At 46.3% G+C, this 57,671-nt stretch carries 53 protein-coding genes (1 of these 53 running past the window's edge); 45 read left to right on the forward strand and 8 right to left on the reverse strand.

Annotated features, from left to right (window positions below; genetic code table 11):
- Nucleotides 1-922: type II toxin-antitoxin system death-on-curing family toxin (locus tag FN124_RS29970; protein WP_142688494.1), on the forward strand; the 922-nt coding region annotated here is incomplete at its 5' end.
- A 2-nt stretch (nucleotides 923-924) separates the two neighbouring features.
- Complete coding sequence (locus tag FN124_RS29975; RefSeq protein WP_142688495.1) at nucleotides 925-1,176, forward strand: hypothetical protein; 252 nt, start codon at nucleotides 925-927, stop codon at nucleotides 1,174-1,176.
- Between the two features lie 88 nt (nucleotides 1,177-1,264).
- Here FN124_RS29975 and FN124_RS29980 read toward each other — a convergent pair whose 3' ends face one another.
- Complete coding sequence (locus FN124_RS29980; protein WP_142688496.1) at nucleotides 1,265-1,600, reverse strand: helix-turn-helix domain-containing protein; 336 nt, start codon at nucleotides 1,598-1,600, stop codon at nucleotides 1,265-1,267.
- A 145-nt stretch (nucleotides 1,601-1,745) separates the two neighbouring features.
- Here FN124_RS29980 and FN124_RS29985 point away from each other — a divergent pair, with 145 nt between their 5' ends.
- The 7 genes from FN124_RS29985 to FN124_RS30015 all read left to right on the forward strand — a co-directional run bounded on the left by FN124_RS29985 (nucleotide 1,746) and on the right by FN124_RS30015 (nucleotide 8,662).
- Nucleotides 1,746-1,964, forward strand: coding sequence for a SymE family type I addiction module toxin (locus FN124_RS29985; RefSeq protein ID WP_142688497.1), 219 nt, complete (start codon nucleotides 1,746-1,748; stop codon nucleotides 1,962-1,964).
- Nucleotides 1,945-3,273 carry a CHC2 zinc finger domain-containing protein gene (locus FN124_RS29990; protein ID WP_142688498.1) on the forward strand — a complete coding sequence of 443 codons (1,329 nt, stop codon included), beginning with the start codon at nucleotides 1,945-1,947 and terminating at the stop codon, nucleotides 3,271-3,273. The genes FN124_RS29985 and FN124_RS29990 overlap by 20 nt, the downstream gene beginning before the upstream one ends.
- 26 nt (nucleotides 3,274-3,299) lie before the next feature.
- Nucleotides 3,300-4,625: an MTBMA_p00010-related P-loop-containing protein gene (locus FN124_RS29995; protein WP_142688499.1), complete on the forward strand. Its 1,326-nt coding sequence runs from the start codon at nucleotides 3,300-3,302 to the stop codon at nucleotides 4,623-4,625.
- Between the two features lie 143 nt (nucleotides 4,626-4,768).
- Nucleotides 4,769-5,668, forward strand: a complete 900-nt coding sequence (locus tag FN124_RS30000; RefSeq protein WP_142688500.1) for a tyrosine-type recombinase/integrase — start codon at nucleotides 4,769-4,771, stop codon at nucleotides 5,666-5,668.
- Nucleotides 5,665-6,522, forward strand: coding sequence for a tyrosine-type recombinase/integrase (locus FN124_RS30005; RefSeq protein ID WP_142688501.1), 858 nt, complete (start codon nucleotides 5,665-5,667; stop codon nucleotides 6,520-6,522). Before FN124_RS30000 ends, FN124_RS30005 begins: the two co-directional genes overlap by 4 nt.
- A 689-nt stretch (nucleotides 6,523-7,211) precedes the next feature.
- Nucleotides 7,212-8,246 (forward strand): RHS repeat-associated core domain-containing protein, encoded by a 1,035-nt coding sequence (locus FN124_RS30010; protein WP_260607624.1) that lies wholly within the window; start codon nucleotides 7,212-7,214, stop codon nucleotides 8,244-8,246.
- Between the two features lie 17 nt (nucleotides 8,247-8,263).
- The gene (locus FN124_RS30015; RefSeq protein ID WP_142688502.1) at nucleotides 8,264-8,662 is read left to right on the forward strand and encodes a hypothetical protein; all 399 of its coding nucleotides are present in this window, start codon (nucleotides 8,264-8,266) and stop codon (nucleotides 8,660-8,662) included.
- A 60-nt stretch (nucleotides 8,663-8,722) separates the two neighbouring features.
- Here the strand turns inward: FN124_RS30015 and FN124_RS31870 are convergent, their stop codons facing one another.
- Complete coding sequence (locus FN124_RS31870; RefSeq protein WP_221887971.1) at nucleotides 8,723-9,043, reverse strand: helix-turn-helix domain-containing protein; 321 nt, start codon at nucleotides 9,041-9,043, stop codon at nucleotides 8,723-8,725.
- 87 nt (nucleotides 9,044-9,130) lie between these two features.
- Between FN124_RS31870 and FN124_RS30025 the strand changes: the two genes are divergently transcribed.
- The 4 genes from FN124_RS30025 to FN124_RS30040 all read left to right on the forward strand — a co-directional run bounded on the left by FN124_RS30025 (nucleotide 9,131) and on the right by FN124_RS30040 (nucleotide 12,133).
- The gene (locus FN124_RS30025) at nucleotides 9,131-9,418 is read left to right on the forward strand and encodes a SymE family type I addiction module toxin (protein WP_142688503.1); all 288 of its coding nucleotides are present in this window, start codon (nucleotides 9,131-9,133) and stop codon (nucleotides 9,416-9,418) included.
- Nucleotides 9,399-9,761, forward strand: coding sequence for a CHC2 zinc finger domain-containing protein (locus FN124_RS30030; RefSeq protein WP_142688504.1), 363 nt, complete (start codon nucleotides 9,399-9,401; stop codon nucleotides 9,759-9,761). The genes FN124_RS30025 and FN124_RS30030 overlap by 20 nt, the downstream gene beginning before the upstream one ends.
- An 857-nt stretch (nucleotides 9,762-10,618) precedes the next feature.
- Complete coding sequence (locus FN124_RS30035; protein ID WP_260607628.1) at nucleotides 10,619-11,623, forward strand: RHS repeat-associated core domain-containing protein; 1,005 nt, start codon at nucleotides 10,619-10,621, stop codon at nucleotides 11,621-11,623.
- A gap of 9 nt (nucleotides 11,624-11,632) precedes the next feature.
- Nucleotides 11,633-12,133 (forward strand): hypothetical protein, encoded by a 501-nt coding sequence (locus tag FN124_RS30040; RefSeq protein WP_142688506.1) that lies wholly within the window; start codon nucleotides 11,633-11,635, stop codon nucleotides 12,131-12,133.
- Nucleotides 12,134-12,219: 86 nt separating this feature from the next.
- Here the strand turns inward: FN124_RS30040 and FN124_RS30045 are convergent, their stop codons facing one another.
- Together FN124_RS30045 and FN124_RS30050 are read right to left on the reverse strand one after the other, a co-directional pair.
- On the reverse strand, nucleotides 12,220-13,002 hold the full coding sequence (locus tag FN124_RS30045; protein WP_142688507.1) for a M90 family metallopeptidase: 783 nt from the start codon (nucleotides 13,000-13,002) through the stop codon (nucleotides 12,220-12,222).
- A gap of 8 nt (nucleotides 13,003-13,010) precedes the next feature.
- Nucleotides 13,011-14,630: a M28 family metallopeptidase gene (locus FN124_RS30050; RefSeq protein WP_260607626.1), complete on the reverse strand. Its 1,620-nt coding sequence runs from the start codon at nucleotides 14,628-14,630 to the stop codon at nucleotides 13,011-13,013.
- Between the two features lie 204 nt (nucleotides 14,631-14,834).
- On the opposite strand from FN124_RS30050, the gene FN124_RS30055 reads away from it, so the two are divergent.
- From FN124_RS30055 to rpiA, 5 genes are read left to right on the forward strand one after another with little or no spacing between them, the layout of a single operon-like run.
- Nucleotides 14,835-15,758 carry a dihydrodipicolinate synthase family protein gene (locus FN124_RS30055; RefSeq protein ID WP_142688508.1) on the forward strand — a complete coding sequence of 308 codons (924 nt, stop codon included), beginning with the start codon at nucleotides 14,835-14,837 and terminating at the stop codon, nucleotides 15,756-15,758.
- Nucleotides 15,755-17,344 (forward strand): aldehyde dehydrogenase (NADP(+)), encoded by a 1,590-nt coding sequence (locus tag FN124_RS30060; RefSeq protein WP_142688509.1) that lies wholly within the window; start codon nucleotides 15,755-15,757, stop codon nucleotides 17,342-17,344. Before FN124_RS30055 ends, FN124_RS30060 begins: the two co-directional genes overlap by 4 nt.
- Nucleotides 17,345-17,354: 10 nt before the next feature.
- A complete protein-coding gene (locus tag FN124_RS30065; protein ID WP_142688510.1) occupies nucleotides 17,355-18,356 on the forward strand; it encodes a 4-hydroxyproline epimerase in 1,002 nt (333 codons plus the stop codon).
- A gap of 11 nt (nucleotides 18,357-18,367) precedes the next feature.
- Nucleotides 18,368-19,612, forward strand: a complete 1,245-nt coding sequence (locus FN124_RS30070) for an NAD(P)/FAD-dependent oxidoreductase (protein WP_142688511.1) — start codon at nucleotides 18,368-18,370, stop codon at nucleotides 19,610-19,612.
- A 27-nt stretch (nucleotides 19,613-19,639) separates the two neighbouring features.
- Complete coding sequence (rpiA, locus tag FN124_RS30075) at nucleotides 19,640-20,341, forward strand: ribose-5-phosphate isomerase RpiA (RefSeq protein WP_142688512.1); 702 nt, start codon at nucleotides 19,640-19,642, stop codon at nucleotides 20,339-20,341.
- Here the strand turns inward: rpiA and FN124_RS30080 are convergent.
- The gene (locus tag FN124_RS30080; protein WP_142688513.1) at nucleotides 20,307-21,590 is read right to left on the reverse strand and encodes an MFS transporter; all 1,284 of its coding nucleotides are present in this window, start codon (nucleotides 21,588-21,590) and stop codon (nucleotides 20,307-20,309) included. The two genes, rpiA and FN124_RS30080, sit on opposite strands and share 35 nt — an antisense overlap.
- 260 nt (nucleotides 21,591-21,850) lie before the next feature.
- Between FN124_RS30080 and FN124_RS30085 the strand changes: the two genes are divergently transcribed.
- The 3 genes from FN124_RS30085 (at nucleotide 21,851) to FN124_RS30095 (ending at nucleotide 22,983) form a co-directional block, all read left to right on the forward strand.
- Entirely contained in the window at nucleotides 21,851-22,042 is a 192-nt protein-coding gene (locus FN124_RS30085) for a cold-shock protein (protein WP_079472790.1), read from the forward strand.
- 222 nt (nucleotides 22,043-22,264) lie between these two features.
- On the forward strand, nucleotides 22,265-22,756 hold the full coding sequence (locus tag FN124_RS30090; RefSeq protein ID WP_142688514.1) for a hypothetical protein: 492 nt from the start codon (nucleotides 22,265-22,267) through the stop codon (nucleotides 22,754-22,756).
- The gene (locus FN124_RS30095) at nucleotides 22,705-22,983 is read left to right on the forward strand and encodes a hypothetical protein (protein ID WP_142688515.1); all 279 of its coding nucleotides are present in this window, start codon (nucleotides 22,705-22,707) and stop codon (nucleotides 22,981-22,983) included. Before FN124_RS30090 ends, FN124_RS30095 begins: the two co-directional genes overlap by 52 nt.
- Nucleotides 22,984-23,351: 368 nt before the next feature.
- Here the strand turns inward: FN124_RS30095 and FN124_RS30100 are convergent, their stop codons facing one another.
- Nucleotides 23,352-24,305: a nitrilase family protein gene (locus FN124_RS30100; RefSeq protein ID WP_142688516.1), complete on the reverse strand. Its 954-nt coding sequence runs from the start codon at nucleotides 24,303-24,305 to the stop codon at nucleotides 23,352-23,354.
- 118 nt (nucleotides 24,306-24,423) lie between these two features.
- Here FN124_RS30100 and FN124_RS30105 point away from each other — a divergent pair, with 118 nt between their 5' ends.
- The 22 genes from FN124_RS30105 to FN124_RS30210 all read left to right on the forward strand — a co-directional run bounded on the left by FN124_RS30105 (nucleotide 24,424) and on the right by FN124_RS30210 (nucleotide 54,852).
- Nucleotides 24,424-26,670, forward strand: coding sequence for a helix-turn-helix domain-containing protein (locus FN124_RS30105; protein ID WP_142688517.1), 2,247 nt, complete (start codon nucleotides 24,424-24,426; stop codon nucleotides 26,668-26,670).
- A 582-nt stretch (nucleotides 26,671-27,252) separates the two neighbouring features.
- The gene (locus FN124_RS30110; RefSeq protein WP_142688518.1) at nucleotides 27,253-28,008 is read left to right on the forward strand and encodes a (Fe-S)-binding protein; all 756 of its coding nucleotides are present in this window, start codon (nucleotides 27,253-27,255) and stop codon (nucleotides 28,006-28,008) included.
- The gene (locus FN124_RS30115) at nucleotides 27,989-29,365 is read left to right on the forward strand and encodes a lactate utilization protein B (protein WP_142688519.1); all 1,377 of its coding nucleotides are present in this window, start codon (nucleotides 27,989-27,991) and stop codon (nucleotides 29,363-29,365) included. Before FN124_RS30110 ends, FN124_RS30115 begins: the two co-directional genes overlap by 20 nt.
- On the forward strand, nucleotides 29,362-29,934 hold the full coding sequence (locus FN124_RS30120; protein WP_142688520.1) for a LutC/YkgG family protein: 573 nt from the start codon (nucleotides 29,362-29,364) through the stop codon (nucleotides 29,932-29,934). The genes FN124_RS30115 and FN124_RS30120 overlap by 4 nt, the downstream gene beginning before the upstream one ends.
- Before the next feature lie 952 nt (nucleotides 29,935-30,886).
- A complete protein-coding gene (locus FN124_RS30125; RefSeq protein WP_260607627.1) occupies nucleotides 30,887-32,689 on the forward strand; it encodes a polysaccharide biosynthesis protein in 1,803 nt (600 codons plus the stop codon).
- Nucleotides 32,690-32,731: 42 nt separating this feature from the next.
- Nucleotides 32,732-33,547 carry a polysaccharide biosynthesis/export family protein gene (locus FN124_RS30130; RefSeq protein WP_142688521.1) on the forward strand — a complete coding sequence of 272 codons (816 nt, stop codon included), beginning with the start codon at nucleotides 32,732-32,734 and terminating at the stop codon, nucleotides 33,545-33,547.
- A gap of 17 nt (nucleotides 33,548-33,564) precedes the next feature.
- Complete coding sequence (locus FN124_RS30135; RefSeq protein ID WP_142688522.1) at nucleotides 33,565-35,958, forward strand: GumC family protein; 2,394 nt, start codon at nucleotides 33,565-33,567, stop codon at nucleotides 35,956-35,958.
- 127 nt (nucleotides 35,959-36,085) lie between these two features.
- On the forward strand, nucleotides 36,086-37,399 hold the full coding sequence (locus FN124_RS30140; protein ID WP_142688523.1) for a nucleotide sugar dehydrogenase: 1,314 nt from the start codon (nucleotides 36,086-36,088) through the stop codon (nucleotides 37,397-37,399).
- Between the two features lie 51 nt (nucleotides 37,400-37,450).
- On the forward strand, nucleotides 37,451-38,971 hold the full coding sequence (locus FN124_RS30145) for an oligosaccharide flippase family protein (protein ID WP_142688524.1): 1,521 nt from the start codon (nucleotides 37,451-37,453) through the stop codon (nucleotides 38,969-38,971).
- Nucleotides 38,968-40,062, forward strand: a complete 1,095-nt coding sequence (locus FN124_RS30150) for a polysaccharide pyruvyl transferase family protein (protein ID WP_142688525.1) — start codon at nucleotides 38,968-38,970, stop codon at nucleotides 40,060-40,062. Before FN124_RS30145 ends, FN124_RS30150 begins: the two co-directional genes overlap by 4 nt.
- Before the next feature lie 3 nt (nucleotides 40,063-40,065).
- Nucleotides 40,066-40,617, forward strand: coding sequence for a serine O-acetyltransferase (locus FN124_RS30155; RefSeq protein ID WP_142688526.1), 552 nt, complete (start codon nucleotides 40,066-40,068; stop codon nucleotides 40,615-40,617).
- Entirely contained in the window at nucleotides 40,614-41,762 is a 1,149-nt protein-coding gene (locus FN124_RS30160; RefSeq protein ID WP_185937464.1) for a glycosyltransferase family 4 protein, read from the forward strand. The genes FN124_RS30155 and FN124_RS30160 overlap by 4 nt, the downstream gene beginning before the upstream one ends.
- 5 nt (nucleotides 41,763-41,767) lie before the next feature.
- The gene (locus FN124_RS30165) at nucleotides 41,768-43,138 is read left to right on the forward strand and encodes a hypothetical protein (protein WP_142688528.1); all 1,371 of its coding nucleotides are present in this window, start codon (nucleotides 41,768-41,770) and stop codon (nucleotides 43,136-43,138) included.
- Nucleotides 43,139-43,152: 14 nt separating this feature from the next.
- Nucleotides 43,153-45,210, forward strand: a complete 2,058-nt coding sequence (locus tag FN124_RS30170; RefSeq protein ID WP_142688529.1) for a glycoside hydrolase domain-containing protein — start codon at nucleotides 43,153-43,155, stop codon at nucleotides 45,208-45,210.
- Complete coding sequence (locus tag FN124_RS30175; RefSeq protein ID WP_142688530.1) at nucleotides 45,207-46,178, forward strand: glycosyltransferase family protein; 972 nt, start codon at nucleotides 45,207-45,209, stop codon at nucleotides 46,176-46,178. Before FN124_RS30170 ends, FN124_RS30175 begins: the two co-directional genes overlap by 4 nt.
- 105 nt (nucleotides 46,179-46,283) lie before the next feature.
- The gene (wecB, locus tag FN124_RS30180; protein ID WP_142688531.1) at nucleotides 46,284-47,402 is read left to right on the forward strand and encodes a non-hydrolyzing UDP-N-acetylglucosamine 2-epimerase; all 1,119 of its coding nucleotides are present in this window, start codon (nucleotides 46,284-46,286) and stop codon (nucleotides 47,400-47,402) included.
- Nucleotides 47,399-49,291 (forward strand): heparinase II/III domain-containing protein, encoded by a 1,893-nt coding sequence (locus FN124_RS30185; protein WP_142688532.1) that lies wholly within the window; start codon nucleotides 47,399-47,401, stop codon nucleotides 49,289-49,291. The genes wecB and FN124_RS30185 overlap by 4 nt, the downstream gene beginning before the upstream one ends.
- A gap of 6 nt (nucleotides 49,292-49,297) precedes the next feature.
- Nucleotides 49,298-50,575 carry a glycosyltransferase family 4 protein gene (locus FN124_RS30190; RefSeq protein WP_142688533.1) on the forward strand — a complete coding sequence of 426 codons (1,278 nt, stop codon included), beginning with the start codon at nucleotides 49,298-49,300 and terminating at the stop codon, nucleotides 50,573-50,575.
- On the forward strand, nucleotides 50,550-51,161 hold the full coding sequence (locus FN124_RS30195) for a sugar transferase (RefSeq protein WP_142688534.1): 612 nt from the start codon (nucleotides 50,550-50,552) through the stop codon (nucleotides 51,159-51,161). Before FN124_RS30190 ends, FN124_RS30195 begins: the two co-directional genes overlap by 26 nt.
- Before the next feature lie 66 nt (nucleotides 51,162-51,227).
- Complete coding sequence (locus tag FN124_RS30200; RefSeq protein WP_142688535.1) at nucleotides 51,228-52,400, forward strand: aminotransferase class I/II-fold pyridoxal phosphate-dependent enzyme; 1,173 nt, start codon at nucleotides 51,228-51,230, stop codon at nucleotides 52,398-52,400.
- Nucleotides 52,401-52,537: 137 nt separating this feature from the next.
- Entirely contained in the window at nucleotides 52,538-53,113 is a 576-nt protein-coding gene (locus FN124_RS30205; RefSeq protein WP_142688536.1) for an acetyltransferase, read from the forward strand.
- A gap of 161 nt (nucleotides 53,114-53,274) precedes the next feature.
- Nucleotides 53,275-54,852 carry a T9SS type B sorting domain-containing protein gene (locus tag FN124_RS30210; RefSeq protein WP_142688537.1) on the forward strand — a complete coding sequence of 526 codons (1,578 nt, stop codon included), beginning with the start codon at nucleotides 53,275-53,277 and terminating at the stop codon, nucleotides 54,850-54,852.
- Here FN124_RS30210 and FN124_RS30215 read toward each other — a convergent pair whose 3' ends face one another.
- Both FN124_RS30215 and msrC read right to left on the reverse strand, forming a co-directional pair.
- Nucleotides 54,853-55,587 carry a tyrosine-protein phosphatase gene (locus tag FN124_RS30215; RefSeq protein WP_142688538.1) on the reverse strand — a complete coding sequence of 245 codons (735 nt, stop codon included), beginning with the start codon at nucleotides 55,585-55,587 and terminating at the stop codon, nucleotides 54,853-54,855. It abuts the gene before it with no gap.
- A gap of 41 nt (nucleotides 55,588-55,628) precedes the next feature.
- Nucleotides 55,629-56,102: a free L-methionine (R)-S-oxide reductase MsrC gene (gene msrC, locus FN124_RS30220; protein ID WP_142688539.1), complete on the reverse strand. Its 474-nt coding sequence runs from the start codon at nucleotides 56,100-56,102 to the stop codon at nucleotides 55,629-55,631.
- A gap of 176 nt (nucleotides 56,103-56,278) precedes the next feature.
- Here msrC and idi point away from each other — a divergent pair, with 176 nt between their 5' ends.
- Both idi and FN124_RS30230 read left to right on the forward strand, forming a co-directional pair.
- Nucleotides 56,279-56,812: an isopentenyl-diphosphate Delta-isomerase gene (gene idi, locus FN124_RS30225; RefSeq protein WP_142688540.1), complete on the forward strand. Its 534-nt coding sequence runs from the start codon at nucleotides 56,279-56,281 to the stop codon at nucleotides 56,810-56,812.
- Nucleotides 56,813-57,020: 208 nt separating this feature from the next.
- Nucleotides 57,021-57,671: the 5' portion of a terpene synthase family protein gene (locus tag FN124_RS30230; protein ID WP_142688541.1), read on the forward strand. Its footprint extends 324 nt past the window's final position; 651 of the gene's 975 nt are visible here — the first part of the coding sequence; the start codon lies at nucleotides 57,021-57,023; its stop codon lies off the right edge, out of view.

Raw genomic sequence — 57,671 nt, forward strand, 5'->3', positions numbered from 1 at the left:
GAAGAAGTATAATGGGATAGAGTATACGAGTGAGCTGGATCTGGATATATATGATGCGCAGTTGAGGAATCTGGATCCACAAATTGGCAGGTGGAATCAGATCGATCCGAAGATAGAGAATATGGAGGCATGGTCGCCGTATGCTTCCAACTATGATAACCCAATCAGGTATAATGACTTTTTAGGAGATGAACCAAATGGCCCAGGTGATCCTATTAAAAAGGTTGGTCTTGTTACCGGTAGGGAATATAATCTTACCGCTCCAACTGGCATAGGATCAGGATTAAAATTTATAGGCCAATATATAGCAGGAACAGCGAATGAAATAGTCGCAGGGATAAATCAGAATTTAAATCCTGTCTATGCTGCTGTAAATGGTGTGCAAGCTCTTTCTACGGGTAAGGATATACAAACGGGCCGAGCGATGAGTACAGGGGAAGCATCCATGAGTGTTTTGAGTGCAATACCTATATCAAAGGCCGCAAGTATGGTAGGTAAAATAGCTGGTTTTGCAGAAGGTATGATTGCTCGTGAGGCGACACAAGGTGCAACACAGGGAGTAATGCAAGCTGGCGCTAAGGAAGCATTTAATCCTTCAACTTTTGCAGAAGATATAGTAAAGCTCAATAAAGCTACAGATGGAGGTGGTGTTTTGTTGAATGGGACTCCATCGTCAGCAATTAACTCCGCGATGTATTATGAAACAGCTGCAGAACAAGGGGCTGCAATTTTTAGGTCAATATCGGCTGGACACATGTTTGTCAATGGTAATAAAAGAACAGCAGTAGCGGCATTCCAATTATTTGCTCAACAAAATGACTTAAAAGTCGTAGGGCAGAAGCAAATGATGGATGCATCGACAAAAGTTGCTACAGGGGTAGTTACAGAAGTTTCAGAAATAGTAAAAATGTTAACTAAATAAATATGAATTATATAAGAGAAATAATAGGAAAGAAGAATCCATCACTAGAGGAACTAATTGGTTGTTTTGAGCAGGTTAAAAAAAATGGGGATACTGCTGTAATAAAGTTTGATGGGGAAAGATTAGAAAATGGATATACGATTTTTATTACGTTCCCAACAATCAAGAGGAAGGAGATGATCCGGGCAGATGAAAATGATTTAGTGGTAGGTTTAACAAAAGTATTAACTAGGTATTTAGAAGGGAATTATTAAAATAAGGAATACAGGAGAACTATTGAGTTCTGTATATAAGCGTCGAAGAAAAAGGACTGCCTCGTCAATACCGGGCAGTCCTTTTTGTTTATCTGGAATATGCTTTTTTAGTTTTGTTATAAGTGATAGCCATATCAATGAAGTAGTAAATTTTTTCTTTTTCCTCCTCCGGTAAGGCTTCAATATCTTCTATTCTTTTAAGGAGCTTTTTATCCAGTACCATGCTGGTAGAGCCACCAATCAGGTAATCCACGGTAACGCCCAGTTCATCCGCAATTTTTTTAGCCATCTCAATAGAAGGCTTGATCTCACCACGTTCATAGCGTCCAATAATGGGCGCTGAAGTTCCCACTCTTTTAGCCAGTTCGTCCTGGGATATTTTAAGCTGCTTACGCTGCGTAGCAATGTGTTCACCAAAAGTCATAAAAAGGTACTTTAAATACCCTGTAAAAGCAGGGGGTTAACAAATTTAGTTACTTATTTATGCTAGTCAAAATAAATAGGTATTGGTTAATTAAAACCAATCCATTACTTTTGTTACCAATTGGTACTATAAAATATTTTTCCACATGGGAACAAAACAAATCCGACTAGTCAAGTTACACGGCAAATATCAGGAATTAAAAGAATGCCGCAATCCAGGCGGGCGCTATGTTGCGTGGCTCAATGTCAGTGGGCTATGGTTAGAGAAAGCAGGTTTTAATGTGGGGGATCAGGTGGAGATTACAGTGGGAGAAGAAACACTGATAATAAAAAGAAAGCCTGGTCATGGAAATCAAGGACATTAAGCAGCAGTTGTCTATCGGTCAGGTGCTTGCCCACTATGGTTTACAGCCTGATAAACATCAGCGGGTATTGTGTCCGTTCCATCCTGATAAAACGCCTTCTTTACAGCTTTACCCTAAAACAGACACCTATCATTGCTTTAGCAGTAACTGTAATGCTGGTACCGGTGATGTGATCAGGTTTATACAGCTGATGGAAAAGTGTAGTACACATGAGGCCATCATGAAAGCTAAATCCTTGTCGGGCGTGGGTAATGCCGTATCTCCAAAGCAAGTATCTGAAACCCCGTCATCATTAAATAATGAAGCGGATCTGTTAGAGCGGGAGGCGTTAATGGTAAAGGTGTTCAGCTATTATAAGAAAGCACTACCCGTTAGTAAAAGAGCCATCCAGTACCTGCAAGGGCGCAGTATAGATTACGGGCTGCATGATATGGGTTATAATAGTGGAGGCTTGCATACAGAAAGTAAAAACCATCACCTGGTTAATAGCATGGTAAAGTATGGGTTGCTGAAAGCTAATGCGGTGCATGGTTACAGCGTATGGGCAAAGGAGAGTGTAATCTTCCCTTTACGTAATCATGAAAATAAAATAGTATCCCTGTACGGCCGTAGTATCAGTAATAATGAGGATCAGCGGCATTTTTATTTAACCGGTCGTTCTGGCCTATATCCCTGTTATCCTACGCCTGGTGCCACAAGGTTAATACTTACAGAAAGTGTAATAGATGCTGCCAGTCTGTTACAGCAAGCGGAAATCAGTACAGCGTATGAAGTATTAGCCTTGTATGGCACTAATGGTCTTACTACGGAACATCAGCAGGCCATTATTGCCAGCACCGGTTTACAGGAAATTATCTTTATGCTGGATGGTGATGATGCAGGAAAAGCCGCTACCGTAAAGCATAGTAATACGTTGTTGCAGTTGCTGCCCCGTGTAAAGATCACTACCATACAGCTTCCTGATGGGGAAGATATAAACAGCGTACTACAATCCCATGATGATAGCCGTGTCCTGGTGGAGCTGATCGAAGGCAGGCAGCCCGTGTCTTTTTATACTGCCCCAGAAACCGTGCCTACTGAAAACCTTACTACACCTGTATTGGTGGAGAGTGATGCCAGGCTGAATACGGTTAATCCGGAGTTGTTAATTTATGATGGTGGTGTATTGCTTATTACTGTTTTAGGAGGCATCAAAATAACCGGTTTAGACCGGTTGCGGGTAACACTGAAAATAGAGCATAAGCAAAAACAGTTATTGCCGCTGCGTCATCATCTGGACCTTTATAACCATAGCCATACACAAGGGTAATCAGCCAGGTATCAGCCTCCTATGATATGAGCCAGCAGGTAGTTACAGCCATTATTGCGCAGCTAACAAATGCGCTGGAAGGTTACCGGGTGCAACGTATGGAAAGTATGCAACCTAAATCAGCAGCTAAACCGGAGTTATCACCAGCACAACGGGAAGCAGCTATTAATTACCTGAAAGCGCCTGATCTATTAAAGCGTACCAGCGAAGATATAGGCAGGTCGGGCCTTGTAGGGGAAGAAGTAAACCGGATGATTGCTTACCTGGTGTACAGTAGCCGTAAACAACACACTCCGCTGCATATTATGTTTTTAGGCAGCAGTGGCAGCGGTAAAACCTATCTGCAGGAACGGGTATCAGACCTGATCCCTGCAGGAGATAAAATAGAGATTACACAGATAACAGAAAATGCGTTTTATTACTTTAAGCAGGACGAGCTAAAACATAAGCTGCTACTGATCGAGGATCTGGACGGAGCGGAAACTTCCCTGTATCCCTTGCGGGAACTGCAAAGTAAAAAACGTATCACTAAAACGGTTACCCTAAAAGACAATAAAGGCAACCTGAAAACGGTTACTGTTATGGTAGAGGGCCCGGTAAGTGTGAGCGGTTGTACCACACGGGAAAAGCTATACGAAGATAATGCCAACCGTTGCCTGCTGCTGTATGTGGATGCCAGTAAAGAACAGGACCGGCGTATCATGGAATACCAGACCCGCCAGAGTGCGGGAGCAGTTAACTACAGCCAGGAACAGGGCATTAAACAGCTTTTTAGGAATGTACAGCAGGTGCTGCAACCGGTACGGGTGGTGAATCCCTATGCAGGCTGTATCCATCTACCGGAGCAAATTTTTAAGCCGCGTAGAACCATGACGCTGTTATTATCGTTTATAGAAACGATCACCTTTTATCATCAGTATCAGCGGGAAGTAAAGCGGGATAGTAACGGGCAGTCCTATATTGAAACTACGCCGGATGATATTGCTGCTGCGTTTGAGTTGTTAAAGGAGGTGATGTTTAGTAAGGGTGATGAACTGGCAAGGGCTACGAGGATCTTTTTAGAACAGCTGAGAGATTACCTGCATAATAATGGGGAGGATAGTTTTACTCCACAGCAGATAAGGAAGCAGTTCAGGCTACAGCCCCGTACCGTACAGCGTTACATCAGGGAATTACATCAATACGGTTATATCCGTCAGGTAAGCGGTTATAAGCATCGTCAGGGTTTTGAATATGTTATCTTAGACGGTAATGAATATAAGGAGCTTACCCGCCTTATAGATGATCAATTACAGGCCATACTCTCCGGATTACAATCTACTACGCCTACTGCGACAGTGCCGCGACAGTGAGTTACTGTCGCAGTAAGAGGTGCCACAGTAAAGGTTTTAAGTTACTGCGACAACTGCGACAGTGAAAAAGACTATAGTAGTAATTTTTTTATCTTCTCTTTTACTCCGTTTAGTCCCTCTCTTATTATTAAAATTTATTGTTTATGGAAACAGTGTACGTACTGCACAGTAATGAGCATGTATTACTATGTGCAGGCTTTAAGCAGTGGCTTGAAACGGTTAATTATGCGGAGTGTAGCGTATATAACCTGCCGCGTTATGTAGGTGGGTTCCTGTATTATCAGGAGCAGCGCGGTAAGATGGGGCTGCAGCAGCTAACGGCAGCCGATGCCAGCAGTTATATAGATCATCTGAAAATGCAAACCGGTATCCGTACTGGCCGTGGATATAGTGCAGGACATATTAATAAGTACGTGCAGGCTTTACAACTGTTTAGCCGTTACCTGCGTGAAACCAGTAAAAGCGGGATAGGCTTTAATCTGGAATGGTTGGAGGATAGCAGAAATAAACCTGTATGGTTAACCGTGCAGGAAATCCAGCAACTATATGAGGCTACAGATGATAGTGTGTTAGGTCTGCGTGACCAAGCTATACTGGCGGTGTTCTATGGTTGTGGGCTGCGACTGAATGAGGGAGCCGGTCTTGAGGTAGGCGATGTTGTTACAGATCGTCGGTTATTGTATGTACGTAAAGGTAAGGGGTACAAGGAAAGGTATGTACCTATGGCTGGTGGCAGTTACGAACAGTTGCGGTTATACATAGAACATGGCCGCCCTCAGTTGTTGCAAACATCTTCACAAATGCTGTTTATAGGCGCAAATAAGGGCAGAGGGCTCACGAAGCAGAGTTTATATGTACGTATTAAGGGACTGGCTAAAAAGGCCGGATTAATCAAAAATATAGGCACACATACGCTGCGGCACAGCATAGCCACCCACTTGTTACAATCAGGTATGAGCCTTGAACAGATACAGGATTTTTTAGGACATGAGGTATTAGACAGCACACAGATTTATACTCACCTTGTAAATGATATGCTATGATGTTCACTGATTATCTAAAGCAGAAGGGGCACAGTGGCTCTACCATCAGCACTTACAACAAGTACCTGGCCTACCTTACAGAGTGGTTACAACAGGAGCAGTTATCAGCTGATGTTATCAGTTATACGGAACTGCTGGATTTTATCCGTCATCTGCAATCCATGAATAAAAGTAAAGCCCTGATAAATGCTATCTTATGCCCGGTGCGACATTACTTTAATTACCTGGTGGCGGAAAGTAAACGTACCGATAACCCCGCTACAGGCTTGTTTATGAAAGGCATTATCCGGCGGTTGCCTAATAGCCTGTTAAGCCATGATGAAATGATCCATCTATATGAATGTTACAGGTTGCAATTACTGGTAGATGCCTCAAAGAAAATTATGTTAGGTCTGATAATCCATCAGGGAGTAACGGTGGAGGAACTGAAACGGCTATATGTAACGGATATTTACCTAAAGGAAGGTAAGGTTTTTATTAGTGGCAGCAGTCATAGTAATGAAAGGTGGCTAAGGCTGGAAGCTACGCAGGTGCTGGAACTACAAGCCTATATAAAAGCTAATAAGTTTAAAACCGGTCCGTTGCTACAGGAAAATAAGAAACGCAAAGCGAGTGCTAATAACATCGTAAATCAGGTGGGTGGTATGATGCGGCAGTTACGGCAGCTTAATGCTAAAGTGATCGATGCAAAGCAGATCAGGAGCAGTGTAATAACAAATTGGTTAAAACAATACAACCTGCGACAGGTGCAGTATATGGCTGGTCACCGGTATGTGAGTAGTACGCAGCGTTATAAACTCAGCAACATGGATGATCTTCAAAATGCCTTGCAACGGTACCATCCGTTGAAATAGTGCGGGTTCTATCTAAAATGATATATCCCTACCCGTTATTATAAAGCCTTTATGTTGAAGGAAAAGCGGTCTCACTGCGGGCTTGGTCGGCAAAAAGGCGCGCCAGTCCTACGCCCAGCCCTTCCGCTGCGCTTCAGGGGCTGCGCTGCGGCCTGTCACGCTTTTTGCGCTCCTGCGCCCTCCGTTCGTCTAGCTCCCGGTCTGGCTAAGGGCTGTTTTTAATCGTGGTTGCCTTAATGCCCGCCATCCCTTCGCTGTCCATTTTTGTCCGCCCCCCGCTCTCCCCCCTGGCCTTCCATTTTTGATTTTGCCGTCCGCTGGCGCTCCCGGCGAGATAAAGGACGAAGGCGCGGCCTGCTGCGGCTCGCCCTCGCTGGGCCCTTCCGCTGCGCTTCAGGGCCTGCGCTCTGGCTGCCGCCGCAGCGGCCAGGGGGGAATGGCGGTGTGGGGCGGAAGACGTTTTGTTAGGGCGACAGAATATAGCCATCAGCGTTATACCGCTGACCCGGCGACGGGAGAATAAACGGCGCGAACACCAGCGTCAGTACCTTGATCAGCTCTTGTACTATCGCGCTTCCGTCCGGGGATGGATGATGTGATCAGCGGCAGAATATAGGCTGGGCGATAAATCTATGATCAACATGAGAATATAAAATCAGCAGCAGTAACACATCATCTATCCCCAGACGGTGACCGCGTTTTATGACCGATCAGATTTTTTTCTTTCATATGAAAAAATAAAATCCGTTATTTTTAGTGGTAGAAGTTCTTTGAGACCGGTGTTGGAGGAGACGCATTATTATCCGTTTGGGTTGACAATGGCGGGGATTAGTGCGAATGCGTTGAAGGGAGCGAGTTATGCGGAGAATAGGTTGAAGTATAATGGGAAGGAGCTGCAGTCGAAAGAGTTTGGAGATGGAAGTGGGTTGGAGTGGTATGATTACGGGGCGAGGATGTATGACGCGCAGATAGGGAGATTTGGTAAGATTGATAGATATGCAAGGCTAGCGGAAGATTTTTCTCCTTATCATTATGCTAATAATAATCCTTTTTTATACATTGATATTAATGGTGATTCTACGGTGCCTGTCAATCAGGTTAGCTGGCCTAATTTTGACACCAAAAATGATGAGATTGGATTAAGTCCTGTAACGATTACACCTAACTCCGGATCAGATCAGTCAAGTAGTAATACAACAAGCACTACGGCTTCTTCTTCAAATTCAAGTTGGTATACATGGGGTGGCAGAGGTAATTATGCATATGGAAACACCACTTCTGTATTGGAAACGCTACCAGGTACATTTAGAATTACTAATGGAGTTCAAAGGCAATTTAGCCCTAAATATTATAACAGTGGTTGGATAGGAGGTAGTAAAGCAGGTATTAGAACCTATAAGGTAGCTAGGTGGGCAAAGGCAGGAGGAATAGTTAGTTTAGGTATAGGAACCGCAATGGATGCCGTGGCTGTAAAAAATTACTATGAAAAGGGACCAGATGATCCTAACTCAACACATCCTGCCAAGGCAGGCTTGAATTTAGGTATGGGTCTTTATGGTTTACAATATAACCCTTTGGCAGCAGGTGTTTATTTTGGTGTAGACGCATTTTATCCTGGAGGTTGGCCTGGTTATGCTAATGATTACGAGCAATTGCAGAATGCGAACCAGCAAATTTTGGGTGATGGATTTATAACAGCCCCGTTTGGTGCAATGAAACAGTAAATGAATAATATTTTAGTATGAAGAACGGATATAAATATTTTTTTTATAAGATGTATAGGTTCGCTGAAAAAGTTCCGTCCCCTTGGTGGAGTGAGTGGAAAGCGGCATTTTATCTGAGTATTATAGAGTTGATGTTTTTAATGTCTTTGGAAGGGTATTTATTAATTATGTATAGGATTGATATTTTTAAAATTTTTTTCAATATTCCTTTGATCCTTGTTTTACTAGGGCTTAACTACATGCTATTTTTACATAATGATAAATGGAAGTTGTATATTAAAGAATTGGATAAGCAATCTAGAAGACAGCAGCTTATAGGAGGATTAATTGTTTGGTCGCTAGTATTTTTAATTTTTGCGAATTTGATTTTTATGTTTTATCTAATGAGTAGAATAGATTGGTCATTGTATAGATAGGGCCATATTCTTTTGCTATAAGATTATTTATAAAGCCGCAGGTGTTCAGCACTTGCGGCTTTATAATTTATATGCTTTACGTGCTTTGTAATCGCGTAAGTAGGTATCAATGATATTAAAAAGAATCGTTTTAGTGTTAGGGTCAATGGCTTCAATCTCTTCAATGCGTTTAATCGTCTCTTTGTCATAAGAGGCGTGTTTACCTTCCCCGATCAGATAGTCAACGGTAACATCAAAAGCCCTGGCGATTTTAGCCGCCATCTCAATAGAGGGGCTGTTCTCGTTGCGTTCATACTTGCCAATAATATCTCGCGGCTTCCACGGCTTTTGCCAGATCGGCTTGTGACCAGCTTTTATGCTTCCGCAACTCTGTAATTTTATCTACGATGTTAAGCATGTTACACTAAAGATTAGGAATTATAACAGGTTCTTGCAAAGGTAGTTAAAGAAAGTACACAAAAAAAGAAGATGTTACTTATTGGAATAAGAAACAAGTTCTACATTTTTGCCAGATGTTACACAATCAAATATTTTTCCACATGGCAAAAAAATACCAGATTAGTAAAACTGCATGGCAAGTATCAGGAGTTAAAAGACTGTTATAATCCCGGCGGTCGTTATGTAGCCTGGCTGAATGTAAGCGGGCTATGGTTAGAGAAAGCAGGTTTTAATGTAGGGAATCAGGTAGAAATTACAGTAGGAGAAGAAACGCTGACGATAAAAAGAAAGTCTGGTCATGGAGATAAAGGACATTAAGCAGCAATTATCTATCGGCGAAGTGATTAGCCATTATGGTTTACAGCCTGATAAACATCAGCGGGTCTTGTGTCCGTTCCATCCTGATAAAGCACCTTCTTTCCAGCTTTACCCTAAAACAGATACCTATCATTGCTTTAGTAGTAACTGCAACGCTGGTACTGGTGACGTGATAAAATTTATACAGCTGATAGAAAAGTGTAGTACACATGAAGCTATTATGAAAGCTAAATCACTGCTGGGCGCAGGTAATGCCATACCTCAAAAGCAAGTATCTGAAACCTCGCCACCGAGCAGTATAATCTGCGACAGGTGCAGTATATGGCTGGTCATCGGTATGTGAGCAGTACGCAGCGTTATAAACTCAGTAACATGGATGATCTTCAAAATGCCCTGCGACAGTATCATCCGTTAAAATAGTGCTGCTCCACTCTAAAATAACATATCCCTTCCAGTTAGTATAAAGCCTTTATGCCAGAAGGGAAAGCGGTCTCACTGCGGGCTTAGTCGGCAAAAAGCGCGCCAGTCCTACGCCCAGCCCTTCCGCTGCGCTTCAGGGGCTGCGCTGCGGCCTGTCACGCTTTTTGCGCTCCCTCGCCCTCCGTTCGTCCAGCTCCCGGTCTGGCTAAGGGCTGTTTTTAATCATGGTGGCCTTAATGCCCGCCATCCCTTCGCTGTCCATTTTTGTCCGCCCCCCGCTATCCCCCCCTGGCCTTCCATTTTTGATTTTGCCGTCCGCTGGCGCTCCCGGCGAGATAAAGGACGAAGGCGCGGCCTGCTGCGGCTCGCCCTCGCTAGGCCCTTCCGCTGCGCTCCAGGGCCTGCGCTCTGGCTACCGCCGCAGCGGCCAGGGGGGAATGGCGGTGTGGGGCGGAAGACGTTTTGTTGGGGCGACAGGATATAGCCATCAGCGTTATACCGCTGACCCGGCGACGGGAGAATAAACGGCGCGAACACCAGCGTCAGTACCTTGATCAGCTCTTGTACTATCGCGCTTCCGTCCGGGGATGGATGATGTGATCAGCGGCAGAATATAGGCTGGGCGATAAATCTATGATCAACATGAGAATATAAAATCAGCAGCAGTAACACATCATCTATCCCCAGACGGTGACCGCGTTTTATGACCGATCAGATTTTTTTCTTTCATATGAAAAAATAAAATCCGTTATTTTTAGTGGTAGAAGTTCTTTGAGACCGGTGTTGGAGGAGACGCATTATTATCCGTTTGGACTCACCATGAGTGGGATATCTTCAAATGCGCTGAAAGGAAGTAATTATCCGGAGAATAGAAAGAAGTATAATGGAAAAGAGCTACAATCCAAAGAGTTCGGAGATGGATCAGGGTTAGAGTGGTACGACTATGGAGCAAGAATGTATGATGCGCAGATAGGAAGGTGGCATGTTATAGATCCTAAATCTGAGACTTATTCTTTGGTAACTCCGTACAATTATGCATTAAATAATCCGATATTATTTGTTGATCCGGATGGTAAAGATGTTGGAGTAAGTATTGATCGCGAAAATCATCGAATAGTTCTGTCTTCCACTATTTATGTCTTTGGCAATGGTGCAAAAGATAAAGCTGCGTCTTATTCAGAAGCTGCAAAAAAATATGCCGGACTTGGTGGAGAATATAAAGATGATGAGGGAAATACTTGGAGTATTAGCATTAATATGGATTTTGTGGAAGGTACACCCGAGGATCAGAGAAGAATAGAGGAAGCTGGAAGTGGAGTGGCAGCGGAGAATATGCTTTTTTTAGATCCAGGGAGAGAAGGTGCGAGCAATGTTTCAGTTGTTGGGCCGGATGGAAGGCCTGAGAATAATGTAAAGCAAGAAACTGAATTTAGGAATGGAATACATGTTCCGGTGAATAAAACGTTTCTTACTTCACGTAAATCTGAACTGCAAAGTACTTCTGTTTATTACTCATCAGCCCTGACAGCTATTCATGAAACACTTCATCAATACGGCTTAAGCGATAGGTATAAAGGCAAGAATGGATTGAAAGAAACACCGGCGAATTATAAAAATGACATAATGGGAGAGGCTTATGGTTTAAAAGACGCTGGATTTAGTCAAACACATTACAATAATATTGGAAGCCAAATCCTGGAGTTAAGTAAAGTAAAGAAAAGCGATAATTTTATTTCGAATGTGGTTGTTGATTTGGATCAAAATGGAAAACTAAAAGGTCAATAACTATCAAGTATGAACAAGTTTATATCTATACTGCTTTTGCTGGTTATCAGTTCCTGTAACTATAAATTTGTAGTTAATAAGGATAGAGTATATAATTCAAGGAGCGGGTATTTACTTTTCTTGAATAGGCAGAAATTTTTCTTTCCCTCAAAGAATATCGAAGGGAATAATTTTTTTTCAGACAGGAAAAAAAGACCTGGCTACATCATATCCTTTGATAAAGAAGAAGATGTTCTTTATCATGTAGCTGAAAAGTATGTCGTAGATTATAATTATAACGGGGAAGACTCCTCTGTCCTTATTAGAGATACAATTAAAGTTCTTCCAGTTACAATAGGCTCATTGCCTTATAAGTTGAAAGGAAAAAGAGGGAAGGGAGTATTGACTATTAAGTATGTAGATAAATTATTAAACTTAGAATACTATAATACTAACAATGAAGCGGTATGGTCCGTATCTCCTCTCTTATCCCAGGATATTAATGAGGCATCACACTATTACGATCAATAGTGGGAGGGCATGGACTGTTTAAGATATAACAAACAAGTGCCCTGCAATCTGCAGAGCACTTGTTGTTATAATATTTAAATATTTTCTTAATTATTTTTCCCCGCCGGGTCCTGCCTGAACATCTTCGCTAACATCCCATACAACTCCGGGTGCTTCTCCGCCAGCAAATCTGGCCGCTCAAAAAAGTACTCGGATATCACGGCAAAAAACTCCGCTTCATTCATCGCTCCATAAGGATTTATATCTGTATGCCCTTCCGATATCTGCTGAATGGTTTGATGCACCAGCTTCATCCACGGAATGCTATAGCTATGATCCAGCAATTTACTGGGGAAGCCATCTATGGAGCCATCGGTTTTATCCAGCAGATGAACAAATTCATGTATGGCGGTATTGTTTTTATCGGTTACATTGGAGAAGCCTTCCCGCAGGGCGGAGCGGGAAAGGATCATTTGCCCGTTCAGGGCGCCGGAGCCTACCATGCCGAGAATGTTACGGCGATTGCCCTCATACTGGTAGCTTTCGTCAAAGGTATCAGGGTAAAGGATCACGTTGGTAAGATTAAAATATTCCCAGTCTTTGAACCCAAAAATAGGTATGATGCCACTGGCAGCTACCAGCACACGATCCAGCGGTTCTACTTCGGTGCCTACGCCTTCTATGCTGGTGCGTTTGAGGAAGCGTCGCACCATGGCTTCAAAACGTGTTTTGTCGGCAGGTTGCAGTTGCTGGTAATAGCGTACATGTTCTTCTAACAACGACTGGTACCCATCGGGTACGGCCGTTTTCTTCCCTTTCCGGCGACTGTACATATTCTGAAAGTACAGGAACAGGATAAGCCCTATCATTATTAATCCAAATAAAACCATATCTGTAGTTATTTTCTGTATGCTTTAAACTCTGATCCTTTCTTCCATGCAGGGAAACTGCTTTCATTGCTGAGCTGGTAGCCAACGTCGAACAGGAGGCGGATGTCTTCTACCATGCCGTCCATGTTCCAGGTATTGGCGTCAAATTCATCGGCAGGGGAGTGGTAACGCAAACGGTTATACGCTGCGGTTTGCTCTTTCCCCCAGCTGGGTTCGTGTCCTAATGCATCGTTGCCTGGGCCGATATATAACCCCGGTACGCCTTTCTTGGCGAAGTTGAAATGGTCGGAACGGAAAAACCATCCGCCTTCAGGATTGGCTTCCGGAACAGTGATCCGCCCTTGCTTTTGGGCAGCGCGCCGGGCATATTCATCGAGCTCCGATTGTCCATATCCTATTACCGTGATATCACGGGTACGGCCAAACGTATTGAGTACATCAAGGTTAACGTCGGCAACGGTTTTCTCCATCGGGAATACCGGGTGCCCGGCATAATATTCCGAGCCCAGCAATCCCTGTTCTTCCCCGGTAACCGAAAGGAACAGGATGGAACGGGCCGGCGCCTGCGGCAGCCTGGTAAAGGCTGTGGCCAGTTCCAGCAGTCCCGCGGTGCCGGTGGCGTTGTCTACGGCGCCATTGTAAATGGAGTCGCCTTTAATGGGCTCGCCTATCCCAAAATGATCCCAGTGAGCGGAATATACTACACATTCCTGCGGGCGTTTGGCGCCGGGTAAAATAGCCAGCACATTATGCGAGGTGGATTTTTTGATGGTATTATTTATAACAAGAGACGTATTTAAATGAAGATCCACCGGCTTGAAACCTTTCGTCCTGGCTTGCTGCATAATAGCGGGCGATACGCCGGCCAGTTGGAATATCTTCTTTGCCGCATCCAGCGTGATCCAGCCTTCCAGCGCGGTACGATGCATGTTGTTATTGGCGGTTTGTAGATGCAGCTTGGAATTGGACCAGCCGCTGCGTACCACCTTCCACGGATAACTGGCTGCAGCCGTTTCATGAATGATGATCACGCCGGTAGCGCCCTGTCGCGATGCCTCTTCAAATTTATAGGTCCAGCGCCCATAGTAGGTCATCACTCGGCCTTTGAACAGGGTGCTGTCTGCAAAGCCGGGATCGTTGATCATCACTATCACTGTTTTCCCTTTTACATCCAGTCCTTTATAATCGTTCCAGTTGTATTCGGGTGCTACAATACCGTAACCGGCAAATACCAGTTCACTCGTGGGAATGGTTACCTGTTCCTGTACCCGGCGGGTGGCTGCTACAAAATCTTCCAGGTATTGTAACGACAATTCACCATTAGGGCCTTTTATCACCAGGTTGCCGGAGGGTTTGGAACTGATGGATACCATCGGGACCTCCTGGAAATAGCTGTTGCCGTTGCCAGGCTTTAGTCCCAGCTGCTTAAATTGTGCAGCAAGGTATTGAATGGAGCTGTCTTCCCCGCGTGTAAAAGGTTTGCGGCCCTCAAAGGCATCGGAGGCAAGTACGCTGATATGCCGGGCAAAATCGGCCGGGTTAATGGCTTTGATGGCTGTTGAATCCTGCGCCATGAGCCGGGTAAGCGGTAACAGCGCCGCTATAGCCAGTATAATGGATGCTTTCAATGTTTTTATGGTTTATTCAGGGCAAAAATTAGCGGACTTAAGCTAGATTTCCAAAAATAAGCATGGATGATAGTACGCGGATATTTTTTAAATAGCGTGGGAAAAAGGATTTTTTCGGTTAAAATCTGCACACTATTGATTAATTACAGCAGCGTGCTATCGGGCCTCCACGGCTATTTTTGTTGACATAAAAAAGATAGGAAAATGGCAGCAATTAACTGGCAAGGCGTATTTCCCGCACTGCTTACCCCTTTTACTGCGGATGATCATATTGATTATGAGATGTTCGACAAAAACCTGCAGGCACAGATCGATGCAGGTGTTAATGGTATTATCCTTGGCGGCTCGCTGGGAGAAGCCAGTAGTTTACTGAATGAAGAAAAGTATGCGCTCGTGCGGCATGCAGTAGCTTTCCTGGCCGGTAAAGTACCGGTAGTGATGAACATCGCTGAACAAACCACATCTGCTGCTATTGCCTGCGCAAAAGCCGCGGAGGAAGCCGGTGCAGCAGGGCTCATGCTGCTGCCTCCCATGCGTTATAAGGCAGACGACCGCGAAACGGTTGCCTACTTCCTCGCAGTTGCAGGCGGCACGTCTTTACCAATCATGATCTATAACAACCCGGTGGACTATAAGATCCTGGTTACCCTGGATATGTTTGAGGAACTGGCCAAAGCGCCTAATATCCAGGCAGTAAAAGAATCTACACGGGATACCACTAATGTAACCCGCATGATCAACCGCTTTGGCAACCGTTTCAGTATTCTCTGCGGTGTAGACACACTGGCGCTGGAATGCCTGGTACTGGGCGCCAATGGCTGGGTAGCCGGACTGGTAGACGCTTTCCCACGGGAAACAGTAGCCATTTACCGCCTCGTAAAAGCAGGCCGTATCGCGGAAGCACTGGCTATTTACCGCTGGTTCATGCCGCTGCTGGAACTGGACATCGATCCCAAACTGGTACAGTATATCAAGCTTGCAGCTGCTGCCACAGGCATCGGCAGCACATATGTGCGCGCACCCCGCTTAATCCCGGTAGGAGCCAACCTGGCCTACGCGGAAAATGTAATTACAACGGCATTGGCTAATCGCCCCCAATTGCCGGATTATTTAAAACTTCCTGCATGATAACAGGCAAAAATATCATAGGTTTCGCAACAGTTGCAACGGGAACGGATACACTTCGTGCATTCGATCCCGTTAGCAATACGGTACTGCCGGAAACGTTTTTAACTGCTACAACGGAGGAAGTAAACCAGGCAGTGGAAAAAGCTACGGCGGCCTTCAAAATATACCGTCATACTTCCCCTGAACAACGCGCACAGTTCCTGGAAGCCATCGCCACAGAAATTCTTGCTGTCGGTGATCCGCTGCTGGAAAGGGCGGTGGCTGAATCCGGCCTGCCGCTGGCCCGCATCACCGGCGAGCGTATGCGCACAGCAAATCAGCTTCGCCTGTTTGCAGCAGTACTTCGGGAAGGGTCTTGGGTGGAAGCAGTCATAGATCCTGCGCAACCGGAACGTACACCGCTACCGCGGGCGGATATACGAAAAATGCTGGTGCCGCTTGGCCCGGTTCTCGTATTCCCTGCCAGCAATTTCCCGCTGGCATTTTCTACTGCCGGTGGCGATACTGCTTCAGCACTGGCGGCCGGAAACCCGGTGATCGTGAAAGCCCATGAATCACACCTGGGCACAAATGAACTGGTGGCCGCCGCTATACAAAGAGCAGCACAGGCCTGCGGTATGCCGGATGGTGTGTTTTCCAGCCTGAACGGCGCCGGCGCATTGCTGGGCCAGCAACTGGTAAAACATCCGGGTATCAAAGCCATCGGCTTCACCGGCTCCTTCAAAGCAGGTACCGCTATCTTCGATGCAGTGAACCAACGGGCAGAGCCCATTCCCGTATACGCGGAGATGGGCAGTATTAACCCGGTATTGTTGCTGCCAGGCAAACTGGAGGAAGCTGCGCAACAAACAGCACAGCAATACGCCCAATCTATTACACTGGGCACAGGACAGTTCTGCACCAACCCCGGCCTGCTCATTGCTTTGGCGGGTGAGGCTACAGAACAGTTTGCTGCTGCGCTGCAAAAGGAAATGGCGGCTATCCAACCTGCTGCCATGCTCAATCCCGGTATCTGCTATCACTATTATGAGAACAGGGAACAACTGGCGCGCAGGAAAGGTGTGCAAACACTGTTTGCCGGTCCGCCGGAGAAAAGCGCTGTCAAAGGATCTCCGGCCCTCTATCGGGTGGCGGCACAGGATTTTATAGCCAGCGATGAACTACAGCAGGAAGTATTCGGGCCTTCTTCACTATTGGTTGTGTGTAAAGATGATACGGAACTATTAAACTTGTTGTTACATTTACATGGTCAGCTAACAGGCACGGTAATGGCCACGGATGCGGACCTGCAAACATACGCAGCAGCAGTGGAAACCCTTTGCCAGAAAGCCGGCAGGGTGATCCTCAACAATGTGCCCACCGGCGTAGAACCAGGTTATGCCATGCATCACGGCGGCCCGTTCCCCGCTACCACGGATATACGGAGCACATCTGTAGGCGCTTCGGCAATCGTACGTTTCGCAAGGCCATTATGCTTCCAGGACTGGCCACAGCAGCTGCTTCCGGATGCACTGAAAGATGGCAACCCGTTGGGTATCTGGAGAAAAATAAACGGTCAGTTGACAAAAGACGCCGTTAGTAGTTAAAATATTGAATATGTCGACCAATACTTTTTTTTGCATAGATGCGCATACCTGCGGCAACCCGGTCCGACTGGTTGCCGGAGGCGGCCCGCCGCTGAAGGGAAACAACATGATGGAGAAACGCCTGCATTTTCTCCGGGAATTCGACTGGATCCGTAAAGGGCTCATGTTTGAGCCCCGCGGCCATGATATGATGAGCGGCAGTATCCTTTACCCGCCTTCCGATGAAGCAAACGATACAGGCGTATTATATATTGAAACCAGCGGCTGTTTGCCTATGTGCGGTCATGGTACCATTGGTACGGTGACCATCGCCATTGAACAAGGCTTGATCAATCCCAAGGTACCGGGACAGCTGCGGCTGGAAACACCTGCAGGACTGGTACTGGTGAGTTACGTCAGGGAAGGGAAGAAGGTGAAGTCGGTAAAGCTCACCAATGTAAAATCTTTTCTCGACTCCGAAAACCTGGAAGTAGAATGTCCTGATCTTGGATTGCTGAAGGTAGATGTGGCCTACGGCGGTAACTTCTACGCAATTGTAGACCCGCAGGAGCATTTCAAAGGACTGGAGCACCATACGGCAGACCAGCTGGTGTCGTGGAGCCGCGAACTACGGAAAAGACTAAACGAAAAGTATTCGTTCGTGCATCCTGAAAATGAGCATATCAAAGGATTAAGCCATATCCTGTGGACCGGCGCTACTATCAGCCCGGAAGCCACTGCGCGTAACGCGGTGTTCTACGGCGATAAAGCCATCGACCGCTCTCCCTGTGGCACAGGCACCTCCGCAAGAATGGCGCAATGGCATGCCAAAGGAAAATTGAAGAAGAGCGACCGCTTCATCCATGAAAGCATCATCGGCTCCCAATTCATCGGCACCATTGAAGAAGAAACCACCATTGGCGGAAAACCCGCTATTGTACCGGGCATAGAAGGCTGGGCAATGGTAACCGGCTACAACACTATTATACTGGACGATGAAGACCCGTATGTACACGGATTCCAGGTGATCTAATTTATTTAAACATGAAAGCAATCGTCATCGGTGGTGGGATTATCGGCCTTTGTACCGCTTATTATCTGAACGAAAGCGGGTGGGAAGTAACCGTGCTCGATAAAGGAGATTTTAATAACAACTGCTCCTATGGTAACCTGGGCATGATTGTGCCCAGTCACTTTGTTCCACTGGCGGCGCCGGGTATTATATCACAGGGCATCAGGTGGATGTTCAGCAGCAAAAGCCCGTTCTATGTAAAGCCATCGCTGAACAAACAACTTATCGGCTGGGGACTGAAATTTATGAAAAGCGCCACGGCAAAGCATGTGGAAGCTTCAGCAAAGCCGCTGCTGGATATTAATATTTTCAGTCGCTCTTTATATACATCGCTGGCGCAACAACCCGGGTTCAACTTCGGATTGGAGCGCAAAGGCATCATCATGTACTATAAAACGGAGGCTGTTGCGGAAGAAGAAGCCCACCTCGCTGCACAGGCCAACACCATTGGCCTCGATGCAGCAGTGCTGGATAAAGCTGCATTACAGGCGCTGGAACCACAGCTGCAGCTGGATGTGCTGGGAGGCGTGCATTACCGTTGCGACGGGCACCTTTATCCGAATGACCTCATGCAGCAGCTGAAACAATACCTGCAGCAAAAGCAGGTGCAGTTCCTGCCGGAACGGGAGGTAACAAAAATAAAGACCAACGGTAATAAAGTAACGGCAGTGATCACCGGTCAGGAAACACATACAGCCGATGTATTTGTGTTGGCGGCCGGCTCCTGGAGCCCGGCGGTGGCCCGTTTGGCGGGTATGCAGCTGCCCATGATGCCGGGTAAAGGCTATTCGGTTACACTGGATTCCCCGGCCGTAAATCTCAATATCCCTGCTATCCTCTGCGAAGCGCGGGTGGCGCTAACGCCCATGGGTAAACGCCTGCGCTACGGCGGTACCATGGAAGTGGCGCCGGTAAACGAACAGGTAAATATGAACCGCGTGGCAGGGATCGTAGATTCGGTGAACCGTTATTTCCCCAATCTCCCGGTACAAATGCCCGACAAAAAACAGGTATGGAGCGGCTGCCGCCCCTGCTCGCCCGATGGCTTACCCTATATCGGCTATGCGCCCGCCTACACCAACCTGCTGATGGGCGCCGGTCATGCTATGATGGGCCTCAGCCTGGGACCTGCAACCGGCAAGCTGTTGGCGGAACTGGCCAATAACGGTAAAACAAGTATTGATATCAATGCATTTTCTCCCGCAAGATATCGTTAGCTAACAGTGAATAGCTATATTTGTTCCATGCAAACAGATATCGGTAAAAAAGCAGCAGGCGAAAAAGCTGCTGAATATATTAAGCCGGGTATGACCGTTGGTTTGGGTACCGGCAGCACAGCGTATTATACCATTTTACGTATAGGCGAGTTAGTTAGGGCGGGCCTTGAAATAAAGGCCGTGGCCACCTCCGCACAGTCGGAACAGCTGGCCATAGAACAGCAGATCCCCCTGGTGGATTTTGATAAAATAGAGCAGATAGATATTGATATAGATGGGGCAGATGAAGCAGACGCACAGCTGCAGCTGATTAAAGGCGGTGGCGGTGCTTTACTGCGCGAAAAGATCATTGCCGCAGCCTCCAAAGAAATGCTGGTGGTAATAGACGATAAGAAACTGGTGAAGCACCTTGGTAAATTCCCTTTGCCGGTGGAAGTAACCACTTTTGGATGGGAACTAACCTTTAAGCTGCTGGCAGCACAGGGCGCCCATCCTGTTTTGCGCTTAAAGGACAACAACCGCTTTGTAACAGACAATGGCAACTATATCCTCGATTGCCACTACGAAAAGATCCATAACGCGGCAGCGCTGCATACACAGCTGAACAACATTCCCGGTGTAGTGGAAAACGGGTTGTTTCTTCATTATGCCACCCGGCTCATCATCGGCAACGCCGATGGCTCCGTCCGGGAAATCACGCATCCTTATCAAGCAAAGACGTCTTTTTAGTATCCCGCGAAGTTGCATATACCAGCAGGGAAATAAAGATACACCCGGTTACGTACCAGTAATACAATGGTTCGTAACCGGCTTTTTTAAAGTATAATGCAATAGGTTCGGCTGTTCCTCCAAAAAGGGCCACGGTGATAGCATAAGGGAATCCAACGCCCAGCGCCCGCACTTCTGCAGGAAACAATTCCGCTTTTACCACTGCATTAATAGACGTATAGCCGCTCACGATCACGAGCGCCAGTAAAATAAGCCAGAAGGCGATCCATTCCGACGTAGCATGGCTGATGCCGGTGAGTATGGGAACGGTGAGCAGGGTGCCCGCCACGCCAAATCCTATCAGTAAAGGCTTCCGGCCATAGATGTCTGATATCCAGCCGAAAAGCGGTTGCAGAATGGCAAAGATGAGCATGAGGAAGAAGGTGAGGGTAGTGGCGTGTTCTATGGTCAGGTGTACGGTGTTTACCAGGAACTTCTGCATATACGTGGTGTAGGTATAAAACGCCAGCGTACCGCCCATGGTTAATCCCACTACAGTGAGCGCCGCCCTGGGATGCTTTCGGAACAGCAGCTTCAGGGAGCCTTTATCTTTTGTTGTTTTTATTTTTTCGAAAGAAGTGGATTCCTGCATATGCCGGCGCAGGTACAACGCAAAAAAAGCCAGCGCGGCCCCGATCACAAAGGGTATCCGCCATCCCCATTCATGCAGCTGTTCAGGGCTGAGAAATACCTTTTGTAACAGCATCTGTACGCCCAGCGCTACCAGCTGTCCGCCTATCAGCGTTACATACTGGAAACTGGAGTAAAAGCCCCTCAGGTCCCTGGTAGCCACTTCGCTGAGATAGGTAGCGGAGGTACCGTATTCGCCACCCACACTGAGCCCCTGTAATAAACGGGCAATCAGCAGCAGAGCCGGCGCCGCCAGGCTAATACTGTTATAGGAAGGAGTAAAGGCAATGAGCAGCGATCCCAGCGACATCAGCAACACAGACAGCGTCATGGAGGCCTTACGTCCCTGTTTATCGGCAATACGGCCAAACATCCAGCCACCAATGGGCCTCATGAGGAAACCCACTGCAAATATGGCCGCAGTATTGAGCAACTGGGCGGTATAACTGCCCTTCGGGAAAAAGACCGGCGCGAAGTAAAGCGAGAACGTGGCGTAAATGTACCAATCGTACCATTCAACAAGGTTTCCGGCAGAGCCAGTTAATATGGCTTTTATCCGCCATGCGTCAGGATGTTTCATATATGACGCGAAAATATATTTTAATAGTGGAATTATGAGCCAGCAGGCCCACTATAGCGAAGAAAAAGTTTAAAATAAATTAGGGTTGTATACAATAAATCACCTATCTTCGTACCGCTTCTTAAAGATAATGTAGTTCAATTCTGTTGGTAGATCACCTCTCACACTCAGCTTTTTCTTACAGTTTTTCTTCTAGTTGCCCAGGTAGCCGCCTGATGTAATAATGGCGAGAACACGTTCACAATTAAATATTAAATATAATGCAAACAGGTGTAGTAAAATTTTTTAATGAAGCTAAAGGTTTTGGATTCATTAAAATCGAAGGTTCAGGACAAGAAATTTTTGTTCACGTATCCGGTATCAAAGAAAGCATCGGCGAAAATGACCGCGTAGTATTCGACGTGGAAGAAGGTAGAAAAGGCCCGAATGCTGTTAACGTAAGACTGGCATAATTTATTTTATAATAGTTCGTTATGACCGCGCTGGCTTTGCCAGGGCGGTTTTTTTATGCATATGCTCCCTGTTGGGATAGCGTGTTTGCGGAGGCGACAGACCATTTCCACGAACTACTTACAAAACGAACAGCTTTCCTTTGTACATTTTGTTCAATTGCTTTTGCCTGTTTTCCCGCCCTGCCTGTTTTCGTAATTTTATAGAAACAGATGTAATACCATATGGCCAAACAAACAGGGATCGCTCTTTTTACCGGTAAGCTGGAAAACCAGGTAGGATACCGGAGGAACGGGAAATACTTTATCCGCGCTATGCCGCAAAAGGTGCAGCAAACGCCTGCTACGCGGCAGTCGGCCCAAGAGTTCGGCATTGCCAGCCGCAATGCAAAGCCGATCCGGCAGGCTACCGCCCCGCTGCTGGATATGATACCGGATAACACCTCCGTAAACCGCCTGAACAAAGCGATGATCAGGACCGGGAAAACCCGCCTGGAGGACATCCGCGGCTTCCGGTTCAATAAGCGTACTGCTGTGTCGCAGTTTTTCTGTACACAACCGGTGTTAATGCCCAACGGAATATGGTACATACCCGCACAGAAGCTGCCTCCTCAGGGAATGCCACTCACCTCCACATCACCGCCATTGCGGTGCGCATCAGCTTTATGCAACAGCGAATACTCGGCAGTTTTGCCCGTACCGTTACCCTTGATTTGAATGAGCCCTTTAATGGCGCCGAACTGCCAATAAACCTCCGTGGCAGCGGAACATTGCTGCACATATTACAGGTAACTGCCTCCCTTAGCCAGTTCGCCCTGGCCAGCCACCGCCACAATGCCGCCGATATCATGCTGGTAGTTCCTGCGATATCCAGGCCGCGGAAATCTGCCAAAACCCTTTCCGGTAAGGCATTACCTGGTCAAGTCCACCTCCCCTCCGCGTAAACTCCACGTGCCCTGCACGATGTATATATGCGCCAGGCAATCCCCACACTATCGCTATATATCTCCCAGCCCATCATCTCCCTGAAACAGGTTACTATCGCCATACGGTATATCTCCCCGGCTCATTATCTCCCTAAAACAAAAAACCGCTCCACGAGGGAGCGGTTCCTTTATACAAGAAGCTAAAAAACGGGTTATTTTAAAGCTTTGTAAACGGGGTCAGGGCCACAAAGATAACCAGTTAGCCGGAATTAGTGGTTTTATTTCCGGTGAAACCGATAAAATCCGCAGCCATCCCCGCTTTTTTATTTGTATTATGATTTTGTTTAAATTATCAAGTGTTTATACCACTGGTCCGTCATATCGTTTTACGGCTTCTCCTGCAACCATACCACCTTTTGTACAGGTGTATGCGCTGCAGCAATCACTTCCCCATATAAATCGGGCCGCCGTGCCAGCCGGTACCGGTACCCGCCGGCCTCGGTAAGCTTATTTCGTGTAAGCGTTGCCGTTACTACGTCGTTATCAAGCTTTCTGCACTCTGCTATTATATCGCCAAAAGGATCAATGATCATGGAACAGCCATTTTTCAGCTGGTCGTCATCCATACCTATGGGATTGGAGAAAACGGCGTACACGGCATTGTCGTATGCACGGGCCGGCAGCCATTTCATGAGCCAGGCGCGCCCTTTCATACCATCAAATTCCAGTCGCAGCGAAGTAGGGTCTTCCCGCCGCTTTTCCCAGAGCGCCGGGTCTACAAAACCCGCACCGGGCCGGGTAGATGGCGTACACATGGTTACATGCGGCATGAAAATGACCTCTGCGCCCAGCAGGGCCGTGGCACGTACATTCTCCGTAATATTGTTATCATAACAGATCAGCATGCTGCATTTCCATCCCTTCAGATCAAAGATCACATACTCATTCCCCGGCTGCAGATGCGGGTTGATGAACGGATGCAACTTCCTGTATTTTGCCACGAGCCCGTTTTTATCTACACATACATAGGCCTTGAATAAATTATCATTGGCGTCTTTCTCAAATAATCCCGTCAGTACGGCAATATCATTTTCGGCGGCGATTTCCTGCAGTGCCCTGACAGATGGTCCTTCGGGGATGATCTCAGCCAGCTCCAGCATCTGTTCCCGCGATAAATTCCTGGCAAAAGTATAACCGGTCACGGAGCACTCATGGAATGCTACGGCATCTGCGCCATCTGCAGCAGCCTGCCTGGATAATTCCCGGATCACACCCAGATTGTATGACTTGTCGTTGCTCCTGTTTTCAAATTGTGCAGTAGCAATTTTAAGATCGTTCATATGAATAAAATTTTTTTGCAGGCAGAATGAAAAACGAAGATACTGTATTTCATTACACGCAATATCCCCGCGCTTTTCACCACTTTTTCTGTATATTGCCCTTTCAATTCAACAACAGATGCCCCAACCGGATAATACAAATACTATCTTTCACCTGGCGGCAGATTTCATAAACCATACACACCGCCATATCTTCCTTACCGGCAAGGCCGGTACAGGGAAAACTACGTTCCTGAAATATATCAAAGAACATACGCGTAAAAACACGGTAGTAGTAGCGCCCACTGGAGTGGCCGCCATCAACGCCGGTGGTGTTACCATGCACTCTTTTTTCCAGCTGCCTTTCGGACCTTTTATCCCGGGCACAAAAAGAGGGTTTGGATCAGATGAAATCAGCAGTACGGATAAACATGGCCTGTTCCGCAATATTCGTTTTACCAACGATAAAAAAGTATTGCTACAGGAAATGGAATTACTGATCATTGACGAGGTGAGTATGGTGCGATGCGATATGCTGGATGCCATCGACGTGATCCTGCGTCACTTCCGTAATAAACCACTGCTGCCTTTTGGTGGTGTGCAGGTATTGTTCATCGGGGATCTTTACCAGCTCCCGCCCGTAGTGCCCGATGCGGAATGGCGCATGCTCTCCGAGTACTACAACAGTACCTTTTTCTTTGCAGCTAAAGTAATAGAACAGGCGCCGCCGCTGTATATTGAACTAAAGAAAATTTACCGGCAGAATGAACAGCATTTTATTGAGGTGCTGAACAGGATCCGCAATAACGAAGTGCTGCATGATGACCTGCAGTTGCTGAATGAACATTACCGCCCGAACTTTACGGGAGAAGATGAAGAATACATTGTGCTCACCACCCATAACCGGAAGGCAGATGAGATCAATGCCCGGCGCCTGGCAGACATGCCGGGGAAGGTATATCGCTTCGAAGGAAAAATTGAAGGCGATTTCAGCGACAAGGCACTGCCAACTGAATTACTGCTGCAGTTAAAGGTAGGCGCCCAGGTAATGTTCCTCAAAAACGACCTGGCGCAGCCCCGCCGCTATTATAATGGCAAAATAGCCACTGTAAAGGAGATCAACGATGAGGAAATCATGCTGGTGCTGGCAGGTTCCCATGAAGAGCTGAAACTGGGCAAGGAAACCTGGCGAAACATCCGCTACTCCTACAACCAGGATGAAAACAGTATTGAAGAAGAAGAAATAGGCAGCTTCACGCAATTTCCCATACGCCTGGCCTGGGCCATCACTATCCACAAAAGCCAGGGGCTTACCTTCGAGCGCGCCATTATAGATGCAGGGTACGCCTTCGCACCCGGACAGGTATACGTAGCGCTCAGTCGCTGTACTTCGCTCGACGGACTGGTTCTGCATTCCCGCATCGGGCATGGCAGCATCAAAACGGACCGGCAGGTGATTGAATTCGCAGAAAAAGAGAATGAAGCCAATGAACTGGTGGTGCTCCTGGAAATGGAGAAGAAGAAATTCCAGGCTACATCGCTGTTGCAGCAGTTCGACTGGTACCGTATGCAGGCTGCTATCCGCAGTCATGCTGTATGGATCCAGGATAAGAAACTGCCCGACTTCGACGCCGCCATTAAGTTAAGCCGTAGCTTATCGGCCAAAGCAGAGCAGCAGCACGAAGTGGCGGCCAGGTTCGTCACCCAGCTGCACCAGCTGCTGGATACCGCCGTACAAACCGGCGAAATGGAACAGCTGCAGCAAAGGGTGAACAAAGCCATTGGCTACTTTACCCAAAGCATATACGAAGATCTTATACAGCCTTTACAGGCGCATATTGCCGATGTCAAAAAAGCGAAGTCGAAAAAATATCTCCTTCAGCTTATGGCCCTCGAAGCCGATTGCTGGAATAAGCTGCGCCATGTGTGGGAAGTGGCTTATGCCGATCTTGATTTCACCACCGGTCTGAAAGACTACACCAAACTAAGAGAAGCAGATGCTGCTAACGCCCAGGTTCCTGCCGGCAAGGAGAAAGCCGCCAAAGGCAAAGTGGAAAAAGGAAGCAGCCGTCGCGGCACACTGGAATTGTACCTTGCAGGCAAATCCATTGCCGATATTGCCACTGCGCGGCAGCTGGCTATCAGCACCATTGAAAGCCACCTGGCCCAATGCGTGGAAGCCGGCGAAATGGATATCAACCGTTTTGTGAAGGAAAGCACCATGCGCCTTATCCTTAAACACATCGGGGAGCTAGGCGCTACCGCCGCAGGCCCCATCAAGGAAAGAGTAGGCGATGCTGCCACCTTCGCAGAGATCCGCGTGGTGCAATGGTACCTCAAAAAGAAACAGGAAGAACAAATTATGAACGATGCGAAGGTTGTCTGACCTGGGAGTATGATGGTTAAGCTGATTTGTCTGGTTGGATCGTGCCGGATCTTACAGGATTTGAGCTAAGAGAGAGGATTATTTCCTGGATTTTAACTGTAAGAGATAACCTATACCGGGAAAAAACAATGGAATGTATGCTGTACAGACAGAACAGCTTAAAGCATGGGAAAAGCATAGCTTCAGTATGGATACTCCCAGTTTAACCCATAGTTGCGCCGGATATTACCCGTACTTAACCCGTATATAATTGCATCCTGATAAATACGGCGTATCAAAAGGGTAAGTTTATCTTACTTTCAGACGATGCATAAATATAACAGCAAGACTCCGCAGGATGCCTTACACCGGTATTAGTTTTTGCATATGCCCAGCCCAGGCCCCCAAAAACAAAACCGGGGTAATCAGCCAGGCAAAATCCACATAACGCTTAGCAGGACAGACCGGGTTGCCAACCTCCAACCGCTGTATTAATTTGTAGCAGTGAAAATTAAGCCAGTAACCGGTAAAAAAGAGGGAGGATTACTGTTGTGTTGCCCGCTAAATTTGCAGGTCAGCAATGATCATTTAAATACTTTGCCCGTGAAAGTAGGATTATTTATACCATGTTATATCGACCAGTTCTACCCGCAGGTAGGCATTGCCACGCTGCAGTTGCTGGAAAAACTGGGCTGTGAAGTGGAATACCCGCAGGGACAAACCTGTTGCGGCCAGCCAATGGCCAATTCAGGATACGAGCATCTTACACACCAATGTAATAGCCTGTTCATCAAGAATTTTGCTGACTACGATTATATTGTAGGTCCCTCCGGCAGTTGTGTGCTGCATATCAAAGATCATTTGCACGATCCTGCAGCAGAAACAGCTGCCACGCATATCCGGGAACGGATATACGAACTTACAGAATTCCTTACGGATGTGCTCAGGGTACAAAACCTGCCGGCCCGCTTCCCTTGTAAAGTAGGGCTGCACCAGAGCTGTCATGGTCAGCGGGGCCTTGGCCTGGCCCAGATGAGCGAACTGGTGGCAGCGCCTTTCTCCAAACCGGAAAAGCTGCTGCGTATGGTGGAAGGAGTGGAGCTGGTACCGCTCGACAGGCAGGATGAATGCTGCGGCTTTGGCGGCACTTTCTGCGTTACGGAAGAAGCAGTATCCGTAAAAATGGGTAAAGATCGTGTAGTCGATCACGTTAAACATGGCGCTGAGGTGATCACCGGAACGGATGTGAGTTGCCTCATGCACATGGAAGGCATTTTACGTCGGCAGCATGCCGGTGTGAAAGTGATGCATATTGCAGAAATCCTCAATCAGAATATCCATGAACAGGCAAACAGCTGATCACGCCACGCTGGCAGACAGGTTCAACGAAAATGAGCCCCGGGTCGACTGGCACGACCAAACCCTCTGGTGGGTACGCGCCAAGCGTGATAAAATGGCCCGGAGCATCCCTGAATGGGAACAGTTGCGGGACACCGCTTCCGCCATCAAACGGAACGCCCTGGGCAACCTGTATGAGTATCTTATACAGTTTGAGCAACAGGCCACACAGAACGGCGCCATTGTACATTGGGCAGCGGATGCAGCAGAGCATAACCGGATAGTAACGGGTATATTGCAGCAGCATGGTGTACGCCACCTCGTGAAAAGTAAATCCATGCTTACGGAAGAGTGTCATCTCAACCCGCACCTCGCGGCCAATGGCATAGAAGTAATTGATACGGACCTGGGAGAACGGATTGTACAGCTCGCTAAAGAGCCGCCCAGTCATATTGTACTGCCCTGTATCCATAAAAAGAAAGAGGAAATAGGAGAGTTGTTCCATGAGCACCTGGGCACTCCCGCCGGTAATGCAGATCCCCAGTTCCTCACCGCTGCCGCGAGGCAGCATCTCAGGAAAGAGTTCCTGCAGGCCAAAGCCGCCGTTACAGGCGTGAATTTCGCCGTCGCGGAAACCGGTGAAATGGTGGTATGCACCAATGAAGGAAACGCCGATATGGGCGCACACCTGGCAGATATACATATTGCCTGCATGGGCATTGAGAAAATAATCCCCCAGCGGAAACACCTGGGGGTGTTCCTGCGCCTGCTGGCACGCAGCGCTACCGGTCAGCCTATTACTACCTATTCCAGCCATTTCAGGCAGCCCCGTGCCGGGCAGGAACTGCATATAGTACTGGTAGATAATGGCCGGTCGAGGCAACTGGGCCGGGAGGATTTCCGGAATTCACTGAAGTGTATCCGTTGCGGGGCCTGTATGAACACCTGCCCGGTATACCGCCGCAGCGGGGGGCATAGCTATCATACCGCCGTAGCGGGGCCTATTGGCGCTATCCTGGCTCCCAACCTGGATATGAAGGATTATGCGGATCTGCCCTTTGCGTCTACGCTATGCGGCTCCTGCTCTAACGTATGCCCGGTGAAAATTGATATTCACCAGCAATTGTATAAGTGGAGGCAGGTGCTGGTAAAGGAAGGGCATACCACGGCCTCAAAAACGGCGGGGATGAAGATGATGAGCGGGGTATTATCTGCTCCACGCACTTATCGCGCTGCCGGAAAAATGGGTCGCTGGGTAATGCGTGCTTTTCCTGGTATGGTAAATAACCGTTTAAATCCCTGGTATAAACAACGGGAAATGCCTGCTCCCCCGGCGCAGTCGTTTTCCCAGTGGTATGAAAAAAATAAGAAATCATGAGTAGCAGGGAACAGATCTTAGCCGCTGTCAAGCAGCATCAACCGGAGGCATCCGTATTGCCATCCCTGGAAGGATTATCCGGTTCCATGCCTGGTACCCTGGAGGCTTACCGCAAGGTGCTGGAGGGATTAGGCGGCAGCTTATTCGAAGTAAAGGACGAAAAGGAGATACCCGCTTTACTGGCAGAACATTACCCGCATCTGCAGCGTATCATTACAATAGGAAGCAATGAACGTGCATGGATAAACGAAGATCCGCACCTGCTGGAAAATGTGGATATGGCGGTTGTGCCCGGTCTATGGGGGGTAGCCGAGAACGGCGCTATCTGGCTAACTGAACAGGAGGTGCAGGTAAGGGTGTTACCCTTCATCTGTCAGCACCTGGCCATTGTGTTGCCTAAAAGCAGGATACTGCCTACTATGCATGAGGCGTATGAAAAGATAGGGGCCCCGCAAAACGGCTTCGGGGTATTCATTGCCGGTCCTTCCAAAACAGCAGATATAGAACAGTCGCTGGTGCTGGGGGCACACGGGGCAAAGAGCCTGGTGGTATTCATTACAGAAGCATAATATCTTTTACGTATACACGGTTACGTTAGTTACAATAAACGGCCTCACCACTTACTGGTGAGGCCGTTTATTGTAAGGTATCCTGACCGGGCATTTATTAAAGTATATTTTCGTTATTTTTTAACAATTGATGCAGTATAATAAATACTTCATTAACTTTAGGCCGGGAAATTAAATGAAGCCCCGAGATTGGTATGGTGTTTGTTCAATTGCGTGCGTTGCAAAGAACCGATAACGCAGTGATTTTTTAACCATATTATTATATAGCCATATTTAGCAGCTGCGTTAACCAGAAAAATTGAAAGACCATGTATCATCTATTTAACACTTTAGAGCGGCGGCGTAGCGCGTCGTTGCAGCAAAAGTTCCAGGTGCATCACCACCAATGTCGCATCACAGGGAAAATTTCTTTACTAGCCGATAAAATGGACAGCATGATTGGCTGATCCGCAATTTTCGTTTATCCGGAGAGGTTATTTGTCGTATGTGCCAACTGATCAGTGTTTAAGACGACAAACCGGGAAACAGTTTTCATTATCGCTTTTGTTAAAGTGGTGCGGAAATGTTTTGTACTATTGATTTTTCGGTAGCATTAAAAGGTGAATTTTTTTTCAACAGTTTACCTTTTCATAACAGAAGTTTTCACTTTTAGTAATTATCTTGCGCTAACTTTGAAAACCGAAAGAGAGATTGTAGTCAATTAGTTTTTCCGTCCTGTATTTGACAAAGCGCCTCTATGAAAACCTTGAAACTTGCGCGACTGAGTTGAACAGGCGAGTTTGTATTTATTAATAACCATATCTTATTAATTGAACCTATGGTGCGTAATTCATCATGGATTACCCCGTCGTGGCTGATTTTGCTATTAGACCTGGGGTGCTCTGTCATCGCAATCAATTTAGCCTTTCTCCTGAGACTGAATTTTGATGCATCTGCTATAGTCTTGTATCCATTGGGGAAAATAGCGTTGCTTACAGGAGCTGTCACGCTCATATTATCATTACTGCTGCATACTTACAGGGGAATAGTACGTTTTACCAGCCTGGCAGATATCGGGCGTATCGCAGCATTGAATGTTATCAGCTGTGGAATATACCTGGCTATCGGGTACAGCTACCTGCTTGACCCGGAACAGACGCTCTTCCCTATGTCTGTTATCCTGATTAATTTCTTTATCAGCTCTTTCCTGCTGTTGTCCTATCGCCTTCTGGTGAAATGGATCTTCAAGTATTATAATAATTTCCGCGCGGTTAACAGGACCCGGGCCGCTATCTATTATACAGGACATTCCAGCCTCATGCTACGGAAAGCTATCAGCGATGATCCGGATTCAGATATCCGCATTACGGCTTTCCTGGCAGACACTAATGCTCATGCAGGTAAATCACTTGAAGGACTGCCTATTTATGCTTCCCGCAAAGGAGAATTGTATAAGCTGGTAAAACAGGCAAAAGCAACGTTGTTGTTGATCCCGGAAGATCACCTGGACAGGGAACATCTTAATGAACTCGTAGAAGAATGTATGTCATTAAATATACGTGTACAAAAAATCATTCCCGTGAGCCAGTGGACAGAAGGTAACGCCAATAACGGTATCCAGCTGAAGGATATCAATATAGAAGATCTTCTTGAAAGATCTGTTATCGACATCAAAAACAAGCAGCTCAGCAAAGAACTGAAAGGGAAAAGTATCCTGGTTACAGGTGCCGCTGGTTCTATTGGCAGTGAAATTGTAAGACAGGTGATGAAGTATGATCCATCAGTGGTCATTCTTTGTGATAAGGCAGAATCACCATTGCATGAACTGGAGCTTGAATTGGCGGAAGTTACAACCGGCGCACAGGTGATCCCGTTTATCGGTAATGTGTGCGACCGGGTAAGAATGCAGCAGCTGTTCGAAATTTATGCGCCTGTTATCGTTTATCACGCTGCTGCTTATAAGCATGTGCCAATGATGGAGAAGAATCCATCTATTGCAGTGATGAATAATGTATTGGGCACTAAAATAGTAGCAGAGCTGGCAGTGGAATATGGCGCGGAAAAATTTGTAATGGTGTCTACAGATAAAGCGGTAAACCCAACTAATGTAATGGGCGCCTCCAAACGTATTGCTGAGATCTTTTCACAGTCCTTCAATAATCATCTGAACGAAAAATACCAGAAAATGGGCCCAGTGTATGGTACACCACCCACCCGTTTCATCACTACCCGTTTCGGCAATGTGCTGGGATCTAACGGATCGGTAATTCCACGTTTCAAACAACAACTGGAAAAAGGCGGACCTTTAACTGTAACACATCCTGATATAACCCGTTATTTCATGACTATCCCAGAGGCTTGTCAGCTGGTACTGGAAGCTGGTTCTATGGGGAAGGGCGGTGAAATATTCGTGTTTGACATGGGCAAGCCCATGAAGATTGCCGAACTGGCACGTAAAATGATCCGCATGTCCGGCAAAGAGCCGGGGAAAGACATACAAATCGTTTTCACCGGACTACGCCCGGGGGAAAAGCTATATGAAGAATTATTAAATAACGCAGAGAATACACTTCCCACCTACCACGAAAAAATTATGATAGCAAAAGTACGTGCATCTGATTTTACCGAGGTGAACGAGCAGGTAAACCAACTGATTGAATCCGCCAGGAAACATTATCTCACGCCAACCGTGGCTATGATGAAGCAATTGGTGCCAGAATTCATCAGCAAAAATTCTGCTTATGAAGAACTCGATAAGGGAAAGATGATCATCTGATCATCCGGTATTCATTACTAATAAGAAACAAGAGCATCAATTATGTGTGAGCGATCTATCAGGGATTTTAAAGGATTATTAATCATGTTATCGGGAGTGGTCACCTTGTTTATCACTTCCTGTTCGGCGCCAAAAAACATTACCTATTTCAGAGATGTACCGGATACTATCAAACAGCAGGAAATTCAACAGGCAGCATATTCAACGCCCTTAATCCAGGCAGATGATATCCTGCAGATAACCATCCAAACCCTGGATCCGGCAGCTACTGCCATGCTGAACCAATCCGCCGGCGCTGTACCGGTAAGCGGCAACACGGCTGTTGCGCCAGCTGTCACCGCTGCAAGCGGTTACCTGGTAGATAAAGACGGATATGTGGTACTGCCCCTGATCGGTAAGATTATGGTGCGGGGAAAAACTACCGATAGTGTGAGAGATGAGATTAAAACAATAGCGGCTACTTATTATAAGGACCCGGTTGTAAATGTGCGGTTTGCGAATTTTAAGATCACAGTGTTGGGAGAAGTAAATAAACCATCTACCTACGTGATGCCGAATGAAAAAGTGACCTTGCTGGACGCATTGGGTGCAGCAGGTGATCTTACCATCTATGGGAAAAGAGAAAACGTCTTGTTGATAAGGGATAACAATGGTAAGAAAGAGTTTGTAAGATTAAATCTGAATCAGAGCAATATTTTTTCCTCTCCCTATTTTTACCTGCGCCAGGGAGATGTGGTGTACGTGGAACCCAACAAGTCGAAGGTGTCCAGTACAGACTTTGCACAGGTAAAACGTATTTCAATCCTGGCATCTGTATTATCATTGCTGATCGTGGCGGTATCGAGAATTAATTTTTAAATTTTTAATAAGACAATATGCCAGAGCATATCTTTACGAATCACGCTGCTCATTTAAATGGGCACGAGGCAAGGGAACCGGAAAAAGATAGCGGGATCAACCCCCGTTATATGCTGGATACCCTGATGAGGCATTGGTACCTGTTTGTTATTTTTATCATAACAGGTGTGGCAGCTGCGTGGTTGTATCTCCGTTATGCCACTCCAAGTTATAAGATCAGCGCTAAAGTATTAGTGAAGGATGATCAGAAAGGCGGGGATATCCCGGGTCAGGAAATACTGCAACAGTTGGAAGTTTTTTCCAATAAAAGTAGCGTGGACAATGAAGTGGAAATATTGAAATCACGTACGCTGATGCAGAAAGTGGTGAACAATCTGCAACTGAATACATCATATTTTGTGGATGGAAGGGTGAAGGAAACAGAGCAATATGGAAATCTGCCTTTTTCCCTGCAATGGCTTTCCCTCAACGATACTATTAATAAGACCTCCTATGTTATTTCACCTGTGGGAAATGACAAGTTTGAGCTGTCTGGTAAAAAAGAAACCCGTACGGCATCCTGGAATGACACACTTCATCTCCCGGAAGGCGTGGCAAAAATAACCCGTACAGAATTTCCTTTTACCCAGTCTGCTTACACCATCAAGGTAGCTTCTGTGGATGAAACTACGGCAAACTACCAGCTCCTGCTGGATGTGCGTATCCCCAACAAGCAGGTGAGCACCATAGACCTCAGTTTAAATGCACGGATCCCTGAAAAGGGGGAGAAGGTGCTGAACAACCTGCTTACAACTTATCTGAAAGCAAGTGTGGAAGATAAAAACCGTATCGCCGACAGTACCATTGCATTTATCGATAACCGGCTTGTGATTGTAACACAGGAATTATCCGGGGTTGAAAAGAACATACAACAGTTTAAGCAGGAGAATGAACTGGCGGATATTGAGTCGCAATCCAAATTGCTGGTAGAAGGTACCGGCGATGCCCGCAAGCAACTGCTTGAACAACAGGTGCAGCTAAATGTGGTGGAATCGCTTGAACAATACATGCGTGATACTGAAAATAACAAAAGGGTAGTGCCTTCTTCCCTGATCGTACAGGACCCTACTTTTGTAGGACTGGTGCAACGTTATAACACCCTGCAACTTGAAAGGGAGCGGCAGCTGATGTCCAGTACCCCCACCAACCCGGTGGTGGTAAATATGGATCAGCAGCTGGCAGGCATCCGTTCAGATCTGTTAAGCAACCTGGCTTCCCTGAAAAAAGGTATCCAGGTGGGCATCGAGGAGCAGCAGAAGAATGCGAATGCCCTGAACCAGAAGATCCGGCAGGTGCCAGCCAAGGAAAGAGTATTCCTGGATATTTCCCGTCAGCAGGCCATCAAACAGGAACTTTACCTGTTCCTCCTGAAGAAAAGGGAAGAGTCGGCGATTTCCAAAACCTCCAACCTGGCCATTGCCCGTATCATTGATGACGCAAAAAGCGATGCACTGCCCTTTAAGCCCAAACGTATACTCATCTTCCTGCTGGGATTGGTGCTCGGAATGGCCCTTCCGGCCGGATACCTGTATATGAGGGAGCTGTTAAGCAGAAGGATACTGAATAAGCAGGACATTACCAGCAACACACCGGTGCCGGTACTGGCAGAAATAGGCCATAGTTCAACAAATATGATCGTCACTAAAGCGGATTCCCGCACTCCTGTAGCAGAACAGTTCCGGGCTTTAAGGACTAATCTCCAGTTTGTGCTGTCCGATATCAGCAATAAATCAGTGATCGTTACTTCCAGTATGGGAGGAGAAGGGAAGTCCTTTGTATCTACCAACCTGGCCGCCATCCTGGCACTTTCAGGAAAGAAAGTGGTATTAATGGAAATGGACCTGCGTAAACCTAAAATCGCGGAGCGCCTGGGCCTGCCCAATCACGAAGGATTTAGCACCTATGCGATCGGGAAAACTTCCATGGAAACGCTTATCAGACCGTCAGGGATTCATGAGAATTGCTGGATCATTAGTTCCGGTCCAATTCCTCCGAATCCTACAGAATTATTGTTGCAATCAAGAACGGAAGCGTTGTTCAAAGAACTGAATGAGCGTTTTGACTATATCATCATCGACTCGGCGCCTATAGGGCTGGTTACAGATGCACAGGTGCTGGGCCGCTTTGCGGATGCCACGCTATACCTGGTTCGCCACGGCTTTACGTTCAAACAGCAACTGCAGATCACCAAAGATCTGTACCAGCAACGAAAGTTGCCCCGGATAAATATTGTCATTAATGACGTGAAGAATAAGAGTGCCTACGGTTATGGCTATGGCTACGGTTATGGCTACGGTTATGGTAATGAACCCGCTACCGGAAAGGGATTCCTGGGTAAGTGGAAAAGACGGGCAGTCCTGAACGGGAAATAGCATTACGATATTATGTATATTCGTGTATACATCGCCATTGGGCCCAAGAACCCTGTACTTATCAGTTGGATGGATTGCAGGATAATATTAAAAGACTTAAAAAAAACAAAAGACAGACAAATATTTTATGGTGAAGATTAACAACAGCGTTGAGAATATCCATCTTGCCGTTATAGGCCTGGGCTATGTTGGTTTGCCGTTAGCAATTGAATTTGGCAAAAAATACGATGTATTGGGTTTTGATATCAACAAGGAAAGGGTAAATGAACTGGCTGCAGGTACCGACCGTACCAGGGAGGCTAATCTCGACGATCTGAACGCCGTGATAGCCCTTAAAGCCGCACAGAAGTCTGATATCGGGCTTGCTTTTTCGTCCAATGTAGATGATCTGAAAAAGTATAATACCTTTATCGTAACTGTTCCTACACCGATCGATGTTTATAAGGCGCCGGACCTCCGTCCTCTCATTAAAGCGTCTGAGATGCTGGGCCGCATCCTGAAAAAAGGGGACCTGGTTATTTATGAGTCTACCGTTTACCCCGGCTGTACAGAAGAAGACTGCGTGCCGGTACTGGAAAAAGTATCAGGTCTGAAATATAACGTTGATTTCTTTGCAGGATATTCCCCGGAAAGAATAAACCCGGGCGATAAAGTAAATACCCTTACAAAGATCAAAAAAGTAACCAGCGGATCTACCCCTGAAATAGCAGACAAGGTAGACGCCCTGTATGGTTCCATTATAGAAGCGGGTACCCACAAGGCGCCAAGCCTGAAAGTGGCTGAAGCTTCCAAGGCTATTGAAAATGCCCAGCGGGATGTGAACATCTCATTTGTGAATGAACTGGCGTTGATCTTTGATAAGATCGGTATCGATACCAACGATGTTATTGACGCAGCAGGTACCAAATGGAACTTCCTGAAATATAAGCCAGGATTGGTAGGTGGTCATTGTATTGGCGTAGATCCTTATTATCTCGCCCACAAAGCGGAATCTGTAGGCTATCACCCGCAGGTGATCCTGTCCGGTCGCCGGGTAAATGATCATATCGGACATTTCGTTGCTAATAAGGTGGTGAAGCTGATGATCGACAAAGATCATAAGATCAAAGGCTCAAGAGCGCTCATTATGGGTATTACCTTTAAAGAAAACTGCCCGGATGTACGTAATACCCGCGTAGTGGATATCTACCATGAGTTGAAACAATTCGGCCTGGAAGTAGATATCTATGATCCATGGGCCGACCCCGCGGAAGTAGAAGAAGAATACGGTTTGAAGATCTCAAACGCCATCGATAAAGCCTCTGTTTACGACGCTATCATCGTAGCAGTAGCACATAAAGAGTTTTTAACCTTTGATTACCTGAAATACAGACGTAACAACGGGGTCATTTTTGATACCAAAGCTTGTGTAGATAGAAGCCTGGTAGATGGCAGGCTCTAAGAGCTGTTAACGTGGAAATATATATATGAATAATTTGGAAATTGATATTTGATGTCAACGAAAGGGGTGAGCTATGAGATGTCGCTAAATTTAGGGACGAACTTCCTGGCTCTGGTTTTAAATATTTTACTGGGGCTGGTTGTTGTACCGTTTTATATAGCGAAGATTGGTGTGGATGGCTATGGTATCATAGCATTGGCTACTTCTTTCAGTTCATACCTGTCCATTATAACCATCGCTATTGATGCGGCGGTAGGAAGGAACTTTACATTGGCTATGAGAAAGGAGGATCATGCGTCGTCAAACGCTATCTATTCTTCCTCTATTATTTCCGCCATACTGCTGATAGTTGCCCTCCTGCCCCTGATAGGCTGGTTCTTATATAAAATAGACAGCATCATCAGCTATCGTGGATATGCAGTGGGAGAAATGAGGTGGGTGTTCATTGCCATTATTACCTCTTTCGTGCTCACCTTTATTCGCGGGCTTTTCCTGGTACCGGCATTTGCGTCAAATAAAATTTATATCCAGCGTATCATTGCCATCCTGGAGATAGTGGTGAGAACAGTGCTGATCTTTTTATTGCTGAATGCTTCCGCAAAGTTGAGCCTGATAGGGATTGCCTTTTTTATGGCTTCACTGGTATCTTTTGTGACAGCGCTGATCTGGATCATCCGCAAATTTCCATTTTTGAAATTGCAGATTGCCAGTTTTGATAAGAAGATAGTAAGATATGTGGCTTCTATGAGTTTCTGGCTGGTGATTAACCAGATCGGTACTTTGCTCTTTATTAATATTGACATCATTCTGCTGAATCAGTATTATGGGGCTACAGCTACGGGGGAATTCAGCACAGTAGCGCAATGGCATACATTATTACGCTCTTTTGCAGGTGTATTTGTAGCCATATTTACCCCCGTGGTATATAAGTATTATGCAGATAAGGATTTCAGTAACCTGCTGAAGTTCTCGAAATATTCGGTGGTCGCAATGGGCCTGGTACTGGCTATCCCAATAGGCATTATCGTTGCTTATTCGGATGTGATCCTCCGGTTGTGGGTAGGCGAAAAATTCGTGCATTTTTATCCGCTGATGATCCTGCTAACCGGGCATCTGATCTTTAACCTGTCGGTATTGCCCATATTGTCTATCAATTCGGTATATAATAAAGTGAAGATACCAGGGCTCACTTCTTTTTTCTGTGGTATACTGAACCTGGTATTGGGCATTTTGGTCATTAAATACTTTAACTGGGGGATCTACAGCGTGGCCATTGTATCGGCAATACTACTCACAGTGAAAAATTTAATTTTTTCACCTACGTATGCTGCAAGGATACTGGAACAGAAACCGTGGTTTTACTATCCTGCTATTCTGAGAGGATGTGGGTTATTTGTATGGGTATTGCTGTTGTCCTGGTGCTGCCGGAAATTCATGCTGCCGGGTTCCTGGGGAGGACTGATGATATCGGCGGTGGCGATTGGCGTTTGCAGTATTCCATTCGCCTGGTTTATAAGTTTAAATAAAGAGCAGCGATCGTTGATCGGAAAATTGATAAGAAGACAAATATGAAAAAGGCGTTAATCATTAATGAAGGATTTTCCAATAATCTGGGTGATCAGGCTATCCGTGAAAGCATGACCAGTTTATTACGGGATAGTGATTTTAGTACTGATTTTGCCTATTTCACCAATCCAGGTATGAGCAGTATGCCGGCATATAATTACCTGGCAGGAGGAACAACTGCCATAGCGCCACCAGCGCTGTCATTCGCCAAAAAAGCAAAATTGAAAATGGCGGGTCTGTACTGGATCGCCATTAACTATAAACATATCCGCGCAAAATTGCGTAAGGGAAATTACGATATCGTGGTGATCGGCGGGGGACAACTGATTGAATCTTCCGGGAAAGAATATCCCAGCCGTTTCGCTATTGCCATGTACTGGTGGACGCGACTGGTAAAAAAGCTTACCCGTGCAAAACTGTATATCATTGGCGTAGGAGTGGGCACTACTTTCAATCCAAAGGAACAACGGCTTTTCTCTAAAGCTTTGTCAGAGGCAGATCTCATCTGGGTGAGGGACACTTATTCAAAAGCATCCCTGTTTGAGAAATTTGGCCATAAAGCCGTGCTTACACCGGATATAGCCTTTTACAGTGGTAAGAACCGGGTTGAAAAAGAAAATAATAACAGGAAAGCATTGGTGGGAATCACCAGCTTTAACGAGGTGTTTGCAAAATATAATCAGCCCGGCAAAACGAATGCAGATTATTATGAAGAATGGTTTACCGTAGTGAAAGGGTACCTGGATGCAGGATTGCAGGTAGAATTGTTTTATACTACCATTACTGACGCAGCGGAAACGATTGCTTTCCGTAATTATGTAAAACTGAATTACCACCTGGAGTTGCCCGTAGCCAGGCTATCTTCCGTAGATGATCTGAAACAGTTATACCAATCGGCATCAGACGTGTATTCCGGGAGAATGCATGCACTTATACTGGCAATGAAACATCAATGCACAGTAAAGGCTTACCTCATTTCACAGAAATTGAAATCTTTTCACCAGGAGTATATTTTACCGGGAAATCAGCCTACAGAATACAGCAGGAAAATCCGGGGAACATTTAATGATCTGATGCTCAATGATGTAAAACTATAGCTTATGAGAGTCAGACAATTAATTAAATCGGATCTGCACCGTTATCACGGGAAAACAGATGGGAAGAGTTTTATAAAGGCGTTCTTTTTAATAGAAGGATTCCGCTATATGTTTTTTTTCAGGTTGCAAAAGGCTGCTGCGGGACCTTTCAAGCTGCTGTTGAGGCTCATCCTCCGGCATTATTCGTATAAGTATGGATTCCAGATACCATATACTACCAAAGTAGGGTATGGGTTATATATAGGGCATTTCGGCACAATTGTTATTAATGGGAACGCCCAGCTGGGAAATAATGTGAACCTTTCCCCCGGAGTAGTGATAGGACAGGCCAGTCGGGGGCGTCTTATGGGAGTGCCGGTGGTGGGTAACCGTGTATGGATTGGTTCTAATGCAGTAATTGTAGGTAAAATTAATATTGGAGATAATGTGATGATAGCGCCAGGAGCATATGTAAACAGGGATGTGCCTGCAAACTCGCTGGTAATGGGTAACCCCGCGGTGGTATATGAAGGAAAGGATGTAGAGGGGTATATCTGTAACGAATGGGGGCTATGAAAAATGTTTTAATCATATCTTACGAATTTCCGCCTATTATCGGAGGTGCGGGTGTGTATGCACATGACCTGGCAATAGGACTGGTAAAGAACGGGCACCAGGTAAGCCTGCTTACTTATAGAACGCCCCGTAATGAAGCCTTCCTGGCGTCGTTCGAAGAAAAATACGGTGTACGCTGTCATACCATCCCCGAAAAAAAATATATTCATTTCTATCTTTTTTTCCGGCAATTAAAAAAGATAGTAAAGAAAAATTCTTTCGATACTATCATTTTCAGTGATGCCCGCGCAAAAAAAATGGGCGCTCTCTTCTACCCGGCGTTAAAGCATTTGTCTGCCCGCTCCCTGTCTGTATTGCATGGCAGCGAAAAGGCGAGCTTTTTCGAAAAACCTTCTTTCCTGCTGCGCGCTTTTGGTATGCAGCAGCGCATGTTAAATTTCCTTCAGCATCAAAGAAAAATTGTGGTGGTTAGTGAAGCGGAGTACGAGCTATGGACACAAACTGCACTGAAGGAAAAGCTGGAGCTGATACGTCATGGTATTGATACCGATATTTTTCACCGCCGTACACTGCAGGAGGTGGCTGCCATTAAATCCCGGCTGGGCATTGACCTGCATCGGCCTGTGCTTTTTAGCGCATCCCGTCTGGTGAAGGAGAAAGGGCAGCAGCTGATCATTGAAAGCCTGCCTGAAATAGTGGCGGCAGTACCAGGATTGCTTTGCATAATTGCCGGCAGCGGCAATTATCTTCCTGCGTTACAACAGCAGGTAAAGGAGCTGGGATTGGACGAACATGTATTGTTTACCGGTGGTGTTTCCCGTGAAGTGCTCTCTGATTATTTCGCCATCTGTGACCTGTTTATTCTTCCCAGCCAGTTTTATGAATCGTTCGGACTGGTATACCTGGAAGCGGCAGCCTGTGGTAAAACGGCGATTGCCGGTAACAGAGGCGGTACCAATGAGGCGGTTGTGAACGATGTAACCGGTTACCTGGTCGATCCTGTATCAAAAAAGGAAATTGTAAATAAAGTAATAACTGTTTTAACTGATGCCGATCTGCGGAACAGGCTGCAAACAACTGCCTATACAAGGGCGGTGGCCGAGTTTTCGAATGTAACAATGGCCGGCAAAATTATTAACATCTGACGGGAATGAGGAATAGCAATGCCAATACCAATTTACTGCTCCTGCTGAATTTTATATTCGCTTGTATTGCTGGTATTGTATCGGTGAGTGTAGCCACTTTCCTGTTCAATATTATCCTCCTGGGGATTGGAATGCTAAGCATTACTGCTATGTTTAAGACCCCTGCCCGCAGGCAAACAGGTTTGCGGATCTTCCTTTCCTTTTTCCTGGTTTACGGCACTTTTATGTTGATAACAGATACCGTTTATATCCAGGACCCTTTCCGTGACATTTTTTATGCAAAAGATTCTGTTACATTTTATACTTATATAGATAAAGTGGCGTCAATGCGGACATTGGGGGATATTACAAATTTCTACCGCGACGACTTCTTCTCTTCCGACTGGAAGGGATTCGCCTGGTTTTCCAGCGTACTGGGCTTTCTTGCCAAGGGCATTGATAACAATACACTGGTACTGCAGAAATTACAAATCGTGTTCTGCTCGGCTTTGATCCTTACAATCCTGTTCAGTATATTATCTACTTACATTAACAGCGAAGTCAGCGTAAAGCTCACAGTGGTATATGCTTTCCTGTCGTATAATTTTTTCTTCTCGGCGGTGTATCTGAGGGATGTACATATCGGTTTGCTGTTTGGCTTATATTTCCTGCTGATTATTAACAGGCAGGGGCTTACAGGTGTTTTTTACGGAATCCTGCTCACTGTGCTCATCTATTTATTCCGGCCGGAACATGGATTTTTCAGCGCCACTTTTTTAATGGCATATATCTATTTGTTGGTAACAGACAGGAATAACAGAACACTTAATAAATTTAAAATACCCATTTTAATCCTGCTGGCGCTGCCCGCATTAACACAGGTGGTTTACCTGCAGCAGGGGTTGGATACTATTCAGAGCACCAGCGAGAATTACCTTGACTCTTCCATGTCAAACGCCGGACTGGGATCATTTGGCAGTATGCTGTTGAAACTACCTTTTGGTGTGCGGCATGTGGTTGTAGGACTGTTTTCCCAAACCCTGCCATTCCCTTTTTATGCAGTATTGGAAGAAAACCCCTTCTTTATCCCATGGGCGCTGGCCGCACTTTTCTGGTTTGTGGTTTGGGGTGTCTTAATTTATACTGCATTGGTTAAGCCGCGGAACCCGTTCTTTAAGATCAGGGAGTTACGCTTCCTGTTTATTATTGCGGTGCTGCTGATCCTGGGAGCGAGCTCCAATGCGGATACCAGGAGGATTATGTCGGTATACCCGGTTATATATGTTGTTTTTGCAGGTGGATTTTTATCACTCGATAAAGTAAAACGGAAGCAGCTTGTTATGGCGTCGCTACTGTTTTATTTCGGATTGGTGTTTGTTTATGCATTGATCAAGTGACAAAACTTATTGCTATGGTGAGATCAGTATTTTTCTTTTTTTACATGATATTGGCGATACAGCTTAACGCGATTGCCCGGCAGGTCATTTCAGGTTGGCAATGTAAGGTAACACCCGCACCGAATTATAGTCTTACGAAAGACCAGAGCCAGATCGCATCGTTATCTGATGGAAAATATACCACCGGTAATTCTTTTTGGAAGGATCCGGGAACGCTGGGGTGGCAAAATACAGGCAGGATCACTTTCGATATCACTTTGCCGCAGGCTTTGCCGGTGACAGGCATCAATCTTAATACGGTAACCGGCCAGAAAGCCCAGGTAACGCTGCCAATGAGCATACTGGCTTTTGTAAGTAATGATCAGCAGAGCTGGTCATTTGCAGGAGATATGATGGCACAGTCATCTGCAAGAGATGAGTATTACCGCATTGTGCCTTTAACACTCCGGAATATCGGTATAACGGGAAAGTATATACGACTGGTGGTTGTTCCCAATGGCAGTTACTTCTTTACAGACGAAATACAGGTGCTTACTGGTAAGCAAACAGCTGCAAAGAAACCAGTCATTGTTGCCTCTTCCGCCATGGAGAACTTTGTAAAGGAGCAGCGTACAGCAACTATCAATAAACGTTTTTCTGCAGAGAGTGAGAGCGTGGCTGCTCCGGTAGCCAGGAGCATGGCTGCGGTAGGGCCTGCCGGCGGGAATGGGATTACATTAACGCTACTGGCTTCGGGTCTGTCGGCTCCGGGGCAGGCCGCTAATGGCGATGCTATTATCAATACTATGCCGGGATTCTCTGAATATGCAGCTTTTTCCTTAATCAATCATACAACGGCAGCCACCGGTGTGAAACTCACATTTACGGCCTCCACGCCAGCTGTCCGTTATCAGGTGTATTGGGCTAAGCCGGTAAAGAGCCGTGATTTTAAAATAGTGCCTGATGCGCTGATGGAGGTGCAGAGCGGGGAAACAATGAACCTGGGGAAGAATGAGTCCAGGTTGTTGTTTGTAAAGGCCATTGCCCTGCAAAGCGGCACAGGTAAATTTACGCTGACAGCCGGGGATGCCCGTGGACAGCTGACGGTTAATGTCGGTAGCGGTTCATTATCTTCTTATAAACAGTTTAAGCCCGATGTAAATGTATGGCCTTACTTTAATGACCCTTTCTTCAAAGGACGCGAAGAAAGTGCCCGGCAGGATTTGCTGGCGCACTACGTAAATACTTTTTTATTTCACCCGGGTATTCTCCAGGCAGGTGTGGAACTGGTTAAAAACGACAGGCTCCGTGCCAACCTGGCGTATGTAAAGGGGTTTACCAATGTGTTATTGTTCCTCGATTTCTCCGCAAAAAAAGATGGTTTCTTATCAGACACATGGAAGCAGTCTTTTTTAGCATGGTATGACGCTATGGTAGCTGCTTTGCAGCAGCAGGGGATTGCAGCATCCAATATTTACCTCTATCCTTTCGACGAAATTAAGCCCGGTCAGCTGCCTGTTTACAAACAGTTCGCCACGTGGATAAAATCAGTACGAAAAAATGCCAGGCTATTTGCTACTGTTTCCAATGCTACCGTATTAAATGGCTTAGCAGGAGATGTGGACATATTCCAGTTATATGATAATGGCAACGTGTTAAGAGCATACCGTCAGCAGCGCATACCGGCACAACAGGTATGGCTGTACGATACAAAAAAACCTACAAAATCATTATCTCCTTACGCTTACTACCGGTTGATGGCCTGGAAGGCATTTGCGGATGATGTGACGGGGATAGGCTTCTGGCAATATGCTGATGCAGGGCATGAACAAAACGCAACTTCCCTCTGGGATGATTTTGACGGCAAGTCCGCCGACTTTGCCGTAGTATATGATAATGGCAGCCAGGTACTTTCCAGCAGGAGATGGGAGGCGTTTAAAATGGGAGTGGAAGATTATATGCTGCTGAAAGCCTATGCTGAAAAGAAAGGTAAGGCTGCGGCAATGAAAATATGCAACCAGGTATTGAATGATCCTGGTAATCCGCAAACAGGAGATCAGGCAAGGACTCAACTTATAAAAGCATTGGAATGAAACAACGCCCGAAATTGTTAATACTGGCTACTATGCCGCCACCGATAGGCGGGGTGACCATTCATATACAAAGACTTTTGCAGTATCTCGACAATAAGGGATATGGATATACATTTACTGATTTCCGCCGCAGCACAAAAGGCACCATTTTAAAGCAGATCAGGCAACATCGTTTTATCCATTTTCATATTTATCACCCGGTTGTGAGATGTGGGTTTGTCCTGTTAGGTACAGTATTTGGTAAAAAGATGCTCTTTACTCTACATGGCAACCTGGGCCGGCATAATTCCTTTTATAACCTGTTGGATCAGCTTGCATTCAGGATCGCGTACATGCCGGTGGTACTGAACCAGAAGAGCCTGGAGATAGGGAAGAAATGGAATAAGCGGACACAGATGATAGGTGCATTTATCCCACCGCAGCAGCCGGAAGATTTAACAGCCTCTATCCAGGCGGCAGTTGCAGCCATGCGGGCGAAATATACCGGGATATATGCCACAAATGCATCTACAGTTTCTATAGACAAGGCCGGAAATGAAACTTACCAGGTGACGTTACTGATAAAGATCTTCCGGAATTTGCAGCAGGATGCCTTAATAATTTCAGATGCTTCCGGGAAGTATAAATCTTTCCTGGAACAACAGGGACTTGAAGTTCCTGCTAATGTGTTATTAATAAGCGAACCGCACCCTTTCTTTGAGATACTGAAAAGATCGGATGTGTTTTTACGGATCACCACCACAGATGGCGATTCATTGTCGGTGAAAGAAGCGTTGTTCCTTGGTAAGCGGGTGCTTGCTACGGATGTGGTAAACCGGCCTGCCGGTACGCAACTGGTGGCATTAAATGAATGGGACATCGCGGATGCAATCAGTAAAATGAAGTATGATAACATTCCTTACAGCAGATCACAGGTGAGTAATGGCGGGGAAGAATTACTGGAATTGTACAGAAGAATAGTAGCATAATAAATGTGCCGTGTATGCAAATACAGGCACATGAACGAAAAACCATATTGAAAGATCTCCCGCACCTCCGGGCGCGGGATAAAACCATATTAAAACCATATCGATATGAAGTTAACCATCATTGCAGGGGCGCGCCCTAATTTTATGAAAATAGCCCCCATCATTGCCGCTATACAGCAAAAGCGGAAAGAGGGCTATGACATCAGTTACCGCCTGGTACATACAGGTCAGCATTACGACAAAAACATGAGCCAGTCTTTTTTTGAGCAACTGGGCATACCTGAGCCGGATGCCAATCTTGAATCTGGCGGCGGTACACAGGCGGAGCAAACTGCAAATATTATGATCCGCTTTGAAAAAGAACTGGCGGCGCATCCCTGTGATCTGTTGCTGGTGGTAGGCGATGTAACTTCAACATTGGCCTGCGCAATTGTGGCAAAGAAAATGAAAATCAAAGTGGCACATGTTGAAGCGGGTATCCGCTCCGGCGATATCACCATGCCGGAAGAAATAAACCGCCTGGTAACAGACTCAATAACTGATTATTTCTTTACTACATCGGTGATCGCAAACACCAATCTTCAAAAGGAAGGTAAAACAACAGAACAGATCCTGTTTGTTGGCAATACCATGATCGACACATTACTGAAACAGCGGAGCCGCTTTACACCACCTGCTATATGGGAACAGGCAGGGTTACAGCCGCAACAGTACCTGGTGATGACGCTGCACCGCCCTGCCAATGTAGATGAGGAAGATAACCTGGCTTTACTGATCAATGAAATTATGTTGCATAGCCAGCAGTTACCGGTGGTTTTCCCCGTACATCCACGCACGGCTAAAAACCTGGAGAAAATTGCCATAGCGCATCCGCGTTTGCACCTGGTAGAGCCACTGGGTTACCTGGAGTTCAACTATCTCGTGGAAAACGCCAAGGCAGTGATCACCGATTCCGGTGGTATCACAGAAGAAACTACAGTAATGGGTGTGCCCTGCATGACGCTGAGAGACTCTACCGAAAGACCGGAAACCTGTATTACCGGTACGAACGAATTATTGGGCACGGATCCCAAAGCATTGGCGCCTGCTATGCAGAAGTTGTTTGCAGGCAAGTGGAAAAAAGGTGCTATCCCTGCCTTATGGGACGGCAAAACATCAGAAAGGATTGCTGAACATTTAATTCAAATTTTTGCTGTAAAACAGCAACAGACAGCAGTGGTATGAGTAGTTTGAACACAGTAATAAATGGCCTGAAAGTAGTGCGGAATATGGGGTGGCGTTATGTGGCGTTCCGTTCTGTTCATGAGTTGAACCGCAGAACGGGCCGGCTTAAGAAACGCTTCCCACAAGCGCCTGCATTTCAGCGTTACCTGTCGTTGGATGAGTGGAAAGAGCAAACAGTGGCTTTCTTTTTCGGAAGCAGGGAAGAAGTGCAGGCATTACGTACACCTGCGCCTGCACTGGCAGAGCGATATAAACAAATTAAAGAAGGGAAGCTGACTTTTTTCAATGGCGCAACTTTATCGCTCGGTAAAGATTTTCCGTGGATGAAGAACCCGGATTCAGGCTTTATGTATGATGGTTCTCTGCACTGGACAGAGGTGAATGATTATACAGCTGAAGCCGGCGATATTAAATATGTATGGGAGAAAGCACGGTTTGCATACCTGTATGATATTATCCGGTATGACCATCATTTTGAAAAAGATAATGCTGCGTTGGTGTTTGGTGATATCATATCATGGATCAGCGCCAATAAAGTAAACAGCGGGCCCCATTACAAGTGTAGCCAGGAAATAAGCCTGCGGGTACTGAACTGGACCTTTGCCTTATATTACTACCTGAATTCGCCCGCACTCACAGAAGATGTTTTTGACCAGATTCAATATGCTATCTATTGGCAGCTGCATCACGTATTTCATAATATCAATTTTTCACGGATCGCCGTGCGTAACAATCATGCTATTACTGAAACGCTGGCATTGTATCTCGGTGGGTTATTGTACCCGTCGCTACCGGGAGCTGATATCTGGAAAGAACAGGGGAAGAAATGGTTTGAAGAGGAAATTGCTTACCAGGTTTATGACGACGGTACCTTCCTGCAGTTTTCCATGAATTATCACCGGGTGGTGATTCAGTTGTTTACCTGGGCGCTGCGGTTGTCGGCGCTTAATGGGGAATCTTTTGCGCCACACGTCAAAGAGAAAGCGGTGAAGTCACTGCAATTTTTACGTGTATGCATGAACGATGGTAACGGCTGGTTGCCTAACTATGGAGCGAATGACGGAGCGCTGTTTTTCCGTCTGAATGATCAGCATTACCGGGATTACCGCCCGCAGCTACAGGCGCTTGCCGTGTTGCTGGAAATGGATGCGGAGTTCCCGGAGCTGAGTGAGGATGTTTACTGGTATGGATTATCACCTGCCAATTATGAAACCACCCTACTGGAGAAGGATAAAACGTTATACTCATTTCCCCGGGGGGGATATTATGTTTGCCGGGAGATGGAAACGCTTACTTTCCTGCGTTGCGGAAATCATAAAGACAGGCCCTCGCAGGCGGATAATCTCCACCTGGATATCTGGCATAAAAATGAAAACCTGCTGATGGATGCAGGCAGCTATAAGTACAATACTGATGAGGAAACCCTACGTTATTTCATGGGTACCGCTTCACACAATACCGTGATGCTCGACAACTACGACCAGATGCTGAAAGGCCCCCGCTTTATCTGGTATAACTGGTCGCAGTGCTCACGGGCAAGATTATACGAAACTGCAGATGAATATATATGGGAGGGGGCTGTCAGCGGGTTTCAGCATGTAGGCCCTGATATCGTTCATATACGGCAGGTACGCAAAAAGAAAGACGCACCGGTATGGATAGTAAAGGATCATGTGCAGCATAAACCGCCTTACCTTGTAATGCGGCAGCTATGGCATACCTGCGCACCGGAGAAACTCATTATAAAGGCGGAAGACAGCTCGGGCGCCATTTTGCAGCCGCTGGGCAAACCTGGTATGTATTCGTCTCTATACGGAGTAAAAGAAAGCAACAGCAGCATCATATTTACAACAGAAGCGGACACCATTATTACAGAGATCATAATTTAATTATCCATGAAAATTTTATTAGTACATCAATACTTTTTGGAAGAAGATGATCCGGGAGGCTCAAGATGGAATGAGATCACAAAATCATGGACAGACCAGGGCGCAGAAGTAACTGTGCTAGGTGGCATGATGCATTACAACGGTTCTGCAAAACGGGAGGAGTACAAAGGAAAATATTTTGTGAAAAAGCAACAAGGCGCTATCACTGTATGGCGCTGCCATGTATCAGAGTCGTACAATGCTAATTTCCTGGGCAGGCTTTGGGGATATTTTTCTTTTATGTTCTCTTCTCTCTGGGCTGGCCTTTTCAAGGCGAAAGGGAAGTTCGATGTAGTGGTGGTTACTTCTCCGCCTTTGTTCGTAGGCTTCTCTGGTTACCTGTTATCGAGGTTGAAACGGATGCCGCTGGTATTTGAAGTGAGGGATCTCTGGCCGGAATCGGCTATTGATACCGGCGTGCTGAAGAACAAATTAGTTATTAAACTGGCGTATTGGGTAGAGAATTTTATTTACCGGAAGGCAGATATGATCAATGTGCTTACACCGGCATTTTATAACACCCTGAAGGATAAAAAGAAGGTGCCTGAGCAGAAATTGATCTTCATTCCCAATGCGGCAGATTTTTCCCTGTCTGATCACCTGCTGCAATCCTTTGATAGTACGGAATTCCGCCGCCAGAACCAACTGGACGGAAAATTTGTGATCACATATGTAGGAGCGCATGGAGTGGCCAATCACCTGGAGCAGATACTGGATGCAGGTAAAGCACTGGAAGATACACCTGTATTGTTCCTGTTGATAGGGCAGGGGATGGAGAAGCCCCGCCTGCAACAACTTGCTGCGGAAAAGGGCGTGAAGAATGTACGGTTCCTGGACGCTGTGCCAAAGGCAGAAGTGTTCAAATATATTCTCGCTTCAGAAATGGGCGCCTCTGTATTAAAACGAGTAGACACATTTAAAACAGTGTACTCCAATAAAACCTTCGACTATATGGCTTGTAAGAAGCCCATCCTGATGGCCATCGACGGCGTATCAAGAGAGCTGGTGGAAACAGCGGGAGCAGGGTGTTATGTAGAACCGGAAAATACAGAAGCTTATAATACCATTATCCGCAGTTATCTGCAGGATCCTGAGCGTTTGCAACGGGAAGGCGAAAGCGGTTTCCTTTACGCGAAACAGAATTTCGACAGACAAGTACTGGCACTCCGTTATCTGAACTTTATCAGGCAAAAAGTAACAAAAGAAATAAGAGCAACCGATGCATTGGTACAGGAATCTATTTAAGCCACTCGTAGATATCACAACTGCACTGCTAGCACTGGTATTACTATCACCGGTGATGGCGGTGCTGATCCTTTTGCTGGCCATCGCTAATAACGGGAAGCCTTTTTTCCTGCAACCCCGGCCAGGAAAGAACGGCCGTATATTCCGTGTTATCAAGTTTAAAACCATGAACGACCGGAAAGATGCGAAAGGCGGCCTGCTGCCGGATGAGATCCGGCTGACCCCCGTGGGAAAATTTGTCAGGAAAACATCCCTGGATGAAATTCCCCAATTGATCAATGTGTTAAAGGGGGATATGAGCCTGATAGGTCCCCGGCCGTTGCTGGTGGATTATCTGCCATTATACAACGCTACACAGCTTCGCCGCCATGAGGTTCGCCCGGGTATTACAGGCTGGGCACAGGTGAATGGCCGCAATGCTATCAGCTGGGAGCAGAAGTTTGCCTATGATGTGTGGTACGTGGATAATATCAGCCTGGCCCTCGATATAAAAATAGCCTGGATGACCGTGCAAAAAGTTCTTAAATCAGAAGGGATTAGCGCTGCGGGATCAGCCACCATGGAACGATTTATGGGCAACGGGTGATGTTCTTACAGTAAGGTAGCGGTGATAATCCGCGCATAAAAAATAAACGCAAAAAAAATTGTTATCATGAATAAAAAAATTTGGTTGTCATCGCCCCACATGGGAACAAATGAACAAAATTATGTGAAAGATGTGTTTGACTCCAACTGGATTGCCCCTTTGGGAGCATATGTAGATGGATTTGAGAAAGATATCGCCAGCTATACACATACTGCATATGCAGCCGCTTTGTCATCTGGAACGGCTGCCCTTCACCTCGCTCTGATACTTGCCGGCGTGGGCGCAGGTGATGAAGTTATCTGCCAGAGCATGACCTTCTCTGCCTCTGCCAACCCGATCACTTACCTTGGTGCCACCCCGGTTTTCGTAGACAGTGAAACCAGCACATGGAATATGGACCCCGTACTGCTGGAGGAAGCGGTGAAAGACAGGATTGCAAAGGGTAAAACGCCCAAAGCCATTATTCCGGTTCACTTATATGGCATGCCTGCGAAAATGAACGAAATCATGGAAGTAGCCAACCGCTACGGAATTCCGGTAATTGAAGATGCGGCTGAGGCATTGGGCTCCCGGTATCATGATCAACCATGTGGAAGTATCGGTAAGCTCGGCATTCTTAGTTTTAACGGGAATAAGATCATCACCACCAGCGGAGGTGGAGCCCTGATAGGTAATGATGAAGCCCTTATCAGTAAATCACGCTTCCTGGCTACCCAGGCAAGGGATCCTGCTCCGCATTATGAGCATAGCCATATTGGTTATAACTACCGGATGAGCAACGTTTGCGCTGCTATTGGTCGCGGACAGATGGAAGTGCTGGAAGAAAGAGTGGCCCGGAGAAGAGCTAATCATCAGCATTATGTGGATCAGCTATCCGGTATAGCAGGTATTACTTTTGTTGCTGAACCCGCCGGTTTTTTCAGCAACCGCTGGCTCTCGGCCATCCTGGTTGATCCATCTGTGAGCAATGGCATTACCCGCGAAACAGTTCGGCTGGTACTGGAAAAAGAGAATATTGAATCAAGGCCATTATGGAAACCTATGCATATGCAGCCGGTTTTTGCGCAGGCGCCTGCATATGTAAACGGTGTTTCGGAAAACCTGTTTAACAATGGCCTTTGCCTGCCAAGCGGATCAAATCTTACAACCGCTGACCTCTTTACAGTAACTGATCATATAAAAGAATTATTCGCAGGAAAAACAGCAAACGTAAATGTTTCCCCTGCTTATCTTTCATAGGAACAGGCATACAGGAGGTATTATGGAGGTTTATTTTTTATCTGAATAATAAAAACCAACATAATACCTTTTCTTTGCTCTGTTCGTGAGAATCAATGGCCAAAGGGTAAAGAATAAAATAATTAAAAGAAACAAACATGTATTTATGCGGCGCAGGCGGCCACGCCAAAGTAATTATTGAAATTTTACAATCCCGGGGTATTCCAGTGGAAGGATTGTTCGATAGTAACCCGGATATAAAGCAGCTATGGCAATATCCTGTTATTCATTCATCGCCGTTGCCCTCCCATGAGGTTATTATCGCCATTGGTAATAACGCGATACGGAAAAAGCTGGCAGAACAGCCTTGCCGCTTTGGGACCGGGCTTCATCAACTGGCCAACATATCGCCTACTGCAAGGATCTCCGAGGGCACTGTGGTAATGGCCGGCGCCACCATTAATGCTGATGTAGTGATTGGAAGGCATTGCATCATCAATACCAATGCTTCCGTAGATCATGATTGTATACTGGAGGATTTTGTTCACGTTTCGCCCAATGTGGCCTTATGCGGAAATGTAGTGGTAGGGGAAGGCGCACATATCGGCGCCGGTGCGGTAGTCATTCCGGGGATTGTTATTGGAAAATGGGCGGTAATAGGTGCCGGGGCCGTGGTAGTCAGAAATATTCCTGATAATACAGTGGCTGTAGGAAATCCTGCCCGCAAAAGATAAATATTTCCCTGCCTTTTACATGGCATGGCTAAGCGAATGAGCATATTATGAAGAGATTATTTTTTAGCTTAAAGAATAAAAAAACAATAGAATCCGTTTTCTTTGTAGCTATAAAAATCAAAGGCTGAAGGCCTCTTTTTTCCTCAGAAACCAGACTAACTATGAACCCATTGCTGTTAAAGCATAACGACGTCATGTCCGGTGCGTGCAAACGTATCGCAGTAGTGTTGTTTTGTGTAATCAGCGTTTTCCAATCCCTTACCGCGCAGGATATTTTATTGAAAAATCCTTCTCTTGAGGGCAGCCCCGGGCAAGGCAAAGTGCCTCCCTCCTGGAGGGGACGGAATACACCGGATATACAACCAGGCACACTTAATATTACGCAACCGGCCTCGGATGGGGCTACCTATATAGGTTTACACAGCGGACCTGCGTGGTTGGAATCAATCAGCCAGGAAGTACCGCTTATCGGCGGTAAAAGTTATACAGTGGCAATGGACCTGGCATATGCTCCTGAGTACGCATTCCTCGCCTGTTACGCAAATCTCACAGTGTATGGCGGTAACGCCCCCAGCGATACGGCAGAACGGTTATGGAGCTCAGGTGCTTTTTTTCACACCAACTGGAAGCGCTATACTTTTGTGTTCCACCCTGCACGCAATTATAAGTTTATCACTTTCATGGCTGATCCGGCTATCCCCTGCGATAAAAGTATTTATGGTTCCGCTTTATTAATAGATAACCTGTCGGCCGAATTGTTGGAAACACCCCAGCTTTCGCTTTCTTTAAAGCATACCTGTAAAGGAGAACATACCGGCGAGGCAAGCGTAAATATTACAGGAGTTACGGGTAATTGCACCATCCGCTGGAGCCCGGGCGGAGAAACCACTTCCCGTATAACGAACCTGGCGCCTGGTGATTACGAGGTAACTGTTACCCATCCGAATGGGGTGAGCGTAACAAAAAAGGCTTCAATTATAGGAAGAGAGGTGAAGAGCAAAATAATAATAACCCCCTCTCCATGCCATGGCGATAATGAGAATACGATTGCACTGGAAACAGATGGGGGTACGCCGCCTTATCGCTATTATTTTAACGGAAGCACAACAGGGACCTATACCCCTTCTTTTAAAAGCTTATCACCGGGAAGTTACAGGATGCTGGTAAAGGATGAGGAAAACTGCTCGGAACAGCTTAATCATATTGAAGTGACTGAACCTGCAGCAATGAATATTAAAGAGGTACGAAAGAAAGATATAAGCTGCAGTACTACGATGGATGGAAAAATAATGCTGAATGTTACCGGTGGGACACCTCCTTATACATACAAACTGGATGGGAACCAGTGGCAGGGGGATAGCAGCTGGTCCGGGCTCAATGAAGGCATTTTTCATTTCAGGGTAAAAGATACTCATAACTGTGAAACAGGAGGTAGTACCGATATTATCCGCAACATCCGTGAATGCGCCGTATTCGTTCCCACCGCATTCTCTCCCAACGGCGATGGCCAAAACGACCTGTTCCGCGCAAAAGTACACGACGATGTACACGATTACCGGCTGGATGTATTTACCCGGTGGGGACAAACCGTATTCAGCACCAATAGCCCCGATGGCGCATGGGACGGGTTATTTAAAGGCCAGCAGCTGCCAACCGCTATTTATGTATGGGTGCTTTTGTATACCGACAGCAAACAGCAGGCAAGGAAGCAAACCGGCACAGTAATGCTGATCCATTAACTATAATGCCGCATTTCCAAACGGATAGGCCTCCAGTACTTTCCGGAGCTTTGTGTTTTGTGCGATCCCGGCTATGGCGCGCAGGTGCTTCTCATGATGCAGATCCGTACCTATCAGATCAGGTAACCTGGCAGCCATCAGCTTTTCTGCCGTTTGTTGCACATGTTTCCCGTAATAACCGGTAAGCGATAACAGGTTAAGCTGCAGCAGGCAACCCTGATGTTTCAGTTGCTCATACTGAGATATGTTTGCATGATAATAGCCATACCGCTCCGGGTGGGCCAGTACGGGCTGATAGCCAGCTGCCTGTATATCAAACAGCCATTGCGCCAGTTGCGGCGGGGCCGACATAAACGAGATTTCCACCAGTACCATATTCCCGCTGATGGTAAGCAAGGGTTGCTGCATCAGCGGCACAAACTGTTCATCAAGGTAATATTCTGCGGCAAAATGAAAGGGGAGAGAGTTGTTCCTCCTGGCCAGTTCCTGCTGCACCTGCCGGTATGGGTCCGTTAGGGTGCCTGCAGAATTTGGGTACCTGTCCATCATCACATGCGGGGTGGTTACAATTTTCCGGATTCCCATGGCCTGCAGTTGTTCAATGAAATGCAGGGACGTTTTCACATCAGGCACACCATCATCCACACCGGGTACAAGATGGGAGTGAATATCTGTAGACATGAAGGCCAGCAGGTCTGCCGGCGTCGCTGTATTTTTTTTCCTGAAAAAAAGCATAATTGTTCCTCAATAAAGCAATGATATAAAAATCCGCCCTGTCACAACACAATCAGTGCCACAATTTCCTCCAGGTATTGCTGATCGGTAGCATCAAAATGAGCAAGCTGCTCACTATCCACGTCCAGTATGGCTTTTACTTCGCCGTTGCGGATCAGTGGCACCACTATTTCTGATTTTGATAAGCTGCTGCAGGCAATATGCCCCGGAAACGCCTCTACATCAGGAACAATAAGCGTGGCTGCCTGCGCCCAGCTGCTGCCGCAAACCCCTTTGTTCTTACGGATACGGGTACACGCTACAGGGCCCTGGAAAGGACCAAGCACCAGTTCTTCTCCCTTCACCAGGTAAAATCCCACCCATAGCCATCCAAACTGCTCTTTCAGCGCAGCGGCCACATTGCCCAGGTTCGCTACCAGGTCGGGTTCTCCTTCCAGTAATCCTTTTATCTGGGGGATCAGTGACGTGTATTGCTCCTCTTTATTTCCCCTGATGATTTGTAAGTCTTCTGCCATTTTAGTGGTTATTGTATTACAAAAGTCCGGAAAATTTATATTATATTTATCCAAATAACCGTTAAAGTATTGCTGTTAACCATTCAACCATTTATTACCTGTAGAAACATAGTTTTTTTATTCTTTGTCCTATTTTTTATCTGCCGGAAGTTTAATTAAAATATCTTTGACAGTCTATGAAATCACCGGACGTAATTTTAGTGAACGAACAGGATGAAGCTATTGGAACGATGGAGAAGATGGAAGCTCATGAGAAAGGATTACTTCATCGTGCTTTTTCTGTATTTATTATCAATGATGCAGGTGAGATTTTATTGCAGCGCAGGGCGCTGGAGAAGTATCATTCTGCAGGATTATGGACCAACGCCTGTTGCAGCCATCCGTATCCGGGTGAAGATACTGCTGTTGCTGCGCACCGGCGTTTAAAGGAAGAATTGGGGTTCGATTGCGATCTCCGGGAGATTTTCTCTTTTACTTACAGGACGGGTTTTGACAACGGGTTAACCGAACATGAATTTGATCACGTATTGCTGGGTACCTATAACGGCAACATATTTCCTGATATCTCAGAAGTATGTGATTACCGCTACCTGTCGTCCGGCAAAATACTGGAATTAATGGAAAAAGAACCTGCTTCGTTTACGATCTGGTTCCATCGCGCACTACCATTGGTATTGCAATATCTCGGTATGCCGGTGAGCGCCCTATAATTAAATTTTTATTTTACTATGCCACTTTTTACTGTTAACCGGGTTACTTTATCTTAATAAGATGATAACGCCTATCTGTATGGCCTTCTGCCTTTAAGCAGCGGCTGATCCTGTGTGCCTGCTCCCCAGTACTTTTCCGGAACCCACCCCGGTAATGCCAGCGTCGTTTTTATTACCCACCATAATTAACTATTAAACCCAAAGACACATGACAACCATCCAAATGCCAACTATCAGTTATCCATTCCCTTCAGGCCTTAACCAGCATGTACATGAAGCCCAGCAACACGTTGTTTCCTGGGTAACATCCTATGGCCTCATCACCACAGAAACAGCCCACCAGCGATTTGAAAAGGCCCGTTTTGCCTGGCTTGCCGCCAGGGCCTTTCCCGACGCGGCCCTGCATGAGCTATGCATCATTGCAGACTTCAACACCTGGCTGTTTATCCTTGATGATCAATGCGATGAAGCCACGGTAGGGCGTAAAGCAGATTTCCTCCGGAGCATGATGGCAGGACTAATGGACATCCTGCATCACAACCGCCTGGTAACCCCTGAAACCGGGGGAGCAATGTCTGCTGCCCTTAGCAGCATCTGGGAACGTATGCGCGCTATCAGCAGTCCTTCGTGGCGACTGCGCTTTATCAGGAGCATGGACGATTATTTTACCTCCTGCATCTGGGAGGCGGAAAACCGCGAAGCGGGGATCACGCCTTCCATAGCGGATTATGTGCACATGCGGCCCTATACAGGTGCGCTCCTTGCAGATATTGAGGCCATCGAAATTATTGAGAAGATCTATCTCAGCAGGGAGGTAGCAGAACAGCCACTGGTGCAGCGCATGATCCAGGCCTGCAAT

The sequence above is a fragment of the Chitinophaga polysaccharea genome (genome assembly GCF_902150045.1).
Taxonomy (GTDB): Bacteria; Bacteroidota; Bacteroidia; order Chitinophagales; family Chitinophagaceae; genus Chitinophaga; species Chitinophaga polysaccharea_A.

Bases quoted from the DNA above. Each gene is read 5' to 3' on its own strand.
- FN124_RS29975 (WP_142688495.1), top strand. From the start codon at position 925: ATGAATTATATAAGAGAAATAATAGGAAAGAAGAATCCATCACTAGAG.
- FN124_RS30100 (WP_142688516.1), bottom strand. From the start codon at position 24,305: ATGAACGATCTTAAAATTGCTACTGCACAATTTGAAAACAGGAGCAAC.
- FN124_RS30015 (WP_142688502.1), top strand. From the start codon at position 8,264: ATGAAGAACGGATATAAATATTTTTTTTATAAGATGTATAGGTTCGCT.
- FN124_RS29985 (WP_142688497.1), top strand. From the start codon at position 1,746: ATGGGAACAAAACAAATCCGACTAGTCAAGTTACACGGCAAATATCAG.
- FN124_RS30045 (WP_142688507.1), bottom strand. From the start codon at position 13,002: ATGGTTTTATTTGGATTAATAATGATAGGGCTTATCCTGTTCCTGTAC.
- FN124_RS30155 (WP_142688526.1), top strand. From the start codon at position 40,066: ATGAGAGTCAGACAATTAATTAAATCGGATCTGCACCGTTATCACGGG.
- FN124_RS30000 (WP_142688500.1), top strand. From the start codon at position 4,769: ATGGAAACAGTGTACGTACTGCACAGTAATGAGCATGTATTACTATGT.
- FN124_RS30105 (WP_142688517.1), top strand. From the start codon at position 24,424: ATGCCCCAACCGGATAATACAAATACTATCTTTCACCTGGCGGCAGAT.
- FN124_RS30080 (WP_142688513.1), bottom strand. From the start codon at position 21,590: ATGAAACATCCTGACGCATGGCGGATAAAAGCCATATTAACTGGCTCT.
- FN124_RS30130 (WP_142688521.1), top strand. From the start codon at position 32,732: ATGTGTGAGCGATCTATCAGGGATTTTAAAGGATTATTAATCATGTTA.
- FN124_RS29990 (WP_142688498.1), top strand. From the start codon at position 1,945: ATGGAAATCAAGGACATTAAGCAGCAGTTGTCTATCGGTCAGGTGCTT.
- FN124_RS30070 (WP_142688511.1), top strand. From the start codon at position 18,368: ATGAAAGCAATCGTCATCGGTGGTGGGATTATCGGCCTTTGTACCGCT.
- FN124_RS29980 (WP_142688496.1), bottom strand. From the start codon at position 1,600: ATGACTTTTGGTGAACACATTGCTACGCAGCGTAAGCAGCTTAAAATA.
- FN124_RS30185 (WP_142688532.1), top strand. From the start codon at position 47,399: ATGAGTAGTTTGAACACAGTAATAAATGGCCTGAAAGTAGTGCGGAAT.
- FN124_RS30190 (WP_142688533.1), top strand. From the start codon at position 49,298: ATGAAAATTTTATTAGTACATCAATACTTTTTGGAAGAAGATGATCCG.
- FN124_RS29995 (WP_142688499.1), top strand. From the start codon at position 3,300: ATGAGCCAGCAGGTAGTTACAGCCATTATTGCGCAGCTAACAAATGCG.
- FN124_RS30145 (WP_142688524.1), top strand. From the start codon at position 37,451: ATGTCAACGAAAGGGGTGAGCTATGAGATGTCGCTAAATTTAGGGACG.
- FN124_RS30085 (WP_079472790.1), top strand. From the start codon at position 21,851: ATGCAAACAGGTGTAGTAAAATTTTTTAATGAAGCTAAAGGTTTTGGA.
- rpiA (WP_142688512.1), top strand. From the start codon at position 19,640: ATGCAAACAGATATCGGTAAAAAAGCAGCAGGCGAAAAAGCTGCTGAA.
- FN124_RS30140 (WP_142688523.1), top strand. From the start codon at position 36,086: ATGGTGAAGATTAACAACAGCGTTGAGAATATCCATCTTGCCGTTATA.
- FN124_RS30065 (WP_142688510.1), top strand. From the start codon at position 17,355: ATGTCGACCAATACTTTTTTTTGCATAGATGCGCATACCTGCGGCAAC.
- FN124_RS30095 (WP_142688515.1), top strand. From the start codon at position 22,705: ATGCAACAGCGAATACTCGGCAGTTTTGCCCGTACCGTTACCCTTGAT.
- FN124_RS30150 (WP_142688525.1), top strand. From the start codon at position 38,968: ATGAAAAAGGCGTTAATCATTAATGAAGGATTTTCCAATAATCTGGGT.
- FN124_RS30030 (WP_142688504.1), top strand. From the start codon at position 9,399: ATGGAGATAAAGGACATTAAGCAGCAATTATCTATCGGCGAAGTGATT.
- FN124_RS30195 (WP_142688534.1), top strand. From the start codon at position 50,550: ATGCATTGGTACAGGAATCTATTTAAGCCACTCGTAGATATCACAACT.
- FN124_RS30210 (WP_142688537.1), top strand. From the start codon at position 53,275: ATGAACCCATTGCTGTTAAAGCATAACGACGTCATGTCCGGTGCGTGC.
- FN124_RS30175 (WP_142688530.1), top strand. From the start codon at position 45,207: ATGAAACAACGCCCGAAATTGTTAATACTGGCTACTATGCCGCCACCG.
- FN124_RS30060 (WP_142688509.1), top strand. From the start codon at position 15,755: ATGATAACAGGCAAAAATATCATAGGTTTCGCAACAGTTGCAACGGGA.
- wecB (WP_142688531.1), top strand. From the start codon at position 46,284: ATGAAGTTAACCATCATTGCAGGGGCGCGCCCTAATTTTATGAAAATA.
- FN124_RS30090 (WP_142688514.1), top strand. From the start codon at position 22,265: ATGGCCAAACAAACAGGGATCGCTCTTTTTACCGGTAAGCTGGAAAAC.
- FN124_RS30160 (WP_185937464.1), top strand. From the start codon at position 40,614: ATGAAAAATGTTTTAATCATATCTTACGAATTTCCGCCTATTATCGGA.
- FN124_RS30120 (WP_142688520.1), top strand. From the start codon at position 29,362: ATGAGTAGCAGGGAACAGATCTTAGCCGCTGTCAAGCAGCATCAACCG.
- FN124_RS30005 (WP_142688501.1), top strand. From the start codon at position 5,665: ATGATGTTCACTGATTATCTAAAGCAGAAGGGGCACAGTGGCTCTACC.
- FN124_RS30165 (WP_142688528.1), top strand. From the start codon at position 41,768: ATGAGGAATAGCAATGCCAATACCAATTTACTGCTCCTGCTGAATTTT.
- FN124_RS30205 (WP_142688536.1), top strand. From the start codon at position 52,538: ATGTATTTATGCGGCGCAGGCGGCCACGCCAAAGTAATTATTGAAATT.
- FN124_RS30135 (WP_142688522.1), top strand. From the start codon at position 33,565: ATGCCAGAGCATATCTTTACGAATCACGCTGCTCATTTAAATGGGCAC.
- FN124_RS30055 (WP_142688508.1), top strand. From the start codon at position 14,835: ATGGCAGCAATTAACTGGCAAGGCGTATTTCCCGCACTGCTTACCCCT.
- msrC (WP_142688539.1), bottom strand. From the start codon at position 56,102: ATGGCAGAAGACTTACAAATCATCAGGGGAAATAAAGAGGAGCAATAC.
- FN124_RS30040 (WP_142688506.1), top strand. From the start codon at position 11,633: ATGAACAAGTTTATATCTATACTGCTTTTGCTGGTTATCAGTTCCTGT.
- FN124_RS30115 (WP_142688519.1), top strand. From the start codon at position 27,989: ATGAACAGGCAAACAGCTGATCACGCCACGCTGGCAGACAGGTTCAAC.
- FN124_RS30200 (WP_142688535.1), top strand. From the start codon at position 51,228: ATGAATAAAAAAATTTGGTTGTCATCGCCCCACATGGGAACAAATGAA.
- FN124_RS30025 (WP_142688503.1), top strand. From the start codon at position 9,131: ATGTTACTTATTGGAATAAGAAACAAGTTCTACATTTTTGCCAGATGT.
- idi (WP_142688540.1), top strand. From the start codon at position 56,279: ATGAAATCACCGGACGTAATTTTAGTGAACGAACAGGATGAAGCTATT.
- FN124_RS30170 (WP_142688529.1), top strand. From the start codon at position 43,153: ATGGTGAGATCAGTATTTTTCTTTTTTTACATGATATTGGCGATACAG.
- FN124_RS30215 (WP_142688538.1), bottom strand. From the start codon at position 55,587: ATGCTTTTTTTCAGGAAAAAAAATACAGCGACGCCGGCAGACCTGCTG.